The organism is Nocardioides sp. (genome assembly GCF_036267815.1).
In the GTDB taxonomy this organism is placed as follows: domain Bacteria; phylum Actinomycetota; class Actinomycetes; order Propionibacteriales; family Nocardioidaceae; genus Nocardioides.
This window is the reverse complement of the sequence record NZ_DATAVI010000065.1, coordinates 1-56,122: the sequence shown is the minus strand read 5'-3', so window position 1 is coordinate 56,122 and position 56,122 is coordinate 1. Positions and strand designations below refer to the sequence as shown.

56 protein-coding genes, 1 tRNA gene and 2 pseudogenes (1 of these 59 cut by a window edge) are annotated in these 56,122 nt (G+C 70.9%); 39 read left to right on the top strand and 20 right to left on the bottom strand.

Features of this window, described 5'->3' with window-relative positions:
* The 7 genes from VHW64_RS14910 to VHW64_RS14880 all read left to right on the top strand — a co-directional run.
* Positions 1-76 carry the end of a choice-of-anchor P family protein gene (locus tag VHW64_RS14910; protein ID WP_329651359.1) on the top strand. The gene continues 1,181 nt to the left of window position 1, outside the view, so the window shows 76 of its 1,257 coding nt (coding positions 1,182-1,257); its start codon lies beyond the left edge, outside the window; its stop codon occupies positions 74-76.
* Positions 77-328: 252 nt separating this feature from the next.
* On the top strand, positions 329-778 hold the full coding sequence (locus VHW64_RS14905) for a hypothetical protein (RefSeq protein ID WP_329651358.1): 450 nt from the start codon (positions 329-331) through the stop codon (positions 776-778).
* A gap of 64 nt (positions 779-842) precedes the next feature.
* Positions 843-1,667 (top strand): IclR family transcriptional regulator, encoded by an 825-nt coding sequence (locus tag VHW64_RS14900; protein WP_329651357.1) that lies wholly within the window; start codon positions 843-845, stop codon positions 1,665-1,667.
* 40 nt (positions 1,668-1,707) lie between these two features.
* Positions 1,708-4,719 (top strand): heterodisulfide reductase-related iron-sulfur binding cluster, encoded by a 3,012-nt coding sequence (locus VHW64_RS14895; RefSeq protein WP_329651356.1) that lies wholly within the window; start codon positions 1,708-1,710, stop codon positions 4,717-4,719.
* 188 nt (positions 4,720-4,907) lie between these two features.
* Entirely contained in the window at positions 4,908-5,450 is a 543-nt protein-coding gene (locus tag VHW64_RS14890) for a toxin-antitoxin system HicB family antitoxin (RefSeq protein WP_329651355.1), read from the top strand.
* Positions 5,451-5,557: 107 nt separating this feature from the next.
* A complete protein-coding gene (locus VHW64_RS14885) occupies positions 5,558-6,382 on the top strand; it encodes a DUF4097 family beta strand repeat-containing protein (RefSeq protein WP_329651354.1) in 825 nt (274 codons plus the stop codon).
* A gap of 102 nt (positions 6,383-6,484) precedes the next feature.
* Positions 6,485-6,613: a hypothetical protein gene (locus tag VHW64_RS14880; RefSeq protein WP_329651353.1), complete on the top strand. Its 129-nt coding sequence runs from the start codon at positions 6,485-6,487 to the stop codon at positions 6,611-6,613.
* Between the two features lie 315 nt (positions 6,614-6,928).
* Here the strand turns inward: VHW64_RS14880 and npdG are convergent, their stop codons facing one another.
* The gene (gene npdG, locus VHW64_RS14875) at positions 6,929-7,612 is read right to left on the bottom strand and encodes an NADPH-dependent F420 reductase (RefSeq protein ID WP_329651352.1); all 684 of its coding nucleotides are present in this window, start codon (positions 7,610-7,612) and stop codon (positions 6,929-6,931) included.
* On the bottom strand, positions 7,612-8,187 hold the full coding sequence (gene dcd, locus VHW64_RS14870; RefSeq protein WP_329651351.1) for a dCTP deaminase: 576 nt from the start codon (positions 8,185-8,187) through the stop codon (positions 7,612-7,614). Before dcd ends, npdG begins: the two co-directional genes overlap by 1 nt.
* Before the next feature lie 53 nt (positions 8,188-8,240).
* Here dcd and VHW64_RS14865 point away from each other — a divergent pair, with 53 nt between their 5' ends.
* Together VHW64_RS14865 and VHW64_RS14860 are read left to right on the top strand one after the other, a co-directional pair.
* Positions 8,241-9,011, top strand: a complete 771-nt coding sequence (locus VHW64_RS14865; RefSeq protein WP_329651350.1) for an SGNH/GDSL hydrolase family protein — start codon at positions 8,241-8,243, stop codon at positions 9,009-9,011.
* Positions 9,012-9,060: 49 nt separating this feature from the next.
* A tRNA-Gly gene (locus tag VHW64_RS14860) sits at positions 9,061-9,136 on the top strand.
* Positions 9,137-9,625: 489 nt separating this feature from the next.
* Here the strand turns inward: VHW64_RS14860 and VHW64_RS14855 are convergent.
* A complete protein-coding gene (locus VHW64_RS14855) occupies positions 9,626-10,072 on the bottom strand; it encodes an ArsI/CadI family heavy metal resistance metalloenzyme (RefSeq protein ID WP_329651349.1) in 447 nt (148 codons plus the stop codon).
* Between the two features lie 74 nt (positions 10,073-10,146).
* On the opposite strand from VHW64_RS14855, the gene VHW64_RS14850 reads away from it, so the two are divergent.
* The 10 genes from VHW64_RS14850 (at position 10,147) to VHW64_RS14805 (ending at position 17,381) form a co-directional block, all read left to right on the top strand.
* A complete protein-coding gene (locus tag VHW64_RS14850; RefSeq protein ID WP_329651348.1) occupies positions 10,147-10,506 on the top strand; it encodes a metalloregulator ArsR/SmtB family transcription factor in 360 nt (119 codons plus the stop codon).
* Entirely contained in the window at positions 10,503-11,180 is a 678-nt protein-coding gene (locus VHW64_RS14845; RefSeq protein ID WP_329651347.1) for an aquaporin, read from the top strand. Before VHW64_RS14850 ends, VHW64_RS14845 begins: the two co-directional genes overlap by 4 nt.
* On the top strand, positions 11,180-11,608 hold the full coding sequence (locus VHW64_RS14840; RefSeq protein ID WP_414690506.1) for an arsenate reductase ArsC: 429 nt from the start codon (positions 11,180-11,182) through the stop codon (positions 11,606-11,608). Before VHW64_RS14845 ends, VHW64_RS14840 begins: the two co-directional genes overlap by 1 nt.
* A 165-nt stretch (positions 11,609-11,773) precedes the next feature.
* Positions 11,774-12,373, top strand: a complete 600-nt coding sequence (locus VHW64_RS14835) for a hypothetical protein (protein ID WP_329651345.1) — start codon at positions 11,774-11,776, stop codon at positions 12,371-12,373.
* A 749-nt stretch (positions 12,374-13,122) separates the two neighbouring features.
* Positions 13,123-13,314 carry a hypothetical protein gene (locus VHW64_RS14830; RefSeq protein WP_329651344.1) on the top strand — a complete coding sequence of 64 codons (192 nt, stop codon included), beginning with the start codon at positions 13,123-13,125 and terminating at the stop codon, positions 13,312-13,314.
* A gap of 96 nt (positions 13,315-13,410) precedes the next feature.
* Complete coding sequence (locus tag VHW64_RS14825; protein WP_329651343.1) at positions 13,411-13,680, top strand: type II toxin-antitoxin system PemK/MazF family toxin; 270 nt, start codon at positions 13,411-13,413, stop codon at positions 13,678-13,680.
* A 72-nt stretch (positions 13,681-13,752) separates the two neighbouring features.
* Positions 13,753-14,217, top strand: coding sequence for a GNAT family N-acetyltransferase (locus tag VHW64_RS14820; RefSeq protein ID WP_329651342.1), 465 nt, complete (start codon positions 13,753-13,755; stop codon positions 14,215-14,217).
* 117 nt (positions 14,218-14,334) lie between these two features.
* Positions 14,335-15,561, top strand: a complete 1,227-nt coding sequence (locus tag VHW64_RS14815; protein ID WP_329651341.1) for a C39 family peptidase — start codon at positions 14,335-14,337, stop codon at positions 15,559-15,561.
* Positions 15,561-16,724 (top strand): hypothetical protein, encoded by a 1,164-nt coding sequence (locus VHW64_RS14810; protein WP_329651340.1) that lies wholly within the window; start codon positions 15,561-15,563, stop codon positions 16,722-16,724. The genes VHW64_RS14815 and VHW64_RS14810 overlap by 1 nt, the downstream gene beginning before the upstream one ends.
* A 24-nt stretch (positions 16,725-16,748) precedes the next feature.
* Positions 16,749-17,381 carry a DUF2461 domain-containing protein gene (locus tag VHW64_RS14805; RefSeq protein ID WP_329651339.1) on the top strand — a complete coding sequence of 211 codons (633 nt, stop codon included), beginning with the start codon at positions 16,749-16,751 and terminating at the stop codon, positions 17,379-17,381.
* A gap of 19 nt (positions 17,382-17,400) precedes the next feature.
* On the opposite strand, the gene VHW64_RS14800 is transcribed toward VHW64_RS14805, so the two are convergent.
* Positions 17,401-17,868 (bottom strand): Rrf2 family transcriptional regulator, encoded by a 468-nt coding sequence (locus tag VHW64_RS14800; RefSeq protein ID WP_329651338.1) that lies wholly within the window; start codon positions 17,866-17,868, stop codon positions 17,401-17,403.
* A gap of 215 nt (positions 17,869-18,083) precedes the next feature.
* Here VHW64_RS14800 and VHW64_RS14795 point away from each other — a divergent pair, with 215 nt between their 5' ends.
* Entirely contained in the window at positions 18,084-19,961 is a 1,878-nt protein-coding gene (locus VHW64_RS14795; RefSeq protein ID WP_329651337.1) for an acyl-CoA dehydrogenase, read from the top strand.
* A 161-nt stretch (positions 19,962-20,122) separates the two neighbouring features.
* Here VHW64_RS14795 and VHW64_RS14790 read toward each other — a convergent pair whose 3' ends face one another.
* A complete protein-coding gene (locus VHW64_RS14790; protein WP_329651336.1) occupies positions 20,123-23,404 on the bottom strand; it encodes a S53 family peptidase in 3,282 nt (1,093 codons plus the stop codon).
* 184 nt (positions 23,405-23,588) lie between these two features.
* Positions 23,589-26,882, bottom strand: a complete 3,294-nt coding sequence (locus VHW64_RS14785) for a S53 family peptidase (protein ID WP_329651335.1) — start codon at positions 26,880-26,882, stop codon at positions 23,589-23,591.
* 129 nt (positions 26,883-27,011) lie between these two features.
* On the opposite strand from VHW64_RS14785, the gene VHW64_RS14780 reads away from it, so the two are divergent.
* Positions 27,012-27,614 carry a LysE/ArgO family amino acid transporter gene (locus VHW64_RS14780; RefSeq protein WP_329651334.1) on the top strand — a complete coding sequence of 201 codons (603 nt, stop codon included), beginning with the start codon at positions 27,012-27,014 and terminating at the stop codon, positions 27,612-27,614.
* A 17-nt stretch (positions 27,615-27,631) separates the two neighbouring features.
* On the opposite strand, the gene VHW64_RS14775 is transcribed toward VHW64_RS14780, so the two are convergent.
* The gene (locus tag VHW64_RS14775) at positions 27,632-28,939 is read right to left on the bottom strand and encodes a DEAD/DEAH box helicase (RefSeq protein WP_329651333.1); all 1,308 of its coding nucleotides are present in this window, start codon (positions 28,937-28,939) and stop codon (positions 27,632-27,634) included.
* A gap of 210 nt (positions 28,940-29,149) precedes the next feature.
* Between VHW64_RS14775 and VHW64_RS14770 the strand changes: the two genes are divergently transcribed.
* Positions 29,150-29,593 (top strand): MOSC domain-containing protein, encoded by a 444-nt coding sequence (locus VHW64_RS14770; RefSeq protein ID WP_329651332.1) that lies wholly within the window; start codon positions 29,150-29,152, stop codon positions 29,591-29,593.
* Between the two features lie 11 nt (positions 29,594-29,604).
* Here VHW64_RS14770 and VHW64_RS14765 read toward each other — a convergent pair whose 3' ends face one another.
* Positions 29,605-30,906 carry a hypothetical protein gene (locus VHW64_RS14765; RefSeq protein WP_329651331.1) on the bottom strand — a complete coding sequence of 434 codons (1,302 nt, stop codon included), beginning with the start codon at positions 30,904-30,906 and terminating at the stop codon, positions 29,605-29,607.
* Between the two features lie 128 nt (positions 30,907-31,034).
* On the opposite strand from VHW64_RS14765, the gene VHW64_RS14760 reads away from it, so the two are divergent.
* Together VHW64_RS14760 and VHW64_RS14755 are read left to right on the top strand one after the other, a co-directional pair.
* A complete protein-coding gene (locus VHW64_RS14760; RefSeq protein WP_329651330.1) occupies positions 31,035-31,310 on the top strand; it encodes a hypothetical protein in 276 nt (91 codons plus the stop codon).
* A 163-nt stretch (positions 31,311-31,473) separates the two neighbouring features.
* The gene (locus VHW64_RS14755; RefSeq protein WP_329651329.1) at positions 31,474-32,385 is read left to right on the top strand and encodes an oxidoreductase; all 912 of its coding nucleotides are present in this window, start codon (positions 31,474-31,476) and stop codon (positions 32,383-32,385) included.
* A 115-nt stretch (positions 32,386-32,500) separates the two neighbouring features.
* Here VHW64_RS14755 and VHW64_RS14750 read toward each other — a convergent pair whose 3' ends face one another.
* From VHW64_RS14750 to VHW64_RS14735, 4 genes are all read right to left on the bottom strand, one after another.
* Entirely contained in the window at positions 32,501-33,730 is a 1,230-nt protein-coding gene (locus tag VHW64_RS14750; protein ID WP_329651328.1) for a hypothetical protein, read from the bottom strand.
* 70 nt (positions 33,731-33,800) lie between these two features.
* Positions 33,801-34,547 carry an esterase family protein gene (locus VHW64_RS14745; protein WP_329651327.1) on the bottom strand — a complete coding sequence of 249 codons (747 nt, stop codon included), beginning with the start codon at positions 34,545-34,547 and terminating at the stop codon, positions 33,801-33,803.
* A 2-nt stretch (positions 34,548-34,549) separates the two neighbouring features.
* Complete coding sequence (locus VHW64_RS14740) at positions 34,550-35,002, bottom strand: hypothetical protein (RefSeq protein WP_329651326.1); 453 nt, start codon at positions 35,000-35,002, stop codon at positions 34,550-34,552.
* A gap of 204 nt (positions 35,003-35,206) precedes the next feature.
* The gene (locus tag VHW64_RS14735; RefSeq protein ID WP_329651325.1) at positions 35,207-36,235 is read right to left on the bottom strand and encodes an alpha/beta hydrolase; all 1,029 of its coding nucleotides are present in this window, start codon (positions 36,233-36,235) and stop codon (positions 35,207-35,209) included.
* A gap of 57 nt (positions 36,236-36,292) precedes the next feature.
* On the opposite strand from VHW64_RS14735, the gene VHW64_RS14730 reads away from it, so the two are divergent.
* From VHW64_RS14730 to pgm, 4 genes are read left to right on the top strand one after another with little or no spacing between them, the layout of a single operon-like run.
* Positions 36,293-36,946: a hypothetical protein gene (locus tag VHW64_RS14730; protein WP_329651324.1), complete on the top strand. Its 654-nt coding sequence runs from the start codon at positions 36,293-36,295 to the stop codon at positions 36,944-36,946.
* Positions 36,943-37,194, top strand: a complete 252-nt coding sequence (locus VHW64_RS14725; RefSeq protein ID WP_329651323.1) for a helix-turn-helix transcriptional regulator — start codon at positions 36,943-36,945, stop codon at positions 37,192-37,194. The genes VHW64_RS14730 and VHW64_RS14725 overlap by 4 nt, the downstream gene beginning before the upstream one ends.
* 27 nt (positions 37,195-37,221) lie before the next feature.
* Positions 37,222-37,764 (top strand): hypothetical protein, encoded by a 543-nt coding sequence (locus tag VHW64_RS14720; RefSeq protein ID WP_329651322.1) that lies wholly within the window; start codon positions 37,222-37,224, stop codon positions 37,762-37,764.
* A gap of 40 nt (positions 37,765-37,804) precedes the next feature.
* Positions 37,805-39,448, top strand: a complete 1,644-nt coding sequence (gene pgm / locus VHW64_RS14715) for a phosphoglucomutase (alpha-D-glucose-1,6-bisphosphate-dependent) (RefSeq protein WP_329651321.1) — start codon at positions 37,805-37,807, stop codon at positions 39,446-39,448.
* 16 nt (positions 39,449-39,464) lie between these two features.
* Here pgm and VHW64_RS14710 read toward each other — a convergent pair whose 3' ends face one another.
* The 5 genes from VHW64_RS14710 to VHW64_RS14690 all read right to left on the bottom strand — a co-directional run bounded on the left by VHW64_RS14710 (position 39,465) and on the right by VHW64_RS14690 (position 42,836).
* The gene (locus VHW64_RS14710; protein ID WP_329651320.1) at positions 39,465-40,091 is read right to left on the bottom strand and encodes a CG0192-related protein; all 627 of its coding nucleotides are present in this window, start codon (positions 40,089-40,091) and stop codon (positions 39,465-39,467) included.
* Between the two features lie 9 nt (positions 40,092-40,100).
* Positions 40,101-40,520 carry a nuclear transport factor 2 family protein gene (locus VHW64_RS14705; RefSeq protein WP_329651319.1) on the bottom strand — a complete coding sequence of 140 codons (420 nt, stop codon included), beginning with the start codon at positions 40,518-40,520 and terminating at the stop codon, positions 40,101-40,103.
* A 303-nt stretch (positions 40,521-40,823) separates the two neighbouring features.
* The gene (locus tag VHW64_RS14700) at positions 40,824-41,879 is read right to left on the bottom strand and encodes a PASTA domain-containing protein (protein WP_329651318.1); all 1,056 of its coding nucleotides are present in this window, start codon (positions 41,877-41,879) and stop codon (positions 40,824-40,826) included.
* A gap of 13 nt (positions 41,880-41,892) precedes the next feature.
* Positions 41,893-42,393: a sigma-70 family RNA polymerase sigma factor gene (locus tag VHW64_RS14695; RefSeq protein WP_329651317.1), complete on the bottom strand. Its 501-nt coding sequence runs from the start codon at positions 42,391-42,393 to the stop codon at positions 41,893-41,895.
* A gap of 107 nt (positions 42,394-42,500) precedes the next feature.
* Entirely contained in the window at positions 42,501-42,836 is a 336-nt protein-coding gene (locus tag VHW64_RS14690; RefSeq protein ID WP_329651316.1) for a cupin domain-containing protein, read from the bottom strand.
* 67 nt (positions 42,837-42,903) lie between these two features.
* Here VHW64_RS14690 and VHW64_RS14685 point away from each other — a divergent pair, with 67 nt between their 5' ends.
* A complete protein-coding gene (locus VHW64_RS14685) occupies positions 42,904-45,417 on the top strand; it encodes an FAD-dependent oxidoreductase (RefSeq protein WP_329651315.1) in 2,514 nt (837 codons plus the stop codon).
* 220 nt (positions 45,418-45,637) lie between these two features.
* Complete coding sequence (locus VHW64_RS14680) at positions 45,638-46,408, top strand: nuclease-related domain-containing protein (RefSeq protein ID WP_329651314.1); 771 nt, start codon at positions 45,638-45,640, stop codon at positions 46,406-46,408.
* On the opposite strand, the pseudogene VHW64_RS14675 reads toward VHW64_RS14680, so the two are convergent.
* Positions 46,362-46,667 (bottom strand): annotated as a pseudogene (locus tag VHW64_RS14675) (type II toxin-antitoxin system death-on-curing family toxin); the annotation flags it as partial. The gene VHW64_RS14680 and the pseudogene VHW64_RS14675 sit on opposite strands and share 47 nt — an antisense overlap.
* 406 nt (positions 46,668-47,073) lie before the next feature.
* Between VHW64_RS14675 and VHW64_RS14670 the strand changes: the two are divergent.
* Positions 47,074-47,280 (top strand): hypothetical protein, encoded by a 207-nt coding sequence (locus VHW64_RS14670; protein ID WP_329651313.1) that lies wholly within the window; start codon positions 47,074-47,076, stop codon positions 47,278-47,280.
* Between the two features lie 717 nt (positions 47,281-47,997).
* Here the strand turns inward: VHW64_RS14670 and VHW64_RS14665 are convergent.
* Positions 47,998-49,155, bottom strand: coding sequence for a sensor histidine kinase (locus VHW64_RS14665; RefSeq protein ID WP_329651312.1), 1,158 nt, complete (start codon positions 49,153-49,155; stop codon positions 47,998-48,000).
* 35 nt (positions 49,156-49,190) lie between these two features.
* The gene (locus VHW64_RS14660; protein ID WP_329651311.1) at positions 49,191-49,841 is read right to left on the bottom strand and encodes a response regulator transcription factor; all 651 of its coding nucleotides are present in this window, start codon (positions 49,839-49,841) and stop codon (positions 49,191-49,193) included.
* Between the two features lie 290 nt (positions 49,842-50,131).
* Here VHW64_RS14660 and VHW64_RS14655 point away from each other — a divergent pair, with 290 nt between their 5' ends.
* From VHW64_RS14655 to VHW64_RS14620, 8 genes and pseudogenes are all read left to right on the top strand, one after another.
* Positions 50,132-50,572: a hypothetical protein gene (locus VHW64_RS14655; RefSeq protein ID WP_329651310.1), complete on the top strand. Its 441-nt coding sequence runs from the start codon at positions 50,132-50,134 to the stop codon at positions 50,570-50,572.
* 422 nt (positions 50,573-50,994) lie between these two features.
* Positions 50,995-51,174: a hypothetical protein gene (locus VHW64_RS14650; protein WP_329651309.1), complete on the top strand. Its 180-nt coding sequence runs from the start codon at positions 50,995-50,997 to the stop codon at positions 51,172-51,174.
* A gap of 56 nt (positions 51,175-51,230) precedes the next feature.
* Entirely contained in the window at positions 51,231-51,788 is a 558-nt protein-coding gene (locus VHW64_RS14645; RefSeq protein ID WP_329651308.1) for a hypothetical protein, read from the top strand.
* Between the two features lie 192 nt (positions 51,789-51,980).
* The gene (locus VHW64_RS14640; protein WP_329651307.1) at positions 51,981-52,415 is read left to right on the top strand and encodes a hypothetical protein; all 435 of its coding nucleotides are present in this window, start codon (positions 51,981-51,983) and stop codon (positions 52,413-52,415) included.
* A gap of 100 nt (positions 52,416-52,515) precedes the next feature.
* On the top strand, positions 52,516-53,709 hold the full coding sequence (locus VHW64_RS14635) for a hypothetical protein (protein WP_329651306.1): 1,194 nt from the start codon (positions 52,516-52,518) through the stop codon (positions 53,707-53,709).
* A complete protein-coding gene (locus VHW64_RS14630) occupies positions 53,702-54,481 on the top strand; it encodes an ABC transporter ATP-binding protein (protein WP_329651305.1) in 780 nt (259 codons plus the stop codon). The genes VHW64_RS14635 and VHW64_RS14630 overlap by 8 nt, the downstream gene beginning before the upstream one ends.
* Positions 54,478-55,698, top strand: coding sequence for an ABC transporter permease (locus VHW64_RS14625; protein ID WP_329651304.1), 1,221 nt, complete (start codon positions 54,478-54,480; stop codon positions 55,696-55,698). Before VHW64_RS14630 ends, VHW64_RS14625 begins: the two co-directional genes overlap by 4 nt.
* 72 nt (positions 55,699-55,770) lie before the next feature.
* Positions 55,771-56,122, top strand: a pseudogene (locus VHW64_RS14620) (hypothetical protein); the annotation flags it as partial.

Genomic DNA, 56,122 nt, shown 5'->3' with positions numbered 1-56,122 from the left:
CGTGACCTTGCTCGACGGCACGGGTGCCGTCGTGGACTTCGGCGAGGCAAGCCTGAAGATCGGACGACTCTCCTGACTCCCTGCTGACCCATCCCTCGAGCGGGCGACGGGCTCCACCCCCATCCACCCCCCATGGAAGCCCGTCGCCCGCTCGTTCCCTCCACAGTCGCAGCATGTTGGAGAGCCGGCTGCACGACTCGGGGGGTCCGGCCCGCCCGTCACCGCGTCCCTCGGGGGGACGTACGACGGGCGGGCCGGGCTACTTCCTGATGCCTGCCGTGTGAGGGTCGCCGCTTTGGGTACGAAGACGCGGGAGAAGGAGGTCGTCATGCCTACCTGGCTGATCTGGACGATCGTGATCGTCGTCGTGGTGCTGGTGGTCGCCCTGGCCCTGACCATGACCCGCAAGCGGCGTACGTCGACACACCGGGTGCGCGCCCAGGAGCTGCGCCAGCAGGGCGAGCTGAAGGGCGCCGGTCTGACCGAGTCGCACCGCCACGCCGAGGAGCTGCGAGCCAAGGCAGACCTGTCGAAGGCCGAGGCGGACCGGGCCGAGGAGAGCGCGGAGGCCGCCGAACAGGGCCATCAGGTCGAGCAGGCCGCCTACGAGGACACCCTGCGGGAGGCCGACCGCCTCGACCCCGACGTGGACACCCGGGCGAAGGACTACCAGCCCGACGTGTGGCACGACGACAGCACCGACGCCGGGACGGGCACGGACGCGGCGTCGGGGTCCGCACGCCACGCGGCCGACACCCCCGCTCGCCGTACCGACTGAGAAGTCTCGGAGCTCGCTCGCCCGGCCGGCCGGTCCGGCGACGCGGCGTGGGACGATCCCGGCTGTGGGACAGGTGCCGGCGGCGACGCGAACGCTGCGCGTGCTCCGCTTCCTGGCCAGCCAGCCCGAGCCGGTGGCGCTCGAGCGGATCGCCCGCACCTGTGCGCTGCCTCGCTCCACGGCGTACCACCTGCTGACGGCGATGGTCGAGGAGGGCTTCGTGGTCCACCTCGCCGACGAGCATCGGTTCGGGCTGGGGATCGCGGCGTTCGAGGTCGGCAGCGGGTTCAGCCGTCAGGAGCCGTTGCAGCGGATCAGCCGGCGGACGCTGACCGACCTCGTCGACCGGACCGGGCGGACCGCGCATCTCGCGGTGCTGCACGGGCGCGACGTGCTCTACGTCGTCGAGGAGCGGGCCCCCGGCCGGCCACCGCTGGTCACCGACGTCGGCGTCCGGCTCCCGGCCCACCTGACCGCCAGTGGGCGGGCGATCCTGTCGGCCCTGCCGGCGGCTCAGGTGCGCGCTCTCTATCCCGACACGTCGGCCTTCGTCGACCGGCACGGCACGGGGCCGCGCACCCTCAGCGCCCTCCGCGCGGTGCTGTCGGAGACCCGCAGGCGCGGGTACGCGACCGAGCACGGCGAGGTGACCCCCGGCCTGGCCAGCGTCGCCGCGCCCGTGCTCGACCACAACGCCCATCCCGTCGCCGGCATCGCGGTCACCTATCAGGTCCGCGAGCCCGGCTCCGAGAGCGAGGTCGGGCACGCCGAGGCGACCGATCTCGCCACCGAGATACGGCGCGCCGCCGCGACCCTGACGACCCGCGTGGGTGGCGCACCCGGCCACCCGGAGAGCGCCCCCGCCCACGGACCGCGCCGCTCACCGTAGGATCCGCTGAGTCCCCTGCCCGTACCCGCTGGGAGTGACCTTGACCGCCGTTCTGATCCTCGGGCTGCTGCTGAACGCGATCGCGCTGCCGATCGCCGCGCGCCGGGTGCTGTTCCTCTACCGGTTGATCACCAGCGGCCAGCCGGCGCCCGACCGCATCGCCGGGGTGACCGGGCGGCTCGGCGCTGCGCTGAAGCGGCAGGTCGTGGAGGTGTTCGGGCAGAGGAAGCTGCTGAAGTGGTCGGTCCCGGGGGCCGCGCACTTCTTCGTGTTCTGGGCGTTCCTGATCCTGGGGACGGTCTACCTCGAGGCCTACGTCATCCTGCTGACGCGCGACCCCGAGTGGCACTGGTTCGCCTTCGGCAGCTGGTCCGTGCTCGGCTTCGTTCAGGACTTCATCGCGGTCATGGCCCTGGCCGGGATCGCGGTGTTCTGGGCGATCCGGCTGCGCAACCAGCCCAAGCAGCTCGGCCGCAGGTCACGGTTCTTCGGGTCGCACCTGGGCCCGGCGTACTTCACGCTCTTCATGATCTTCAACGTCGTCTGGACGCTGTTCCTCTTCCGGGGCGCGGTCGAGGCGCGCGACGCGGGCACGGGCCATGGCTACGGCAGGGCGGCGTTCGTCTCCTACCTGCTCGGCAAGGTGCTGCCCGACAGCACCGCGCTGATCGGGATCGGCCTGCTGCTCCACATCGGCGTGATGCTGGCGTTCTTGGTCTTCGTGCTGAACTCCAAGCACCTCCACATCTTCGTGGCCCCGCTGAACGTGCTCTTCGGACGCCGTCCGGTCGCGCTCGGGGCCGTCAAGCCGCTGGTCACGGCCGGCAAGGCGGTCACCCTGGCCGACATCGAGGAGCTCGACGAGAGCGCCCGCCTCGGCGTCGGGGCGATCTCTGACTTCACGTGGAAGGGCCTGCTCGACTTCGCGACCTGCACCGAGTGCGGTCGCTGCCAGTCGCAGTGCCCGGCGTGGAACACCGAGAAGCCGCTGTCGCCCAAGCTGCTGATCATGAACCTCCGCGACCACGCCATGGCCGCGGCCCCGGCTCTGCTCGCCGGCGACTCCGGGGGCGCGCCCGAGAGCGCCGTCAAGGAGCTCGAGCGGCCCCTGGTCGGTCCCGAGATCATGGACGGGTCGGCGTACGGCGTGATCGACCCCGACGTTCTCTGGTCGTGCACGTCGTGCGGGGCGTGCGTGAACCAGTGCCCCGTCGACATCGAGCACGTCGACCACATCGTCGACATGCGCCGCTACCAGGTGCTGGTCGAGAACAACTTCCCGAGCGAGCTCAACCAGCTCTTCCGCGGGCTCGAGAGCAAGGGCAACCCGTGGAGCATGTCGGCCCAGGCCCGCATGGACTGGGCCAAGGGACTCGACTTCGACGTGCCGGTGGTCGGGGAGGACCTGGAGTCGCTGGAGTCGGTGGACTGGCTGTTCTGGATCGGCTGTGCGGGCGCCTACGAGGACCGCGCCAAGAAGACGGTGCGCGCGGTGGCCGAGCTGCTACACCTCGCCGACGTCTCCTTCGGGGTGCTCGGCAACGGCGAGACGTGCACCGGCGACCCCGCGCGCCGCGCCGGCAACGAGTTCGTCTACCAGGGCCTGGCCGCCCAGAACGTCGAGACGTTCCAGGAGTACCGCGTCAAGCAGGTCGTCACCACCTGCCCGCACTGCCTCAACACCCTCAAGAACGAGTACCGCGACCTGGGCATCGAGCTCGACGTCGTCCACCACACGCAGCTGCTCAACCGCCTGGTGCGCGAGGGCAGGCTGACCCCGGTGCAGGACGGCGCCGGCGCGGCCAAACGGTCGATCACCTACCACGACCCGTGCTACCTCGGCCGGCACAACCAGGTCTACGCCCCGCCGCGCGAGCTGCTCCAGGTGCTGCCCGGCGCGTCGTACGTCGAGATGGAGCGGTCCGCCGAACGCTCGTTCTGCTGCGGCGCGGGGGGTGCCCGGATGTGGATGGAGGAGACGATCGGGGAGCGGATCAACGTCAACCGCACCCGCGAGGCCGTCGCGACCGGTGCCGACCAGATCGCCGTCGGCTGCCCCTTCTGCCGGGTCATGCTGTCCGACGGACTCACCTCCGAGCAGACCGACGGCCACGCCCGCGAGGACGTCGAGGTGCTCGACGTGGCCCAGATGCTGCTGGCCTCGGTGCGGGGCGAGTCGGCCACCAGGACCCCGGCCGCCCCGTCGGCACCGGCTGCCCGCAGCGTCGAGACCAGGGCCGAGCCGGAGCCCGACGACGTCACCGAGACCGCCGACACGGTGACCGCGACCGAGGACGTCGGGCCGGCCGCCGCCGCGTCGTCCGGTGCGCCGTCCGGTGCGCCGTCCGGTGCGTCGCTGTTCGACCTCGCCGAGCCCGCGACCGGGGCGGAGCCCGAGGAGAGGGCCTCCGAGCCCGGGGCCGCCGCGTCGGAGTCGCTGTTCGACCTCGGTGAGACCGCCAGCGCGGCCGACGTCCCGTCCGCTTCCGAGGGTCGCGCTGACGACGGGCAGGTCTCCGACGGCGGGTCGCTGTTCGACGTCGCCGGGACCAGCCCCGCCTCCGAGGCGTCCACGACGGCGCCAGAGGCGACACCGCAGGTCGAGGCGAGTACGCCCGTCACCCGTGGGTCGTTGTTCGACCTGCCGGCCAGCCAGACCGAGACCCGACCCGAGGCGAACCCCGCACCGCGGTCGGCTGAGTCCGCTGAGCCCACGGCCGGGGCCGAGCCCGCAGCCCAGATCCCCGAGGGTTCCCTCTTCGACCTGCCCGAGTCGAGGACAGACCCGGCACCACCCGCCCCGGTGCGCCGGAGCGAGGAGCCGGCGGCCCCGGAGCAGCCTCCGGAAGAGGTGCAGGGCGCGCCGCGGCCCGGGCAGGCGACCCGGCTCCCCGACCACGTCTCCCTGTTCGACGTCGGCGACGCCTCCTCGTCCGACGCCGGCGCTCCTACGACGCCTTCCGCCGCCGAACCCCCTGAGACCGAAGAGCCGAAGCCGGCGCCCTCGCGCACCGTCGACCTCGACGAGTCCACCTCCCTGTTCGACCTCTGAGCAGCCGGTCCGAGGTGGCGGCCGCAGGAGCCGAGGTCTAGCAACGTCAGACGAACTGGTGCCGATAGCCAACACCTCGTCTGACGTCCCGCGGCTCGTCGGCGTAGGGGACCCGTGACGCTGCGATGACACCATTTGATGTCACGCGTTCCTTGACATGACGTCACTGTGAAGTCATAGTGATGCACATGGACATCACCCCCTACGTCGAGAGCCTCCGGTCCTCGATGGTCGCCGCGGCCGACTCCGCCGGGGACGAGGCCCGCCAGGCCGCCGAGCGGCTCGGCTTCGCCCTCGACTCCAGCGCCCGGCTGGCGATCATGGAGGCCGTCTCGCAGGCCGCCGCCGAGATCACCGCCGAGATGCCCGACGGCGGCGTCGACGTCCGCCTCAGCGGCCGCGACCTCGACTTCCTCGTGCACGTCGCGACGCCGACCCCGCCGACTCCCCCGCCGCCCCCGGCGCCGGAGGAGCTCGAAGAGGGCGGGATGTCCCGGATCACCCTGCGCATCCCCGAGAGTGTCAAGACCAAGGCCGAGGAGCGCGCCGCCGACGCCGGCCAGTCGCTGAACACCTGGCTCGTCAGCGTCGTCCGGGCGGCCACCCGCGACGGCGCCATCAACATCGACGTCGACCTGTCCAGCATCCCGTTCTTCGGTGGCGCCGGCGACCCGTTCGACAGCCGCGGACGTCGCACCGGCGGCGGCAAGCGGATGAGCGGCTGGCTCTGACCGGCCGGCACCACCCAGAGACCCCACACCCATCACCACGAGGGACGGCAGCCTGCCGCTCCCGCGGATCCCCACACCCTGCACCACCCGCCATCAGGAGGCACCAGATGAACCGCCAGTTCGAGACCCCCCAGCCGATCGAGCTGTACGTCGAGATCGGCAGGGGCTCGGTCGAGGTCAAGGCTGTCGAGACCGACACGACCGAGCTCGACATCCGCGGCCAGCACGCCGACGAGGTCACGGTGACCTTCGAGGACAACCGGCTCTCGGTGGTCGCGCCCAAGGAGAGCGGTGGCTGGTTCGGTGGCAAGGACCGCGAGCTCGACGTCCGGGTCACCCTCCCCACCGGCAGCGACCTCGCGGTGCGCACCGGCAGCGCCGACATCCGCGTCGACGGCCAGATCCACGACGTCGACCTCAAGACCGGGTCCGGCGACGTCACCTGCGACACCTTCACCGGCTCCGCCCGTCTCGCCACCGGCTCGGGCGACGTCGCGGTCTCCGAGGCACACGACGAGCTTCAGGTCAAGAGCGGTTCGGGCGACATCTCGATCGGCACCTGCGTCGGCAACCTCAACGTCTCCACCGGCTCGGGCGACGTCGAGGTCGGCAGCACCAACGCCAAGGCCGTGGTCAAGACCGGGTCGGGCGACCTCAAGGTCGTCACGGCGAACGACGACGTGTCGATGTCCACCGGCAGCGGCGACCTCAGCATCGGCACCGCCCGGCGAGGCCGGCTCACGCTGAAGGGCGCGAGCAGCGACGTCCGCGTCGGCATCCCGGCCGGCACCCCGGTCTGGACCGACATCAACACCGTCACCGGCTCCATCCGCTCCAACCTCGAGAGCGTCGGAGCCCCGCAGGAGGGCCAGGACCACATCGAGCTCCAGGCCCGCACGGTCAGCGGCGACATCACCCTCGCCCAGGTCTGACCGGCAGCACCACCAGGAGCCAGGCCAGGAGAGCAAGCCCAGTCCAGCACCACAGCAGTGCGAACCCGCACGCTCGAAGCAACCACACCAAGGAGCACCACCATGAACGAGACCGTGATCGAGGCCCAGGCCCGCTACCTCATCGAGGACCGGGTCCACCCCACCCACCAGGCACAGCCCACCGGCGTACGCCGCCGCCACCGTCGGATCCGTCGCCTCAGCTGGCTGTGACGCCCGCGAACAGGAGCCGGCCCCTCACGGGGCCGGCTCCTTCGTCCTTGTCACGCATCGATCCTCCCGGCCCGACGGAGCGGCGACATGATCGTGCGCGACGCCATCTCACTCATGCCGGCTCGTAGGCTCCTGGCTGGATGCCAGAGAGTCGGCAACCCCGCGTTCTCGGAGACTTCGCGCGCTAGCTCATCCTGGCAAGAGCAAGAGCAAGAGCTCGTGCTCGTTGAGCGCCGGCCTTCGCCAGCTCTCGGTCGACGGACCGCCACCACTGGCCCCCAGTGCGCGACCTCTCGGACAAGCGCCCCTCGTCGTTCAGACGCCGGTGACCCGCACCCCGGCGTGGGCCTGGTACCGCCGGTTGACCGCGATCAGGTTCGCCGTCAGGGCCTCGACCTGAGCGGCGTTGCGCAGCCGGCCGGCGTAGATGCCCCGCATGCCCGGGATCGCGTCGGCCAGTGCCATCACCAGATCGGTGGCCTCGCGATGCTCACCCTCGCCGAGCACCATCACGTCGGTGTCGACGGAGACCGTCTCGGGGTCGTTGAGCAGCTGGGCACTGACGTGGTGGAACGCCGCGACCACGACCGAGCGCGGCAGCAGGGCGGCGGCCTCCTGGGCGGCCGAGCCGTCGGCCACGGCCAGCGGGTAGGCGCCTTGCTTGTCGAAGCCGAGCGGGTTGACGCAGTCGACGACGACCTTGCCCGCGAGCGGCTCGGCCAGCGACCGCAGCAGATCGGCATGCCCGTCGTAGGGCACCGCGACCAGGGCGACGTCTGCGGCCGCGGCTGCGTCGGCGTTGGCGAGTCCGCGGACGTCCCCGCCCGTTGCGCCCGCCAGCTCCTCGGCTGCCTCGGCCGCCCGCGCGGCGTCCCGGCTGCCGATCACGAGTGGGATGCCGGCGGCCGCCCAACGGCGTCCCAGCCCTCGGCCCTGCGGTCCGGTGCCACCGAGGACCGCGACCGTGATGCCCTGGAGGGCGGCGCCCAGGTCGGCCATCAGATCGAGGTCCGGTGGAAGTTCTGGAACGACCGCGACGGGGTCGGCCCGCGCTGGCCCTGGTAGCGCGACCCGTACTTCGCCGAGCCGTAGGGATGCTCGGACGGCGAGGAGAGCTTGAAGAAGCAGAACTGCCCGATCTTCATCCCGGGGTAGAGCTTGATCGGCAGGGTCGCGACGTTGGCCAGCTCCAGCGTCACGTGGCCGGAGAAGCCGGGGTCGACGAAGCCGGCCGTGGCGTGGGTGAGCAGTCCGAGGCGGCCCAGCGACGACTTGCCCTCGACGCGCGCCGCGATGTCGTCGGCAAGCGTGCAGACCTCGTAGGTCGACCCCAGCACGAACTCACCCGGGTGCAGGATGAACGGCTCGTCCCCGTCGGGCTCGACCACGCGGGTCAGGTCGGACTGGTCGGCGGCCGGGTCGATGTGGGGATAGCGATGGTTCTCGAACACCCGGAAGAACCGGTCCAGCCGCACGTCGATCGACGACGGCTGCATCATCTCCGGCTCCCAGGGCTCCATCTGGATCCGGCCCAGGTCGATCTCGGCCAGGATGTCTCGGTCGCTCAGCAGCACACCGGAACGCTACCGGGCTCCACGACCACCGATCCATCTGGCACCATGCCGCCGTGACTCCTCCCGTCTTCCATCGGTACGTCGCGATCGGGGACTCCTTCACCGAGGGCGTCGGCGACCGCGACGCGAGCCGGCCCAACGGCGTCCGCGGCTGGGCCGATCGCGTCGCCGAGGTGCTGGCCGCCCGCGCCGACGACTTCGGCTACGCCAACCTCGCCGTCCGTGGTCGCACCCTGCGACCGATCTTGGCCGAGCAGATCGAGCCCGCGGTCGCGCTGGCACCCGACCTCATCACCGTCTACGCCGGCGGCAACGACCTGATCCGGCCGCGGTGCGACGTCGACGGCCTCGCCGAGCCGTACGACGAGGCGATCGGCAAGCTCGCGGCGACCGGAGCGACGGTAGGCGTCTTCACGGCGTTCGACCCCGGCGGAGGCGGACCCTTCGCGAGGCTGCGTGGCCGCTTCGCCGTCTACAACGAGCGCGTCCGCGAGATCGCCGACCGGCACGGCGCCGTCGTCCTCGACTCCTGGCGGATGCGACCCGAGCACCCCGAGCTGATGTGGTCCGAGGACCGGCTCCACCTCGGCCCGCTGGGCCATCGCGCCGTCTCGATCGAGGTCCTGAACACCCTCGGCGTGACCCACGGCCTCGACCTCTCCGACCCCACCGGCTCCCTCGGCGAGACGCCCCTGCGCGCGGGCAAGCGCGCCGACCTCGACTGGGTGGTCCACCACGCCGCGCCGTGGGTCAAGCGGCGCCTCACCGGGAAGTCGTCGGGAGACGGCGCGACGGCCAAACGACCGACGCTGGAGCCGATCTGACCCCCTGCGCGTGGTCGGGTACGATCCTGCACGCCGGCCAGCCGGCACTGCGGATGTAGCTCAGTTGGTAGAGCGCGACCTTCCCAAGGTCGATGTCGCGAGTTCGAGTCTCGTCATCCGCTCCACAAGCCGGATGCTGCCGTGGCGGCCAGGTGCCGGCCGGGGAGCGCGGCGAACGGCGTCTGCCAGCCTGGCGGCGTGGTCGAGACGCCTCAGGTCGGCCTGCTGTGCAAGGACCTGGGCCGGACATCGAGCTTCTACCGACAGCTCCGGTTCACGGAGGTCTTCCGGACTCCCGCGGAGGGCTCCCCGACTCACGTCGACCTGATGCTTGACGGATACCGATCGGTCTGGTCAGGGGAGCCCCCAGGCGGCGCGATCACGGCCTTGACCCGGTGGCAAGCGGCCAGCGCGCGGCCGTCGTCTGGTGGACAGATGACACACCCGCGGCGTACTCACGTATCCAAGAGCCCGGGACCGTGCCGGTGAAGGAGCCCGAGCTGTGGCTTGACCGGCTCCTGATCGCGTGGGCCGAAGACCCTGACGGGCACCCCATCCAGGTAGTGCAGTCGACTTGACTGAGTCGCACGCAGCCGCCGCTGTCCGGTGCGCTCTCACGGCTCCTGCGCCGAGGTGGGCTGGACCAGGGCGGTCGTGCAGCACTCTTGTCCGTCCGCCTCACCGTTGGGCGTGAGGCTGTCCGCCAGGACGGTGTAGATCTCCCAGGCCTCCCCGTTCGGAGCTCCTGACACCCAGAACTTGTCCTGCTTGGCGTAGCAGCAGGTTGTGTCGCGCTCGTCGACGGAGGCGAAGCCGGCCTCGGCGAGCCTGGCCTGCTCGGCATCGACGGCGTCGGTGTCTGCCACCTCGACGCCCAGATGGTTGAGAGAGCCGCCCTTGCCCGGGTTCTGGATCAGGACCAGCTTCAACGGGGGTTCGGCGACGGCGAAGTTCGCGTAGCCGGCGCGGAGCTTGGCGGGCTCGGTGGCAAACAGCCGGGAGTAGAACGCCACGGACTCGTCGAGGTCGTCGACGTTGAGGGCGAGCTGGAGCCGGGACATGGAGCCTCCTAGAGATAGACATGCGTCTATGCGTTCACCTTGACCCACACATCGACGGATGTCAATATCGATGCATGTCGAAGTCTCTGGTCGAGCTCACCCCCGTCGAGACGGTGGCGTGCTGCGCACCCCTGGGCAGGCAGCCCCTCCCGGCCGCGGCCGCCGAGAGGATCGCACCCTTGCTGAAGGCACTCGCCGACCCGGTTCGACTCAGACTGCTCTCGCTGGTGGCCTCACACGTCGGTGGCGAGGCGTGTGTCTGCGATCTCAACGACGCCTTCGATCTGTCGCAGCCGACGATCAGCCATCACCTCAAGGTGCTGCACGAGTGCGGGCTCCTGGGGAGGAGCAAGCGCGGGGTGTGGGTCTACTACCGCGTCGAGCCAGGGCCACTCGCAGATCTTGGGGCGCTCATCGGTGGCGTAGCGACGTGAGTCTTGCTCGTCGAACGATCGCAGAGGCGATGGGCACGGCGTTCCTCGTGATGGCTGTCATCGGCTCCGGCATCGCGGCGCAGCGGCTCTCCCCTCGAGATGTTGGCCTCCAGCTTCTCGAGAACAGCGTGGTGACCGGGGCTGCGCTCATGTCGCTGATCCTCGCCCTGCGGCCGGTGTCGGCCAGCTTCAACCCGGTGGTCACGCTGGTCGAGCGGTTGCTCAGCCTCGTCACGACTCGCGAGATGCTGTGGTCGATGGCGGGGCAGGTGGTCGGCGGCATCGTCGGCGCCGTACTGGCCAACCTCATGTTCGACCTCCACGCGGTCTCCGTGTCCGTCCACCACCGAGCCGACCACGGCAGCCTTCTCGCAGAGGCGGTTGCGACGGCAGGTCTCGTGATGATCGTCTTCGGCAGCATCCGAGCGGGGCGAACGGAGACCGTCGCCTTCGCCGTGGGTGGGTACATCGCGGCTGCCTACTGGTTCACCAGCTCGACGAGCTTCGCCAACCCGGCCGTGACCGTGGCGCGCGTCCTGACGGACACCTTCGCGGGAATCGCCCCAGCGTCGGCACCTGCCTTCGTTCTCATGCAGCTCATCGGAGGCGGCGCCGGTCTGGGCCTGGTGCTTCTCGTGTACCCCGGATACCAAGTGACAGAAGGAGCACCATGATGGGCGAGCGACCGACCGTGCTCTTCGCCTGCGTTCACAATGCCGGACGCTCCCAGATGGCCGCCGGCTACCTACGGCATGTCGCAGGAGACCGTGTCGACGTTCTCTCGGCAGGGTCGCAGCCGGCCCGCGAGATCAACCACCTCGCTGTCGAGGTGATGGCCGAGGACGGAATAGACATCCGTGCCGCACAGCCGAAGCTGCTCACGGACTCCGCCGTTCTGGTAGCCGACGTCGTCGTCACGATGGGCTGCGGTGACGAGTGCCCCTTCTATCCCGGCAGGAGCTACGAGGACTGGGAGCTGGACGACCCGGCTGACCTGCCGATCGAGCTGGTGCGCGGCGTGCGCGACGCGATCAAGAGCCGTGTCGACATTCTGGTGGCAAGACTCGACACCGCCCAGGAGCGGGGGCGGCCGACCGTCTAGGTCGGCACGTCTCGACCACCTGGTCGACGACCTGGTCGACGACCTGGCCCCGGTTGGCAGACAGCGCACGAGGTCCAGAAGCGATGCGGTCGTTCCCCGCATAGCCGGCTTCGGGCTCGGACCTGTCGACTTCGCGGCTCGACCCGGGCGGCTTTACTGGAGGCCATGCAGGTGGCCGGCCCGTCCAGTGACGACGAGATGGTGGCGTGCTTTCTTCGTGGTGAGCTCGTCAGCCCTCGCTTCGGCGCCCGGCTGCACGACGCCCTCCGAGCGGCCGGTCTGCCGGAGCAGCTCGTGGTCGAGCCCGACCTCGAGGACGCCGACGCGAACGCTGCGCGCCGCGACCTCCTCGGCGACACCCGGGGATACGGCCGGGGCGTCGAGCTGTTCGACGAGTCGTTTCCCAGCGTCGTCACCTGGGTCCGGGCGGTGCTGACTTCGGAGGAGCTGGCCGGGGTTCGCTACATGGACTACCCCTACTGGAACGAGCTCTCCGGAGGAAGCCGGCTTCCGATGGATGCGGCGACCAGGATTCGAGCCGGCGTCCGGGCGTACGACGTGCCCAACGAACGCTTCGAGCACGCCGCCATGCTGGTGGCCGATGGCCGCACCCTCCCACCACTGATCCTGGTCGGTGTCGGCTACCGCCTCCTGGTCTGTCTGGAGGGTCATCTCCGGCTCACCGCCTATGCGCTGGCCGGCTTCCCGAGGCCGGTCACGTGCCTGGTCGGCACGGCCCCCAGCATGCATCGCTGGGCCCACTGACGCGCAGACGGCGCTCGCGCCCATGCCTTCACCCGCTTGCGGTCCGTGAGCCGAAGAGCCGGCGCCACCACGACTGCTCGGGAGCTCCTGGCGGTCGACGAGTCCGTTCCCACTCGCTCCTCGTCAACAACCCGCCCGCCGCCCGCTGCCTGGCAACGCACTCGGTGTGCGCGTGACGGCGACGCTCACGGTCACCCTCCGGAGACAGCAGCGTGTTGGGGTTCATCGCCAGCAACAGGCCATGGCAGATCGGACAGGTGTACGTCTTCGCCTGCCTGCCCTGTGCCGGGCGCATGTCCCACCAACGCACCGAGTCCGTCACCCGAGCAAGGCTACGACCGAGCGCGGCACCGGAGCTCCGGGCGCCACTCGCTCATCCTGACCCGGATGAGAACGTCTCCCTCCTGGGGTTGAACCTCAGTTGGTCACCTGCGTTGTCCACGATCCACTGGCCATGCCCGGCCGGTCCCAAGAGGGTGACTCCGCCCGTGACGGGCGGGGCGATGTACTTCCATCGCCGAGCCTGGAAGTGGGTGCTCGAGGGAGCGCATCCCGGGGCGAGGCAGCGGAACTCGTCAATGCCGCCGGGCGCGCGGGGGCCTCCCAGCTCGAACACGAGCCACCTCTGGTCGACCCCGAGGCAACTCCGGATCTCACCGTGCTGGCTGGCCAGGGCGCGCCCCGTGGAACTGGTGGGCGTCGACCACGTCCCGCAGTAGCGCACTCGGGCCCGAGTCGGAGATGTCGGCGTGGCCGTCGCCTTCGTGGGGGCCGTCGTCCTGATGGTGGGGGTCGGTCCCGGCTTCATGCTGGACCTCGCTCCAGGTGCGGTCGCCACCGTCGAGTCCGCCGAGGGATGGCAGGCGCTCAAGGCGAGCGCCGAGGCGACCAGCATCAGGGTCACACGTCTCACGCGGGATGAGACGTTGTGCGTCTCGTGAAGGTTGCGCGACGCGCCCTGCGAAGCTGACCGGTGCCCACAGCCTCTGCGCGCGAGTGGACAGAGGTCGTGGAGTACTACCGGCCGGACCCCGACGATGGCGAGCAACGACCGGGCGAACCTGGCGGCGGCGCGACTCGGACGCGGAGTGGTCACCGTCGTCCCGATCACCAGCAACACCGACCGGATCTTCCCACTCCAGGCCCTGCTCCCCGCGGCCGCGACCGGACTGCACGCGCCCGCAAAGGCCCAGGCCGAGCAGGTCCGTTCGATCGCAGTCGAGCGGCTCGGCGCGGTCCTAGGACGAGTGCCAGCCGACGTCATCGCGCACATCGACGACGCACTGCGCCTTCACCTCCAGCTGTAGTGGCCCTCGGCCGATGAGCGCTCGTGGGGTCGGGCCGTTCTCCAAGGCCGGAGCCGGTGGCACGCTCCGGTGATGGACGTCAGGATCAGGCCGGTCGAGCTCACCGACCGCGAGAGCATCCGGCGCCTCGCGCCGCGACTGCTCGTCGGCGTCGATCCGTCCAGACCTGGCCCCCAGGTCGAAGCAGCCGTCCGTGGCTGGCTGGACGACTCGGTGACCAGGGCGGGCTCGGACGGACACGCCGGGTGGGTCGCCGTCGTCGACGGGGTCGTCGTCGGCTTCGTGTCGGTCTCGGAAGAGGACCACTGGTGCGGTGAGAAGGATGCGTGGATCGGCGAGCTGGTGGTGGAGCAGGAGTTCGAGCGGCACGGGGTGGCCCGCCGCCTGGTCGCCTCGGCCGAGCGCTGGGCCGTCGAACGAGGCCTCGGTCGCGTGCGGCTCAGCACCGGGGCCGGCAACGCGGGAGCACGCGCCTTCTACGACCGGCTCGGGTACGTGCTGAACGAGGTCACGCTGACCAGGCAGCTGCCAGGCTGACCGCCTGCTCAGCACCGTCCGGACGCGCGGCCGGTCCACGGGCGTGACCTTGACGATCCTGATGCGGTTGGGGACAGTGGTGTGCAAGTGACGTCTGCCGTCTCGAGGTCCTCTTCCATGTCACCCGCTCGTACGACCGGATCCGTTCTGCTCATGCTCGTGGCGCTGCCTCTGGCGCTGCTCCCACTGGGCGCGCCGAGCGCGGCCGCCGCGGGCGAGGCGAGCCCGCACTCCGCGCCCCGGGTGCTGCCGCTGACCGCTGGCTACGGCCGGGTCACCCCGGCGTTCCGCCGCACGATCGACCAGATCGTCGTGGCCGGACGCGCGGCCGGCCGTGCGCTGTCCGCGAGGTCGTCGCCCCGGGCGCTGGTCGACGACCTGGTGCGCTGCGCGACCTTCGAGGGCCAGCGCTACTGCCTCGGCACCGGCTGGACCGACCGGACCCAGAGCCAGGTCCGCTCCCAGGCGATGCGTCAGCTGCGACAGCCGCAGCTCGCCAGCGCCGAGCGCACCGGCGACCTCTCGGCGTACGACGCACTGCGGCAGGACGCACGGATGTCTCCGGCCCGACGAGCCGCCGCCCAGCGCGCCGAGCTCAGGCAGGCTGCGCGGTCGGTCGCGAAGGTCTGGCTGCTCCGGCACCAGATCCAGGGACTGCCGCTGCCGCAGGACTTCTACGTCCGCCATCCGGAGGTACGCCGAGCCGGGTTGGCAGAGTCACGCACCACCATCGGCTCGAGCGGCGGCGGGAGCAGCAAGGTCAAGCACTGGGGCGACTACCCGCGCCACGCGTCGGTCCTGGACCCGAAGGAGGTCGCGCAGCAGCACCGCACCTACTGGTGCGGACCGACGTCGATGCAGATGATCGCGTGGGGCTGGCACCACAAGAGGCGGGCCCAGCAGCACTGGGCACGTCGGCTCGGCACGACCACCGACGGCACCTCGATCACGTCGATGGTCGACGTCGTCAACCGGGACACGGGCTACGACCGAGCGTCGTACGCCGGGCCGTACATCACCCTCGACATCGGCGACTGGACGTTTGCCCAGTGGAAGCTCCTGATCGCCCGACACGTCGTCGACTACCGCGCTCCGGTGGTGCTGCACCCGGTGCTGCTCCAGCGGTTCTACCCGTACCTCGACCATGACGGCTCCGGGCACTTCCAGGTCGGCCGCGGCTACCGCAAGCGTCCCGACAAGACGCCGCTGCTGGGGTACTTCGAGCCGTGGAACCAGCAGCGCTTCCACCCCGACGAACCGTTCATCGACCGCGTGCAGTGGCGCGCGGCGTACCAGTCGTACCGAGCGAACGAGGCGCACTTCCAGCACGACATCGGCGTCTGATGCCGGCCCCCCTGTGGCGGTGGGGTGCGGCGGTCGCGGCGGCAGCGTTGCTCGCCTCGTGCGGATCGGGCTCCTCGGATACGGCGACAGCCGGCGACTCGGCCCCGCCCACGACGGCGTCAGAGACGTCGTCAGGATCGACGTCAGGGTCGACCGGCCCCGCCAGCACGACCAGCCCGTCGGGCGCGCCGACCACCGGAAGCCCCTCGCATCCGGTCGTCCTCACCCCGGCGCGGACCATCCTGTCGTGGCGCCCCGTCCCGGGCTCGACCAAGGACCTCGTGACCGTCGGCGACCGGTCGACGCTGACCGTCCTACCCGGCGGCGCGTCGGCGCGGCTGACCGGCCCGCACCCGCTGACGATCAACGCCGGAGACCACTCCTCGATCACCGACGCGCTCCTCGACGACGACTACGCGCTGGTCGTCAGCGAGGACCGGTTCGCCCACGACCCCGACCGCGCCACGGTCGTCGACCTCGCGACCGGGCACACCACCATCCTGGATGCCGACTCCGAACCACCGACCGTCGTCGGCGGCACCTGGGCGCTGGGACCGCACACCCTCGTGCACGCGACGTCCGGCAGCCGACACCGCTACTGCCTGGCCACGGTCGACCTCCCGGACGGGAGCGGCAGCACCGGTTGGTGCGCCGCACCGAGGAACGGGTTCCGCGGCGCCGTGGTGACCGACGCCGGCACCACGATGATGACCTTCGACGACCATCACCCGTCGTGCCGTGTCCTGAACGACGTCGACGGTGCACGCCTGCGGCCGCTGGCCGGCGTCACCCCGTGCAAGGGCTGGGACTCCGCTCTGCTCGACGGCACCCGCATCTGGTCGGTGGTCCCCAACGAGCACCGGATCGACGCGGCGCACTTCTACGCCCAGACCCCCGGCGGGTGGTACGACCTCGGCCCGGGCACGTCGGGCTCCCTGGTCGCCTGCGCGGCCTCGGCGTTCTTCACCCGCGACCCACAGTCGCGCACGGATCCTGCGACCTTGCTGCGCTGGGACCCCGGCGCCGCCAGTCTCAGCGTCGCTTTCGCCACGAGGGCCACCGGGAACGCCTTCCTGTCGCCACCCCGCTGCGGCGGCACCGACCTGACGGTCACGGCGTACTCACAAGCCGGTGACGAGCAGGTCACGGCACCGCTGGGGTGACCTCCGGCACGTAGGGTGGTGGCCATGCCTGCCGACTTCACCGGGTTCCCCAGCCAGGCGCTCGACTTCTACGACGACCTCGAGGCCGACAACACCAAGTCGTTCTGGGAGAAGCACAAAGGCACCTACGAGTACTCCGTGAGACGTCCCATGGTGGCCCTCTGCGCAGGGCTCGCCGAGGAGTTCGGCGACGCCAAGGTGTTCCGCCCCTACCGCGACGTGCGGTTCGCCAAGGACAAGACGCCCTACAAGACCGCCCAGGGGGCGTTCATCGAGGTCGGCCCGGCTACCGGGTGGTACGTCGAGATCTCCGCTCGCGGGGTCCGCACCGGCGCCGGCTTCTACGACGCGAGCGGCCAGCGGATCGCGTCCATCCGGGCGGCCATCGACGACGACCGGCTCGGCAACGACCTGGCCCTGATGATCAAGCGCCTGGAGGCCAACGGCTGGGTCATCGGCGGCCACATGCTGAAGACGGCGCCGCGCGGCTACGACCTCAGCCACCCACGGATCGGGCTGTTGCGCCACAAGTCGCTGACGATCGGTCACGACTACGGCTTCGAGCCGATCATCCACACCACCGAGCTGCTCGAGGCCGTGCGCGACGACTGGCGCACCCTGCGCCCGTTCGTGGAATGGGTCACCGACGCCGAGTGACCCATCGTTGACCGGCGGGTCAGTGGGGCTGCCAGGCGTCCTCGTCCTCGGTGAGGGCGGCGACGTCGGGCGGGAGCGTGCCGCTCGCGAGATCGGCGACGCTCACCTGCTCGAACACGTCGCGCAGGGAGTGCCGTGCCGCGATCCACACCCGCTGGAGCGCGTCCGCGCGCTCGTTGTACGAGACCGCCTCGGGGCGCAGGCCGTAGACCGACACCAGGGGGCCGTCGACCGCTCGGATCACGTCGGCAACGGAGACGGCGCCGGCGGCCTTGGCCAGCTTCCAGCCTCCGGACTGACCACGCTGGGCGTGGACGATGCCCGCCTTGCGCAGGTCGGCGAGGATCGCCTGGAGGAAGTTGTGCGGAATGTCCTGGAGGCGACCGAGCTCCTCGGCGCTCACCGGCCGAGCCCCCTCGTCATCCGCGCGTGCGGCCATCTCGATCAGGGCGCGTAGCGCGTAGTCGGCCTTGGCTGACACTCGCATGCGCGCAGTCTCGCAGACCCCGTCCCGGAACTCGGAATTCGAGCGTGGTCTCGCTCACATCGAAGGCGCAGGAACGCTGTCGGGGCAGCGCCGTGGCCCGGAGTCGGTTGCCATTCCTCCCGCGACGAGGCACGATTAAGTTACTGACGAGTAGTACCGGTGGCCGGAGGCCGCCGAGCCGCAGCCGACATCCAGCCGACGTGAACAGGTAGGTCATGGGTCACTACAAGAGCAACCTTCGCGACATCGAGTTCAACCTCTTCGAGGTGCTCGGGCGCGACGACGTCCTGGGGACCGGCCCCTTCTCCGAGGTCGACGGCCAGACGGCACGCGAGATCCTGGCCGAGGTCGACCGGATGGCTCGCGAGGAGCTCGCGGTGTCGTTCGAGGAGGCCGACCGCAACCCTCCGGTCTTCGACCCCGAGACCCACACCGCGCCCGTGCCGGCGGCGTTCAAGAAGAGCTACCGGGCGTGGATGGATGCGGAGTACTGGCGCCTGGGCACCCACGCCGAGCTCGGTGGCACGCCCGGACCGTCGTCGCTGGAGTGGGCTCTCGGCGAGATGGTGCTCGGCGCCAACCCCGCCGTGTGGATGTACGGCGCGGGCCCGATGTTCGCGGGCGTCCTGAACCGCAACGGCAACGAGCGCGACAAGAGGATCGCGAGGCTGATCGTCGACAAGGGCTGGGTCACCACGATGGTGCTCACCGAGCCGGACGCCGGCTCCGACGTCGGCGCCGGTCGGACCGTCGCCACGCCGAACGACGACGGCACCTGGAACGTCGCCGGAGTCAAGCGCTTCATCACCTCGGCCGAGAGCGACCTGAGCGACAACGTCATCCACATGGTGCTCGCCCGCCCGCAGGGCGTCGAGGGCGCCGGCGGCCCGGGCACCAAGGGCCTGAGCCTGTTCATCGTGCCGAAGCTCCACTTCGACGTCGAGACCGGTGAGCTGACCGGCGAGCGCAACGGCGTCTACGTCACCGGCGTCGAGCACAAGATGGGGATCAAGGTCTCCAACACCTGCGAGCTGACCTTCGGCGACTCCGGAGTCGGCGGTGGCGAGCCGGCCCGGGGCTGGCTGCTGGGCGAGGTGCACCACGGCATCGCGCAGATGTTCCAGGTGATCGAGAACGCGCGGATGATGGTCGGCACCAAGGCCATCGCCACCCTCTCCACCGGGTACCTCAACGCTCTGGAGTTCGCCAAGGAGCGCGTGCAGGGCGCCGACCTGACGCAGGCCGGGGACAAGGCCGCTCCCCGCGTGAGGATCACCCACCATCCCGACGTACGCCGCTCGCTGATGACGCAGAAGGCGTGCGTGGAGGCGATGCGGGCGCTCGTGCTCTACACCGCGTCGTGGCAGGACCAGGTCGCGCTCGCCGAGCATCGCGGCGAGAAGGACGAGCTCGCGATGGCCGTGAACGACCTGCTGCTGCCGATCGTCAAGGGCTACGGCTCCGAGCGGTCGTGGGTGCTGCTGGGCACCGAGGCGCTCCAGACCTTCGGCGGCTCCGGCTTCCTCACCGACTACCCGATCGAGCAGTACGTCCGCGACGCGAAGATCGACACCCTCTACGAGGGCACGACCGCGATCCAGGGCCAGGACCTGTTCTTCCGCAAGATCGTGAAGGACCAGGGCCGCGCGCTGGGCCACCTCGCCGCCGAGATCCAGGCCTTCCTCGACACCGAAGGCGGAAACGGCCGGCTCAAGGTCGAGCGCGGGCTGCTCGCGCAGGGGCTCGAGGACGCCCAGGCCATCGTCGGGCACATGATCGACGACCTCATGAGCGCCGACCCGTCGGCCGAGGGCGGCGACGTCCGCAACATCTACAAGGTCGGCCTGAACACCAGCCGGCTCCTCATGGTGCTCGGCGACCTGGTCTGCTCCTGGCTGATGCTCCGCGGCGCGCAGGTCGCCCTCGACAACCTGGCCGGCGAGGTCTCGGACCGCGACCACGCGTTCTACGAGGGCAAGGTCGCGGCCGCGCAGTTCTTCGCCCAGACCACGCTGCCGCGCCTGGCCGCGGAGCGTCGCATCGCCGAGGCCACCGACCTGTCCCTCATGGATCTGCCCGAGTCTGCCTTCTGACCCGACCGCCCCCTCCTTGCCTGCTGTGCTGCTGGGTGTTCGTCGGAACCCCCGCTGAAGCGGGGGATTTGGCACTTCTTGGGGGATGCAGCGGCCAAGAAGTGACAAGAGAGGCCAGGAAGTCCGGCAGCACTCTGGGTGTTGCTCCTGGCCGGTCAGCGCTAGGCGGGTGGAGCGAAGACCGCTGGAGAGCTGGGGGTGCCGAGACCGGTCGGACCGTCATAGCCGGGTACGCCGGTGCACAGGTAACTACGTCGGCAGAAGCCGTTCGACCCCGACGTGACGTCGTTGAAGTCCTGCTGGGGGCGATCGGCGTACAACAGGGACGGCCGGAGGCCACCGCCTCCGGCGAGCGCGATCATCCCCGCCACGAGGGGAGCCGAGGCGCTCGTGCCGTCAACGGTGAGCCATCCTCGGTCCGGCTTCGGCACAGACGTGTCGTAGATGGCCAGGTCCTCGGCGACGGCGGAGATGTCGGCGATCATGCGGCCCGAGCACCTGGTGTCGGCCTGGCCCTTCGGCTTCGCGAAGTACGCCGAGCAGCCGGATGCGGAGTACGCCCAGGCGGTCTCGGCCCACGCATCCCGCCGACTGGGGTCCGACCGCTCGAGCACCGTGCCGCCCACGGCCACGACCTTGGGCGAGCTCGCGGGGAAGTTCGGTGGTCCGTAGCCGTCGTCGCCGGTCGACGCGACCGCGGTCACGCCGGGATGGTCGTAGAGGCCCGCCATCTTGCGGACCCCGTGGGTCTCCAGGATGCCGAAGGAGTGGCTTGTCACCGTGGCTCCCGCGTTCACGGCTGTCCTCTCCGCCCTGTCGAGAGCGAGGCCGGCGTTGTTCGCCTCGACCAGGATGATGTGGCAGGACCGACATGCAGCAGAGACCATCTGGAGGTCGAGGGCGGTCTCCACCCCCCAGGCCGCGTCCGGCTTGGGGTAGTCGCTCTGGTCGCCCCTCTGGTTCAGCTTCTGGAAGCAGCCGTTGCTCGTCGTGCACGCCGGAAGGCCGTAGTGAGCACGGTAGGCGTTCATGTCGGCCTCGGCATGCGGGTAGCCGTAGGCGTCGATCACGGCGATCGTTCCCGGAGTGCCGGCCGGGCTACCGATGCGATAGGCGTCGGCGAGATCCCCGGCACCCCAGCCGTCCGGCCGCGCGGCGCCCCGGGAGACCCCGGGTGGGCGAGCCGCGAGCTGTACGAAGCAGGCGTGACGGTGTCGGGTCGGCTTGCCGCACAGGTTGCCGACCCGGAGCGTGCGTGGAGTCGACCCGGACGCCGAGCCGCTACCGGTGGCGCGGCCAACCCGCGCGGGCAGCAGGTAGGCGTGGGTGACGCTCTCGGAGACCGACCTGCCGGCCGCGTCGCGGGCCTGGACCTCGAGGTCGACGTACTTCTGAGACGCTGTCGACGTCGGGTTGCGGACGTGGACCTGGAAGGTGTTCTTGTCGAGACGGCTGAGCCTGGCGCGATGCCAGCTCTTGCCGTCGGTGGACCACCGCACCTTCGCGTGGCTCACCCTGGCCGCGGCCGGGCCGATGTTGTCGAAGGTGATCGGGAAGGCCACCGGGCCGGCCGGGCCCACCCCGCTGAGGTTCGCCGGCGGCACGTACGACGCGCGCAGGACAGGCACCGGACCGTGTCCGGTCTTCGGCACGCGGAAGCGGAAGACGTCGTGGACACGGCTCGAGAGCGTGTAGTCCTTGCCTGGCGATGTCGTGCTCGTCACCAGCCGCAACCGCTCACCGGGCTCCACGTGCGCCACCTCCGGACGGATCGCGGCAATGCCGGCGACGAGTCGCCGATGACCCGAGAACACGGCGAACCGGCCCGAGGTGATGTCGCCCCCCAGGCTGGTGCCGGCGCTGGAGATGAGCGGCGAGAATCCCGTCAGGGCACCGTGGACCACACAGACGGGGCAGATCCTCGGACCGAACATCTTGGGGTCGTGCACAGTCCGATCGGTGAACGGCGCCAACGGTCCGCGGAAGAGCGGCAGGACGGCGTGCTGGCCGCGGCGGAACTTCCTGATGGCCTCCATGTCGACCTGGTTCCGCCCGGCCGTGAACGCGCTGGAGACGAACCAGCCGAGGTTCTTGCCGCCGAGCAGGCGGGCATGCAGGATGCCGGGGCGGGCGGTCGTCACCTGCGTGGGCGCGACGGCGTTGTCACGGCGGTCGAGGGCGTACATCGAGGTCGTCTGCCGCTGCCGCTTGGTCCCGGTCGCGTGGCTCGCGATCGTGACGTCGGCGTATCGCCTCGGCTGGTAGGGGAAAACGAGGTGCGGCGGGATGCCGTGACGCAGGAACTTCGACATGACGACCCTGCTCACCGGACGGTGGCTCTTCGGCCCGAACCCGCGGGGGGTCCAGGTCGTCGAAACCTCCGTGGTCAGCCGCCCCGCGGCATGGGTCAACGGGGTCAGCCGGGGTGCGGCGCCGCTCAGTCCGACGCTGTAGGACGCGCTGTGGTGCTTGGAGTCGAAGCCGAGCACCTCGAGGTCGGCGAACGACCGGACGAAGCCCGGCGGCGCACCGACCTTCGGCCGCACCGTGGCATGGGCCACCGCGAGATGGATGTGCGCGTCGCCGTCGGACACCCTGGCCTGCCCGACGAGCGCGTAGTGGAAGCGGGCGTCGTTGACGAAGGCGAGGTAGTGACCCTGGGGGACCCGGACCTTCCACTGGCCGTCGATCACGGCCCCGAAGTAGGCGAACAGCCTGGCGTCGTGGGTGTTGAGGAGGAACACACTCCCAAAGGGCAGGGGCGTGCCGTGCGCGCCCTTGACCCGGATGGTCAGCCGATGCAGCTGGTATCCGGCGGTGGCTGGTGACTGGCTCCGGGCAGGCGCGACCCGCGCCACGCCCCGCAGTGAGCTGATCAGGCTCGCGGGGAGCGGACGGCGAGCGTCGTACGACGCCACCGCGGTGGTCCGGCCGTTCGGCAGGGTGCGCGCACCGTGGGTGGCGAGCGTGAGGCCCGGGAGGCTGCGCGGACTCACGTTCCTGGCGAACGTGAGCCGCAGGGAGACCTGCGGGGTGCGGGCCAGCGCCGTGACGTCGAACACTGCGGGATCCAGCCGCTCACGAACACCGGTGGCCAGTGCCGGGATCACCCAGATGTGACCTGGGGTCCGGATCGTCTGGACCGGTTCTCCGTAGTGGGGTGAGCCCGGGGTCAGCGAGGTCACCACCCGGCCCGACGGGCCGTGGCCGATCCGCACGCGGTCACCGGTGATCAGCGTGACGACCCTCGACGAGGTGGCCGACCTGCTGGCCGACCTGCTGGTCGACCTGCTGGCCGACCTGCTGGCCGATTGGGCCGACCCGGTGGCGCTCGGTCGCGTGGCCTCCGACTTCAACGCCGGGACCAGCGGGGCCGTACCGGCGTGGGCTGTCGGCACGGCAAGCGCCGCGAGGCACATCGCGAAGGCGGCGACGATGGCCAACCCGGACCAGGATCGAAACACGGCGGAACCAGGACGCATGACACCCTCTCAAGAACGACCCGTCGCAACGCGTAGTGGATCACGCGACAGACGCCCGCGTCCCTCGTCACACCCCCAGAGTTCTTGGTGCTGCGTCCCCGACGAGTCAACGCTGACCCGCGGGGGACGGAGCCGGTGGGGTCCGTCAGGCGGGTGGGGCGAATACCGCGGGGGAGCTGGGGCTGCCCAGGCCGGTCGGGCCGTCGTATCCCGGAACGCCGGTGCAGATGTAGCTGTGCTCGCAGAATCCGTTGGACCCGCCGACCACGTCGTTGAACGACGCGGCGTTGCCGGCGTACTCCGCGTAGAGGTCCTCCGGACCGACACCGGCGCCGTCGACCGAGGCGATCATGCCCGCGACGAGCGGGGCCGAGGCACTGGTGCCGTTGACCTTGAGCCAGCCGCGGTACGGCTTCGGCAGCGAGGTGTCGTAGACCGCGATCCCACGGGCGACTGCCGAGACGTCGGCGATCGAGCGGTTGTGGCAGGCCGTGCCCGGCTGCCCGGCCGGCTTGTCGAAGTACGCCGAGCAGCCCGAGCTCGCCCCGGACCACGCCTGCTCGGTCCATCCGCGAGGGTCGGTGCTCGAACGAGCCAGCCTGGTGCCGCCGACGGCCACGACGTCCGGCGAGCTGGCCGGGAAGCTGGCCGGGCCGTAGCCGGCGTCTCCGGTCGAGGCCACGGCCGTGACACCGTCATGCTCGTAGTGGGCCGCATCGGCCTCGGCACCGGTCAGCTCGATCCGCCCGAAGGAGTGGCTGGTCACCGTCGCCCCGGCGTTCACCGCCGTCTGCTCGGAGGCGAAGAACGACCGGTCCGAGGGGTCGTCGGCCTCCACCAGGACGATGTGACAGGTCGGGCACGCGGTGGAGGCCATCTGAAGATCCAGCGCCGTCTCGACGCCCCAGTCGTAGTCCTGCTGGGGGTAGTTGCCGGCGGAGCCGCTCTGGTTGAGCTTCTCGAAGCATCCGCTGGCCTTGGTGCAGGCGGGCAGCCCGTACTGAGCGCGGTAGGCGTTCATGTCCTGCTCGGCGTGCGGGTAGCCGAAGGCGTCGATCACCGCGATGGTGTCCGGTGTGCCGTCGTCGGCACCGATGCCGTAGGCGTCGCGCAGCGCCGTCGCTCCCCAGCCGGCCGGGTCGGTGGTCGCGCGACCGGTCGCCCTGGTCTGCCGCCCGAGCCTCACGAAGCAGGAGTAGCGGTGCTTCTCGGAGGTGCGACAGAGCCTGCCCGGGTGGAACCGATCGCGCTTGCGCTGGGGAGTCGAGGCCAGCGTGCGCCTCGTCGAGCCGTGCGGTAGCGCGTAGGCATGCCGCACCGTCTCGGCGATCGACCTGCCGGCGGCGTCGCGGGCCGACACCCGGAGGCTGAGGTACGGGTGAGCCTTGCTCGCGGAGGGGTCCTGGTAGGAGACGCGGAACGTGTTCCTGCTGGTGCGCCTCAGGGTCGCGGCATGCCAGTGCTTGCCGTCCACCGACCACGTCACCGACGCCTTGGCGACCCGCGCGTCGATCGGCCCGAGATTGTCGAAGGTGACCGGGTAGGCCACCCTGCCCACCTTGCCGACGCCGTTGATGCTCTCCGGCGGGACGTACGACGCGCGCAGGATCGGCACGATCGCCCGACGCCGGGAGGGGACCGGGAGCTTCCACGCGTCGTCGACCCTGCTGGACAGGGCGTACTCCTTGTCCGGTGGCCTCGTGCTCGCCACGAGCCGGAGATGCTGACCCGGCCTCACGCCCTTCACGGCGGGTTGGAGGAAGGTGGTGCCCTTGCTGAGCACGCGACCGCCGTGGCTGACCTTGAACCTGCCGTGGTCGCTGATCCCGAACTGGTCGGTGCCGGCGCTGGAGACCATGGCCAGGGAGCCGAGCAGGGTGCCGTCGATGACGCAGAGCTCACACGCCGAGGTGACCCGCCTGGACTCTCCGCCCCGGTCGGCCACCGGCGTGACCGGCCCGCGGAAGAACGGCACCGTCGGGTGCTGGCCGCGGTGGTAGACGGCGAGCTGGTCGAGCTCGCCGAAGGTCCGGGGGTCTGGGCTCAGCGCGGTCGAGGTGTCCCAGACGAGGTCCTTGCTCGCCAGCAGCGACGCGTGGACGATGCCGGGCCGAACGGTGGCGAACGACAGGCCGAAGACGCCCCGGTCGACCGGGCTGAACGCGAGCCAGCTGTCCACCGACGCCTGCTTGGCGCCCGTGGAGTAGTGCTTGACCGTGACGTTGGCGTAGGCCCTCTTGTGGTAGGCGAAGGTCAGGTTGTGCGGGATCCCCGTGCGCACCTGCTTGGCCGCGACGATTCGCTTGACGGCGTGGGTCTTGGGCTGCCCGTGGGGGAACGTGACCGGGTGGTAGCTCTTCGGAGTCCAGATGTCGGAGACCTCGGTGAACAGCGTGCCTGCGGCCAGGTCGGTGACCGGGCTGACTCTCGGGAACATGCCGGAGAACCCGAACCCGAAGCTGCCGGCGCCGGGCTGGTCGGAGCCGCCGATCGTGAACTCCGGGTCGACCGCCCTGAAGCCCGGCGGCGCCTGCATCCGCGGCTTCACCGAGGCGTCGGCCATGGACAAGGAGGTCTCCGTGTCGGCGTCTGCGACGCTGACCTCGCGCACGACGACGCGGTCGAAGGTGCTGACCACGACGAAGTAGTTGCCCGTCGGCACCGAGACCTTCCACTGCCCGTCGACGATCCCACCCAGGGTGTCGAAGAGCCGGTAGTCGTCGGCGTTCAGCAGGTACACGTCGTCCTCGGGGAGCGGCTTGCCACCCGGCGTCGTCGCGTCGATGGTCAAGGTGTGCAGCTCGTAGTCCGACGTGGGCGGCACGACGGGGTCGGCGAGCGAGATCCGGCGCACGCCGTGCAGGGACGCGGCGAACGACGCGGGGAGCGCCCGCCGTGCGTCGTACGACGCCAGGGCGGTGGTCCGGCCACCGGCGGCGCGGCGGGTCGTGCCGGCCCGGAGCCCGAGCCCGGGCAGACCGCGTGGCGCCATCCCCTTGGCGAACGTCACCCGCAGCGCGACGCGGCCCGAGCGGGCGAGCGCCGCCACGTCGAAGACCGAGGTGTCGAACCGGCGGCGCACCGAGGGCCTCAGCTTCGGCACGACCCAGGTGTGGGTGGGAGTGGTCACGAACTCGACGGGCTTGCCGTAGTGGGGCGACCCGGGCACCAGGGAGGCGATCGTCCGGCCGGACGCGTCGTGGCGGATCGACACCCGGTCGCCGGTCACCAGTGTCACCACCTGTGGCCGGGTCGCCCGCGCTGCCGCCGAACCCGTGGTGTCCAGCCCGGAGCCCAACCCGGCCGAGGCCGGCCGCGCAGGCGCGTCGTGTCGCACGGAGGCCTGCGCCGGGACCGACGCCACCGCTGCCGCGGCTGCTGCTGCCGTGGTCAGCGCCACGGCCACCCGGCGTGCCGACGTGGTGAAGCTGGGTCTCATGAGCTGCCTTTCCCCAAGAAGTGAGCCCGTCGCAGGCACACCCTAGTGGGGCGCGCGGACAACCCCCTGGATCGTTCACGCCGCCAGGGCCAACGGTTTGCCACGCACAGGCGTCACTAGTCTCACGGGATGCTCGCGGCCCTCGTCGCCGGTCTGCTGACCGGACTGTCCTTGATCGTGGCCATCGGCGCGCAGAACGCGTTCGTGCTTCGGCAGGGCCTGCTCCGGCAGTACGTCGGGCCGGTGGTCGCCGTCTGCGCCGCCTCCGACCTGGTGCTGATCACGGGTGGGGTGGCGGGCATCGGCGCGATCGTGCAGCACGCTCCGACGGCTCTCACCGTCGTCCGCTGGCTCGGCGTCGCCTTCCTCGCGGCGTACGGCGTGCGGTCACTGTGGCGGGCCCGGCGGGCCGAGGCCCTCTCCGCGTCGTCGCAGACCGAGCCGCGGCTGCGTGGAGCGCTCGGGCAGGCGGTGGCCCTGACCTGGCTCAACCCGCACGTCTATCTCGACACCGTGCTCCTGCTCGGCTCGATCGCGGCCCACCACGGACCGACCGGCAAGTGGTGGTTCGCCGCGGGGGCGGCCGCCGGCAGCATCGTGTGGTTCACCGGGCTGGGGTACGGCGCGCGGCTGGCCGCCCCGCTGCTCGCCCGCCCGCGCGCCTGGCAGGTGCTCGACGTACTGATCGGGCTCACGATGCTGACGATCGCCTCCCAGCTCGCTCGAGGCTGACGGGCCGAGCCGGCGTGCTACCGGGCTGTCGGGAGCTTGCTGCGGTCGCGACGGCCGGCGGACGGACCACTGGGACGACGGCTCTGACCGCGGTACGGCGGCCGCGGACCGCGGCGTACCGCAGGGCGGGACTGCGGCCGCCCGCGGTCCTCGGAGTGGACGGGTCCGGGGTGTCCGGACTCCGCGAGTGCCTCGGCGGTCATCGGGCGCGGGGCGGTGCGCAGGTCGTGGTGGAGCACCTCGACCCCGGCGCTCTGCTGGAGCCGGACGACCTGGTGGACGGCGCGGGCGGTGGTCAGGGTGACGACGCAGCCGTCCTGTCCGGCGCGCGCCGTACGGCCGCTGCGGTGCAGGTAGGACTTGGCGTCGCCGGCGGCGTCGAAGTGCACGACCAGGCCGACGTCGTCGACGTGGATGCCGCGGGCGGCCACGTCGGTGGCCACGACCACGCGGGCCCCGCCGTTGGTGAAGCGCTCGAGGTTCCGCTCGCGCACGCGCTGGGAGAGGCTCCCCTGGAGGTCGACGGCCGGCACTCCGGCTCCGGTGAGGGCCTCCGCGATCTGGGTCGCGCCCTCGCGGGTGCGGGTGAAGACGATCGTGCGCCCGTTGGCCTCGACGAGGCGGGTCAGCGCCTCGACCTTGTCGCGGAAGCCGCCGACGGTCAGCGTGTGGTGGGCCATGGTGGTCACCGACCCGGAGCTCGGGTCGAGCTCGTGCACCCGCGGCTCGCGCAGGTGGGTGCGCACCAGCAGGTCGACGTCGCCGTCCAGCGTGGCGCTCAGCAGGAGGCGCTGGCTGCCCGTCGGGGTGAGCCCGACCAGCTTGTCGACGGCGGGGTAGAAGCCGAGGTCGCAGAGGTGGTCGGCCTCGTCGAGGACGGTGATCTCGATGTCGTCGAAGAACAGGTAGCCGTTCTCGAACAGGTCCTCCAGCCGACCGGGGGTGGCGACCACCAGATCGGCGCGCTGACGCAGCTGCCGGGTCTGCTTCTCGTACGGCGTGCCGCCGTAGACCGTGGTCAGCTTCAGGCCGAGGGTCGCGGCCAGCGGCTGCACGGCCCGCGCGACCTGGTTCGCCAGCTCGCGGGTCGGCACGATGATGAGCGCCCGCGGGTGGCACGGGCGGGACCGCCGACCGGCCAGGCGGGTCAGGATCGGCAGGCCGAAGGCCAGCGTCTTGCCGGAGCCGGTCCGGGCTCGGCCGAGGACGTCGTGGCCGGCCAGTGCGTCGGGGACGACGGCGTCCTGCACGGCGGTCGGCGTGACGATGCCCTGGTCGGACAGGGCGTTGACGAGCTCGCTGGGCAGCTCGGAGAAGGCGGACATGCGAAGGCTTCCTTGCGATCGGGTTGGCGCCCGATCACTGGCCTTGCGGGTGATTCCCGCGCCACACCGGGCATGAGAGAAGCGGCTCGCCTTCGGCGGGCCGCTGACTCGATGATCGTACCGATCCCGCGCGCCTGTGCCCAATCGCCGACAGGCCTGGTGCTCGGACAGCGCCTCCGCTCCCCGGCCCGTCGCCGTACCCTCACCACCGTGTCGAGGCTGGTGAGGATCTACGTCGCGAGGGCCGCCCGGCTGCCGATGCAGGAGCGCACGTCGGTGGAGGTCGAGACGGGCAAGGGCATCGTCGGCGACCGCTACCACGGCACCGGCTTCCGCCAGGTCACGGTGCAGAGCGCGGCGGCGCTGGCCCACGCCGCCTCGGAGTACGGCGCGCCGGTCCCGGTCGGACTCACCCGGCGGAACCTGACGATCGACGAGGGCGAGGTCCCGACTGCTCCGGGTCGCCTGATCCGCGTCGGGCCGGTGCTGCTCGAGGTCGTGTGCATCCGCCAGCCGTGCCAGCGACTCGACGACGCGATCGGCCCCGGGGTCAAGGAGGTGCTGCGCGGGCGCGCCGGCTCCCTGTGTCGCGTGCTGGAGGGAGGCACGGTCCAGGTCGGCGACCCCGTCGACCTGGACGCGGCCGGGGCCTGAGAGTCCGGGGGTCAGGTCCCGGCGACCGCGTTCAGCCCGGCGTACGCCTCGCGTGCCAGCTCCGCGCTCGACATCCCCAGGGTCGAGCGGAGCACGTGCTCGGTGGCCACGTCCGGGTCGAAGGACGGGTTCCCCGTCCCCTCGGCGGTGTAGGCCTTCATCAGCGCCAGTACCGCGTGGCTGCCGCGGTGCTGCTCGATCCAGGTCACCAGCGCCATCCCCTGGACGTAGTTGAGCTCGACGTGCTGGAGGTAGAAGTTCGCCGAGATCGGGAGCAGGTCTGGCAGGCTGCGCGCCGAGGTGTACCCGCGCCACCGCGCCTGTGCGGCCAGGCCGCCTGCGGTGTGCCAGCCGACATACTCCGCGGTGCCCTCGGCGAGCCAGGCCGGGAGGTAGGGCAGGTAGCTCTGCGTCGCCAGGTGCGTCAGCTCGTGGGTGAGGACGACGGGGTCCCGTGCCACCCGCTCGACGTACTCGGGATTGAGCACGAGCCGCCAGCCCGAGAGCAGCCCGTCGGCGGTGGGCAGGCGATAGGTCACCGCCAACGCGTCGGGGCCGGAGAACTTCGCGAACCCGCGGGAGTGGGTGGTGGCCAGCACGACGGTCGGCCGGGTGTTCTGCGACCCGAGCAGAAGGCCCGCGGCGGTGTTCGCCTCATGGCACAGCGCCACGAGATGCCGAGCGAGTGCGCCCTGCCCGCGGTCGACGATCGCGAGGTAGTCGGCGTCGCCGTAGGCCCGGATCGGCGCGCCCTCCCACGGGACGGGCAGCGTCTTGGCGTTGAACTGGCTCGCGGCGTCGGTGACGCTGGCGAGCTTCCAGGTGCCGTCCTGCTTGACGAAGGTGAAGCCGTCGTCGACCTGGATCGGGGCGGTGTCGAAGCCCTTCAGCTCGTAGGTCGTCGTCACCTGTGCCAGGAACGACGGCGTGTGCAGGGGCGCGTCGGGCTCGACCAGGCCGTCGTAGGTGTAGCTGAGCATCTGGAAGTGCAGCTGGCGGGTGTTCTGCCAGACCGTGCGCTGCTCCTTGGCGAAGGCTGACCGGTCGCCGTCCACGACACCGAGGAACGCCGCGCGGTCGCCGTCGAGGATCGCGTGGGCACGGGTTCGCAGCGCCGTCTGCACCGTGGTCAGGTCGGCGCGGCTGGGCTTCTCCAAGGTGCCGTTGGAGGAGTAGCCGGGCTCGTCCAAGGCCACCCGGCCCGTGTAGGCCGCCGGCGGTGGCGGCTTCACCAGGGAGTTCGCGAGGAAGCCACCGACCAGCAGGACCACGATGCCCGCGGTCCACAGGCCGCTGACCACCCAGCGTCGCATGTCGGCCTCCTTGCCCGGTCCCGAGAGGACTCGACGCGTCCGCAGAGTCGGCCGATCGTACGTCGGTGGACCGGCCCGCCGAGGCGGTTTGCCGACTTGGGCGACCTCGCTCCTGGGACATTGGGCAGGTGGCTGCGCCCAGGCGGCTCCTGGGGCCGGCGGGGGTGTCGGTCCTGCTGCTCGGCTGCCGCGTGCCCTCGGTGGGCGGCAGGAGCTGCTCGCTGGTGGGGTCGGTCAGCGGTGTCCAGGTCTGCTACCGGTCCGCCCGCCCGCACCCAGAGCCGAGGCTCGACGTGCGCGCCTGCCTGGCGGGCTCCTGCCGGACGGGTCTGAGCCTGCGGCATCGCCTGCGCCTGTTCACGGTGGGGATCGGCCGGCTCACGACGCGTCGCCGGTGGTCGTGAGGGTCACGATCCCCACGCGCGCAGGCCGCGTCCTCCTCGACGGCCAGACCGGGGTCACGCCCCAAGCACCGGCCCGACGGCCCAGGGTGCCCGCCCACGACGTACGCCGGGAACGTCGTCGCCTCCGGCCGTCACAGGCTCACCGCGACGTAGGCTCGTCGGCGTGACCTGGACAGTCTCGGAGATCCCGGCCCAGACGGGGCGCACGGTTCTGGTCACCGGCGTGAGCCTCGGCGGCATCGGACATCACACGGCTCTGGAGCTCGCGCGTGCCGGCGCCCGCGTGGTCCTGGCGGGTCGCAACCCGGACCGGCTCGCCGAGGCCGAGGACGCCGTACGCGAGCAGGTGGCCTCCGCTGATCTGGCTCGGCTCGTCGTCGACCTCGCCTCACTGGGCTCGGTACGCCGCGCCGCCGAGGAGCTCGCCGAGCCGCTGGACATCCTGGTCAACAACGCCGGGGTGATGGCTCCGCCGTACTCCGCCACCGAGGACGGCTTCGAGAGCCAGCTGGCGACCAACCATCTCGGCCCCTTCCTGCTCACCGGTCTGCTGCTGCCACGGGTCCGGGCGGGAGGGCGGGTGGTCACCGTGTCCAGCCAGATGCACCGGCTCGCCAGGAGTGCCCCCCTCGGCGACCCACGGGAGCAGCCGCGGCGCTACCGGCGCTGGCCTGCCTACTCCCGCACGAAGCTGGCCAACCTGCTGTTCACGTTCGAGCTCGACCGCAGACTCGTGGCCGCCGGCATCGAGGTGACCGCGCTCGCCGCACACCCGGGCTACGCCGGCACGCACCTGGTCGCCAACGGACGCTTCGGCAGGCCCCGCGGCGGCGTCGCCTCGATCCTGGATGCGGTCAACCGCCGGGTCGCGCAGTCCCCCGCGGCCGGTGCGTGGCCGACCCTGATGGCCGCCACCGCCGACCTCCCCGGCTCGACGTACTGCGGCCCCTCGGGGCCGGGCCAGGCCTACGGTCCACCCGCCGTCGTGGGGTGCACGCCGTTGGCGCGCGACCCCGAGACCGCGCGACGCCTGTGGGAGCTCAGCGAGGCAGCGACCGGCATCCGCTACCCCTAGGGAAGCGCTGATCAATCCCGCCTGCTGCGCGCCGCGATGCGCGCACGCCGGCTGCGTTGCAGCCGCTCGAGGTGCGCCCAGCATGCCGGTGCGACCTCGGTCCCCCGTGGATCGGTCAGCCCTGGTCGGCGACCCACATGCCGAGCAGGCCGCGGAAGTGGGCGACGAACCTCTCCTGCTCGTGGACGGGATAGGTCGCGCGCACGGTCTCGACCAGGAGCCGGTCGAAGTCAGCGCCGCTGACCCACTCGCGCACGAGTCCGTCGAGATGGCCGAGGTGCTCGGCGCACCACGCGTGGTAGCGCTCGGTCTCGAAGTGCTCGTCGGCCAGAGCCAGGTAGGCGTCGAGCTTCTCGTCGTAGGTCCGGTCGGAGTCGGCGACCTCGAAGTACCGCGTCATCTCGAGGTCGACGTTCGGCCTGCGACCGGTGACCAGGCAGTACGCCGACCACTTCACCAGGGCCGAGATCGCCCACGGGAAGTAGTAGTGCAGGCTGGTGAGGGCGACGTCCGGACACGCGTTGGCGTAGTCGATCGGGTAGACCTCGTCGCCCTGGACCAGCATCTCCGCGGAGTTGAACTCCCAGTGGAAGAAGGCGTTCACGATCCGCGAGACCGCCACCGCCTGCTTGCCGGCCGACTCGCCGAGGAAGCCGTGGCTGACGTGGTACCGCTGGTGCATCGGCTCCTCGGGCCGGAAGTCCATCACCATCGTCTCGGGGCCGATCGACAGGGCCCTGGCGAAGTGCTCGTACTCGACGGTCGCCTGAAGGTGCATCAGCATCTCGCCGGAGTCGTCGTACGCCGTGTGCAGGTCCTGCGGGTCGTCGACGCGGCTCACGCCACGCCAGCCCCCGCCGTCGAACGGCTTCATGTAGAGCGGGTAGCCCAGCTCGGCCGCGAGGACGTCGAGGTCGAAGGGCTTGTTGTACGTCGCCGCGGTGTAGGCCCACCGGACGTTGTCGAGGGGGTTCTTGTACGGCACCAGGATCGTCGGCGGGACCTTCAGCCCGAGCCGGATCATCGCGCAGTACGCCGAGTGCTTCTCCATCGACTGGAAGGTGAAGGGACTGTTGAGCAGGTAGGTGCCGTTGACCAGCGCCGCCTTCTTCAACCATTCGCGAGGATGGAAGTACCAGTGGGCGAGGCGGTCGATGACCAGGTCGGTGCGCACCGGGTCGGTCAGGTCGAACGGCTCGATCGTGAGTCGCTCGCTGGCCATCCGGTGCTGCGTGCCGCCGGCGTCAAGCGGCCCTACGAACCGCAGGATCTGCTCGAAGGCCTGCGGCCAGTCCTCCTCCGCGCCGAGCAGGAGTCCGATCAGGTGGTCCTTCTGCGCGGGCATGCTGCGACCCTAGTTCCCGGTCGCCGGCACGGAAACCGTGTCGTTTGGCTGCCGCACGGCATGGTCGCCCTCAGCAGAACCGTGGGAGGTGATGGGCGAGCTGGCGGCGCCACCATGGCCAGTCGTGGGAGACGTCGTGGCCCCACAGGTCGAGCTCGTGGGAGATCCCCTTCTCGCCGAGGAGATGAGCCATGTGGCGGGCGCTGGGGAGCGAGCCGGTGGGGTGGGTCTCCCACGCGCCCTGGCCCACGGTCAGCACGACGTGCAGTCGCGACCGCAGCCAGTCGAGGTGGTCGCCGTGCAGGTTGGGGACGTAGTCGGTGGGGTTCGTGAAGTACGCCGCGTCGCCGCGCTCGCCCCATCCGTGCCACGTCGCCGGGTCGTAGTTGCCCGACTGGCAGATCGCGACCGGGAACAGGTCGGCGCGCTGCATGGCCATCTGGAGGGCGTGGTAGGCGCCCATCGAGCAGCCGGTCGCGATCGCGTCTCCCGCGCCGGCGCTGTCCGCTCCGACGTGCGCCGCGACCTGCTCGGTGACCCACGCCTGGTAGGCCTGCTGCCGTCGCGCGCGCTCCTCGATCGGCAGGCCACGGTCGGACCAGCTGGCGTGGTCGAAGCTGTCGATGCAGTAGAGCTTGACCCGCCCCGCGTCGATCAGGTCGGCGACCGCCCCGACCATGCCGTTGCTCTCGTAGTCCCAGGCTCGCCCGGCCTCGCTCGGGAACACGACGACCGGCCGGCCGTAGTGGCCGTAGCGGATCACGGTGCCGGCGCGGTCGAGGCCGGGGGCCTCGAGCTCGACCTGGTGACGCTCCATGCTCAGAGCCTCCCGTAGCGCACGCCGGCATGCGCGTGCGCCGCCTCGAAGAAGGCCATGAGGAGCGGGTGCACGGGATCGCCGGACGAGGCTCCGATGTGCGGCTGGAAGAGGGAGAGCACGAAGAACGGGTGGCCCGGCAGCTCGAGGACCTCGACCGGGGCGTCGTCCGCGATGGCTCCGACCACCATGCCATCGGCCACGAGACGCTCCAAAGCTGCCGGCGCCGGACCGTAGCCACAGAAGTGCATCCCGACGAAGGGCTCGTCGACGAGGGTCGCGAACCGCGAGCCGGGCACCGGTGTCACGACCCGCTCCTGGCCCTGGAGGCTGCACGCGAGCGGGACCACGACGTTGGAGCCGCCGACGCCGTCCGCCTCCGCGTGGGACGCGTCGCCCTGCCCCAGCACGTGCCGGGCGTACTCGACGACGGCGTACTGAAGCCCGCCGCACACAGCGAGGAACGGGACGTCGCCAGCGCCCAGCCGCGCTCGGACGGCGTTGAGCTCCCGGTGGCTGGTGTGTGGGTGGACTCCTCGCCGACGAGCGCGCTCCGCGTGGTCACCGGACGAACCTAACCTTGCCCTCTCACCGGTGCCCGGTGACCTCGCGTCGCGACAGGCCGCTGAGACGGCGCCGAGCGGCGCGGGTCGAGCCGATCACGCCCAGACCCGGAGCAGCAGCGCGGTCAGATGCGGATCGAGGGTGTCGCGCCAGCAGGTCCACGTGTGGCCGTCGCGGACCTCGCCCCAGCCGGTCTCGATCCCGATCGCGGCGAGATGGTCGCGGATGGCGAGGTTGTTGGCGTGGTTCTCCTCGGCGGTGCCGCAGACCAGCGTCGTCGGCGGCGCATCCGGCGGGGCCTGCTCGGCCGCCCTGACCGAGGCCACGAAGCCGGTGACCTCGCGCCAGTGCTCGAAGCCGGACTCCTGCGGGTCGAGCGAGGCGGTGAAGAACGACCCCGACTGGAGGAAGGCACCCGAGAAGAGGTGCGGACTCGTCCACACCGCGTGCAGGGCGGCCAGAGCGCCGAGGCTCTGCCCCATCAGCACGGGCGGGTGCGACAGCGGCACCGCGTCGGCGAGCGCCGGGACCAGCCGGGTCGCGAAGGCCCGCGCATAGCGCGGGTTGGCGGCGTACCGCTGGTTGCGCCGCGGTCCCGGACTGACCAGGGCGACCCGGACCGGCGGGAGCGTGCGCGTCGCGATCATGGCTCCGACGTACGCCGTGAGCCCGCCGTAGCGGTCCATCTCCGGGCCGTCGTGGCTGACCAGCAGGGGGAGCGGCCGGTCCGCCGGAGCATCGGCGGGCGTCCAGAGCTCGGTGTCGATGCGGCCGGCGCCCGTGCGGGACAAGGTCAGCGTGGCTCGCCGGCCCGGACTCGGCTCGATGTCGAGCCAGGCGGGCTCGCGGTAGCCCGGCAGGGCGATCCACGAGTGGTCGCCGAACGGACCTCCCGCCACGCGTGGGTTCGACGGGTCTGGGCGGAGCGTGCCGTCGATGTCGAGGAGGTACTCCAGGCGGTCCACGGGGAGGTCGGTCAGCCGCACCTGCCAGCCGCCCTCGACCCTGCTCATCGAGACGTCGCCCAGGCGCAGGTGGGCCCAGACGCCGACGTGGGTCGCGGCGTGGCCGGGGTCGTCGTAGCGCACGACGACGTCGTTCCCGTCGACCTCGGTCACCAGCACCGGACGAACCTAGTCGAACCCTGGACATATCGAGAGTCATTGTTATCGTTTGTCGATATGAAGAAGCCCTCGGTCGAGAACACCTTGGCTCCCTTGGAGCTCGTCCTCAGTGTCGCTGGTGCCCTGACGGCCCTGGCGCTCGTCGCCGCCGTCCCACTCCTGATCTTCGGCAGTGGGTCCTTCCTCGGCATCGGGGCGGACGACGCCTGCGTCGACGCGCCGCAGAGCGCGGTCGGCTGGGTCTCCGGCGCAGGCGGCCGCAACGAGGCCCATGTCGTCGCGGCGCACCACGACATCTCCACGACCGCCGCGCAGATCCGGCTCTGTGACTTCGCCCCGTCAACGAGCCAGCACGTGTGGTCGGTGGTCGCGACGGCTCCGGACTTCCTCTACGCCCTCGGCTTCCTGGTCCTCGCCTGGCGCCTGACCCGGACCGCTCGACGCCGAGGGCTCTTCTCGCCGCACCTGGCCCTGGGGGTCGGCCGGCTGGGTCTGTACGTGCTGCTGGGCGCGTTCGCCACCAGCCTGATCCGGATGTGGGGCAGCTCGAGGCTCCTGGCCACGATGGTCGACCACACCGGCTTCAACGCCGTTCTCAGCTTCTTCCACCTCTCCTGGGCGATCCTGTTCGCCGGCTTCGGGCTGCTGACCGTCGGCCGCGTGATGGCGGTGTCGGTGCGCATGCAGCGCGAGATCGACGCGACCGTATGAGGCGGCGTACCCACGAGTCCCCGCCCGACGACGAGGAGCTCCACGCCGTCGAGGTCCATCTCGACAAGCTCCTCGCCGACCGCGGGATGACCCTGACCGAGCTGGCCGAACGCGCCGGCGTCACGGTCGTGAACCTGTCGGTGCTCAAGAACGGCCGGGCCCGCGCCGTTCGCTTCTCGACCCTCACCGCCGTCTGCCGGGTGCTCCAGTGCCAGCCGGGTGACCTGCTGTCGGTGCGCGACGGCTGACTCGCTGCCGGCTCCAAGGTCGGTTCCGTGGCGTCCCACCCTCCCGCGGAGTACGGCCCGGAGTTCCTCTCCTGGCTGCGCGCGACGACGGAGCGGGCGTGGCGCGAGGTCGACGAGCCCTCCCTCGAGGACTGCCGCGAGAGCGGCTTCATCGGAGCCCATTGGCGGCGCGGGACGCGCTGGGCGGGCCCGCTCGGCGAGGACCCGGTCGTCGAGGCGGAGCGCCGGTTCGGGGCTCGCTTCCCGGCCCAGTGCCGACTCCTGCTGACGACCTTGCACACGACGACGCCGTGGATGCGGGGCGCCGACCATCGCAGCGGCGAGCTCGCGCTCCACGACTCGCCCGGCTTCTACGACTGGCTCGATGACGAGGACCCGATCCGCGCCGCCCTCGACCGTGTGGCGGACACCGCGGAGCTCGCCGAGGAGCTCGACGCCGCCTCCGGTCTCAACCGCCGGCGCAGCGGTGGGCCGTCCCCCCAGCTGCTTCCCGTCTACGGCCATCGGTACGTCGTCGGCGACGAGTCCGAGTGGGTGCTGTCGATCGTGGGCAGCGACGTGATCGGGTGACGGACTGTCCGTCCGCATCGACCGCAGGCAGGATGGACCCATGGCCGACCCGCGTGCAGGTACCCCCGCCCAGCCCTCGGACCTGGTGGACGTCGCGCACCTCGTGACGGCTTACTACACCCTCGAGCCCGACCCCGACGACCTCGACCAGCAGGTCGTGTTCGGCACCAGCGGCCACCGCGGCAGCAGCCTCGACGGCGCCTTCAACGAGGTGCACATCGCCGCCACCACCCAGGCGATCTGCGACTACCGCAAGGAGCACGGGTACGACGGCCCGCTCTTCCTCGGTCGCGACACCCACGGGCTCTCCGAGCCGGCCTGGGCCACGGCCGTCGAGGTGCTGGTCGCCAACGACGTCACGGTGCTGGTCGACTCGCGCGACGGGTACACCCCGACGCCCGCGGTCTCGCACGCGATCATCCGGGCCAACGCCGGACGGACGACGGGCAGCGGCCTCGCGGACGGCATCGTCGTCACCCCGAGCCACAACCCGCCCTACGACGGCGGCTTCAAGTACAACCCGCCGCACGGCGGCCCGGCCGACACCGACGCGACCTCGGTGGTCGCGGGGCGGGCCAACGAGCTGATCGCGGCCAACCTCGAGGGCGTCCAGCGAGTCGCGTTCGCCCGGGCCCGCGGCGAGTGCGCGGCGTACGACTTCCTGGGCACCTACGTCGACGACCTGCCGAACGTCGTCGACCTCGACGCGATCCGCCAAGCGGGCGTGCGGATCGGCGCCGATCCGCTCGGCGGAGCCAGCGTCGCGTACTGGGGCGAGATCGCCGACCGGCACGGGCTCGACCTCACCGTCGTCAATCCGCTGGTCGACCCGACCTGGCGCTTCATGACCCTCGACTGGGACGGCAAGATCCGGATGGACTGCTCCTCGCCCCACGCGATGGCCTCGCTCATCCACCGCAAGGACGAGTACCAGCTGGCCACCGGCAACGACGCCGACGCCGACCGGCACGGCGTCGTCACGCCGGACGCCGGTCTGATGAACCCCAACCACTATCTCGCGGTCGCGATCGGCTATCTCTTCGGCGGGCACCGGCCGGACTGGCCGTCCGGGGCACGGATCGGGAAGACCCTCGTCTCCTCCTCGATGATCGACCGGGTCGCGGCCGACGTCGGGCAGGAGATGGTGGAGGTGCCGGTCGGCTTCAAGTGGTTCGTGCCCGGGCTGATCGACGGCTCGTTCGGCTTCGGCGGCGAGGAGTCGGCCGGCGCGTCGTTCCTGCGTCGCGACGGGTCGACGTGGACCACCGACAAGGACGGCATCATCCTGGACCTGCTGGCCGCCGAGATCCTCGCCGTCACCGGCTCGACCCCGAGCCGGCTGTACGCCGAGCTGGTGACGCGCCACGGCGACCCGGCGTACGCCCGGGTCGACGCCCCGGCCGGCCGGGAGCAGAAGGCGAAGCTGGCGGCCCTCTCGGCGTCCGACGTGACGGCGACCTCGCTGGCCGGGGAGGAGATCACCGCCAAGCTGACCACGGCCCCGGGCAACGGCGCCCCGATCGGCGGTCTCAAGGTGGTCACCGAGAGTGCGTGGTTCGCTGCTCGGCCCAGCGGCACCGAGGACGTCTACAAGATCTACGCCGAGTCGTTCCGCGGCCCCGACCACCTCGCCGAGGTGCAGGACGCCGCCCGCGAGGTCGTCTCCGCTGCCCTGGGCGGCTGAGCGGCGGGGCCGCTTCTCAGCCCAGGGTGAGGGCGGCCAGGACGCCGAGGTCCTGGCCCTTGGCGCTGCCGGAGAGCGTCGCGTCGCCGGGCAACGGCGTGCCCACGACTCGCGCGAGGTGGATCGCGACCGGGCCGGCTGTCACGACCGTGACCGGTCCGTCGTCGCTGAGCGAGTCGACACTCCTCACCTCGGGTACGACGGCGTCCGCCGAGCCCGAGCCCCGGACCGGCAGGCGGGCGGGCAGCGCGACCAGCTCGCCGTCCCGCTCGATCACCACCTCCGCCTGGGTGCCGCCGGTCAGGATCGTGCTGGCGATCGCGGCCGCCCAGACCGGGTCGGCGCACCCGTCGTAGACCCAGCGTGGCCCGAGGACGGTGTGCTCCATCGTGCTGATCAGGTGCTCCCCGGCGCCGGCCAGCGGCGCGGCGCGATAGGTGAGGGGCACCTGGAGCAGCACGCCGTCGGGCGTCTGCCAGACGATGGTCTCGACGCCGACCTCACCCTCGGGGTCGTCGAAGCGGTAGCCCGAGAGCACCTTCACCTGGGTCGCGCCGCCGGCCCACGGCCGAGACGGCAGCCAGGCCTCGACCAGCTCCTGCTTGGACGGGACGATGTCGGCGGTGGCGTGCACAAGACCCATGCGCGCAGCCTAGGGACTCCCGCCCTCGGTCGGCGAGGGGTCGGGATCAGCGTGCCGGTGGACGACCTTCCAGGTCCCGTCCTCGCGGCGGTAGACCTGGGTCGTACGCAGGACGTAGTCGCTGACCTCGCCACGGACCGTGGTCCGGGTGTGCTCACGGTGCACCGTGTACGCGAGATCCCCACTCACGCCGTGCGCAATCAGGTCGATCTGCTCGTCGACGAAGTCGGAGAGTGACCGCTCCAGAGACCGGAAGACCTCGTGCGCCTGCTGGACGTTCGTCGCATTCAGCCAGGCGCCGTAGAGCGTGACCGGCGCGTTGGTCGACCAGGTCTCGAACCGCGGGCCGGCATCCCCGTCGTGCAGCGCCTCCTCGGCCAGGAGCCAGGTCGTGGCGAACCAGTCCAGGAACTCCCGCTCGTCGTCCATGCCCCGCGAGACTACGCCGTTCCCGACCCCACCACGCCTCGTCATACGCCGGTTCGCAGTGTTGAGCAGGGTGCGGTTCAGGGGTGGGGGCGAGGATCTCCTCGCTCCACGCTGCGTACTCACCGGTGACCAGGCCCAGCCCGACATAGAAGCCGTGCGGCGACCCGGCGCCCTGCTCGACGCTGGTCGGGCCACGGGTTCGCCTCCGGCAGCTCCGCTGCCTCCTTCGACGTGCGCGTGGAGCTGGTCGAGCGCATGGCCGGTGACCTCCCCCGGCTCGATCTCCATCTCGCGAGACCAGGGCTACCTCAGCTGGCAGTAGACGTCGACGTTCGCGGGCCTGGTCCACCGCATCCGCACCCGATGGTCGGCCCGGCACGAGTCGGGCACGCCGGCCGCGGAGAGGTAGCCCGGCGAGCTCGCGGTCACGGCGTAGGTGCCGGCGGGTCCCTGGAAGGACCAGCGGCCGCCACGGTGGACGGCGACGTACTCGTCGAGCCCGTCCCCCACGACGTGCACCGTCCCGGCATGGGGCGCCGGGTCGACGGCACTCGGCCCACCCACCCAGAGCAGGCGACCCGCCATGCTCGCCGACGCCGGCGGCGTGACCCGTTCGTACACGATGACCGTGCTGCCCTCCTTGACCGGCGTGCCCACCGCCGGGACCGTCCGCACCTGCGGCCCCGGATCCCAGGCCGGTTCCTGGACGCGGCTGACGCGGAGCCCGGCCGCCCGGAGGGCCGAGGCCTCCGCGTCGGCGGTCGATGCCCCCACCCCCTCGGCGGACGCGGCCAGGGGCACCGCCAGCCAGCCCGTCGAGAGCGTCGTACGGCTGGCCTCGACGCGCCGTTGCAGCGCGACCGCATGGGTCGAGTGGGAGCCCGGGGAGGCGTCGACCTGCACCTGGAAGGTGCCGTCCCGCTCCTCCAGGGCCACGACCTCGGTCGGCGGCAGACTTCCCTCGTTCGGGTAGCACCCGACCGTGACCCCGGCCTCCACGATCGTGACGTGGTCGTGCCCGTCGTTGCTCGAGCAGTACAGCCCCGGCCACATCGACCATCCGCGGGGAACGGCGACCACCGTCCGGCCGATGCCGGCCCACCGGGTTCCTGCCGGCGGAGGCGGTGGCGGTGGCCCGGGCTCCACCGACGGAGCGTTGTCGCGGTGTCCGCCGGAGATCAGGGCGGTGCCTACGCCGGCCACGACGACCACCACCACCACCGACGCGGCCACGACCCCGACCCGGCGGCGCCGCAGCCCGCGGCGGCCGTCGCGCAGCAGCGCGCCGAGCGGCGGGTCCGACGCAGGGATCCGGCTCGCGGTCCGCTCCAGGAGCTCGGTCATCCGGTCCTCGGTCATGGCGTGTCCTCGTTCATGGCGGTCCTTCCCGGAGGGCGGCGAGTCCCGGATGGGCGGCCAGTGCCGTCAGCGCTCGCGACAGGCGGCTCTTGACCGTGCCGGGAGCGACCCGGGCGACCTCGGCGATCTGGCGTTCCGAGAGCTGGAGGTAGAAGCGCAGAACGACGGCCTGGCGTTGCGCCGCGGGCAGGCTCGCCAGGGCGCGCGCCAGCGCATCCGCGTCGTCAAGCCGCGTCGCGGGGTCGGCCGTCGGGAGATCGGGCAGCTCGGTGGGGCGCTCACCCGACCAGCGCCGCCGGCGTGCGGTCCGCAGCAGGTTCAGCTGGATCCGGGCGACGTAGGCATGACGATCCGCCGCCCGCTCCACGTGCGGCCACTTGACGTAGCAGCGGAGCAGCGTCAGCTGAGCGAGGTCCTCGGCGGCGGCGGGGTCGCAGCCGAGGAGGACGCCCGCCCGCACCAGCACGCGCCACCGCGCGGCGGCGTACTCGCTGAAGGCGGCATCACGGTCCATGGCACTGGGATTGACGACCTGAGTGTGCTCTGCGGTTCCCTTCAGACGGGTTGCCGTCCACGGGTGGGTGTGCGCACCTTCCTGGTCGAGGGTGTGTCCGGCACCGGTCAGGCGCGATCCTCCGGGGCGCGGGAGTACTCCGCCGGACCGAAGACGACGAGGACCGCGAGGTCCTCGACGATGTCGACGAAGCGGTGCTCCTCACCTGCCGGGACGAAGGCGACATCGCCGGGGCCCAGCTGGGCAGAAGCGCTCGGCGTCCAGAGCGTCGCCCGGCCGCGGGTGACGACGTAGATCTCGTCCTCGGTGTGCGGTGACTGCGTATCCGTGCCGCCGGCGGGCAGCGAGTAGGTGCCGCAGCTGAGGTCGGGCACCTCGAGGTGCTCCTGCCAGTGGCTGCTCGTGGTCGCGACGTGGGTGCCTGCCCCCGCGAGGATCTCCATGACAGGACATCGTAGGGAGCCGGGCGGATGGGTTGAATGACCATTCAGACAATGACAGGGTGCTGCCATGTCGCTCGACTTCACCGCCATCAACCCCGCCGCGGCCAAGGCCGGCGAGACCTCCTCCCCCGGCGACCTGCCCAGCCGCGCGCAGTACGTCGTCGTGGGCGGTGGCGTCATCGGGACGTCGATCGCCTACCACCTCGCCCTGCACGGTGCTTCCGATGTGGTGCTTCTGGAGCGCAAGCAGCTCACGTCCGGGACGACCTGGCACGCGGCCGGCGAGGTGGTGTCCGGCGGCACGACCGAGGACGCCCTCTGGATGGCGCGCTACTCCGCGGAGCTCTACGCCAAGCTCGAGGCGGAGACCGGTCTCTCGACGGGCTTCCGGACGTGTGGCTACCTCCAGCTGGCCACCACCGAACGCCGGGACGAGGCCTACCGCCGCGAGACGGCGTACATGCGCTCGGTCGGCATGACCAAGGAGGTGCTGTCTCCCGGCGAGGTCGCGGAGATGGTGCCGATGATGCGCACCGACGACGTCATCCACGGCTTCTGGACGCCGGACGAGGGGCGCGCCAACCCGGTCGACGTGACCATGTCGCTGGCCAAGGGGGCGCGGCAGCGAGGCGTCCGGATCTTCGAGGAGACCGAGGTCACCGGCTTCGTGCTCGACGGCACGCGGGTCACCGGCGTCCGCACCGAGCGCGGCGACATCGACTGCGAGAAGGTCGTGCTCGCCGCGGGCCTGTGGGGGCGCGAGCTGGCGGCCAAGGCGGGCGTCACCGTGCCGCTCCAGGCAGCCGAGCACTACTACCTCCTGACCGAGCCGATCGCCGGCATCACCGCCGAGTCGGTGCCGGTGATCGAGGAGCCGGAGGCCTACGGCTACTACCGCGAGGAGGGCGGCGGCCTCCTGGTCGGGATGTTCGAGCCGGTCGGCAAGGCCTGGTCGCTGGACGGTACGCCGCGCGAGAGCGCGTTCGCCGTGCTCCCGCCCGACTGGGACCGGCTCGCGCCGTTCCTGGAGGTCGCGATGCGACGCTTCCCCGCTCTGGAGGACGCCGGCATCCGCACGCTCTTCTGCGGACCGGAGAGCTTCACCGACGATCTCTCTCCGATGTTGGGCGAGTCGCCGGAGGTCGACGGCCTCTACCTCGCCTGCGGTCTGAACTCCGTCGGCATCCTGTCCGGCGGGGGCCTGGGGAACGTGATGGCGCAGTGGCTCATCGAGGAGCACCCCCCGATCGACCTGACGTCCGTCGGCGTCGACCGGGCGCACGAGTTCCAGGCGACGCGGCTCTTCCGCCAGGAGCGGACCGTGGAGCGACTCGGCTTCCTGCTCAACAACCTGTCGTGGCCCAATGCGCAGAACATGCACGGGCGGGGCGTCCGCCGCTCGCCGTACCACCCCCAACACGTCGCGGACGGTGCGCACTTCGCGACCACGAGCGGCTGGGAGTACCCGGCGTACTTCGCCGGCCCGGGTGTCACCCCGACCGTCGAGTGGGGCTACGCCAGGGGTGAGGCCTTCGAGAGGACCGGCGAGGAGCACCGGCACGCTCGCGAGAGCTTCGCGATCTTCGACATGTCCCTGATGTCGCACCACCTCGTGCGAGGCCCGCACGCGACGACCGTGCTCAACCGCGTGTGCGCCAACGACATCGACACCGCGGTCGGCCGGATCGTCTACACCCAGTGGCTCGACGACCGCGGCGGCATCATCGCCGACGTCACCGTGACCCGCCTGGCCGACGACCAGTACGTCGTGGTCGGCGGCGACAACATCCACCGCCGGATCTCCGCGTGGCTCCGGCGGCAGACCCGGGACGGTGAGTTCGTCACGGTCACCGACGTGACCAGCGGCCAGTCGCTGCTCTCGGTGCAGGGCCCGAGGTCGCGCGAGCTGCTCCAGCGGCTCAGCCCCGACGACTGGTCCAACGACGCCTTCCCCTACCTCACCGCCCAGAAGGTCGAGCTCGGGTACACCCCGCTCTGGGCGCTGCGCGTGACGTACGTCGGCGAGCTGGGCTGGGACCTCCTGGTGCCCACCGAGTTCGGCTCCACCCTCTACGACCAGCTCCGCGAGGCCGGCGCCGACCTCGGCTTCCGCCCCACCGGCGTCGACGCCCTGAGCACGATGCGCCTGGAGAAGGCCTACCGCGACATGGGCCACGACATCGACTCCACCGACACCCCGCTCGAGGCCGGTCTCGGCTTCGCCGTCTCCTGGGACAAGCCCGGCGGCTTCGTCGGCCGCGACGCGCTGCTGAAGCAGAAGGAGGCCGGTCCCCCGGCCAAGCGACTGGTCAACGTGCTCCTCGGCTCACCGGACCACGACCTGATCGGCGACGAGCCGGTATACTGGGACGACAAGCCGCTCGGCCTGGTGCGCGCCGGAGGCTTCGGCCACTCCCTCGGCGCCTCCTGCGGCATCGCCGAGCTGCGCCGCGACGATCCGATCACCCCCGCCGACATCGCCGCCGGCACCTTCGAGATCGACGTCGCCGGCACCCGCGTCCCGGCGACGGTCTCGCTCAAGCCGCTCTTCGACCCCCAGCGCACCCGCATCCTCTGCTGAGGCCGTCGGCTATCCCCCATCGGCAACTCGCTTACGAGGCCGCCTCTGCGGCAGCTGACGGGCGCGGCTCGGATTTGCGGAACGACCTCCAAGCTGCTGCACATTGGGCGATCCTCGGCATATGCGAACTCGGGAGAACGTCGCTGGGGCCTCCGCCCAGCACAAGTACGAGGAACTCACTCGGTCGTGGCGCAAGCGGTACCGGACGCTCTTCGCCAGCGTGGCGCTGATCTGCGCTGCCCTTGTGTGTGGCACCTTCTTCGCCGCTCAGCATTGGAAGTCCCAGGGTTGGCTCCTCGGATTGCTGGCTGGGGCAGCCCTTACCTTCTGGGCGATATTCAGGATCAGTCCTCCTCCTCGGATTGAGAACTGGCAGAGCGGCGCTTGGGGCGAAAGAGACACGGCTCGTGCGCTCAAGCCTCTCGAACGCGAAGGATGGATCGTCCTTCACGACCTGTCCGCCCGTGTCGGCAACATCGACCACGTCGTCGTCGGACCCACGGGCGTGTACTTGCTCGACTCGAAACGGCTCGGCGGCTCGGTCACGGTCGACGACACCGGGATGACCGTCCGTAGCATCGACGATCCCGACCTTGCCTATCACCACACCGGCACCGGACATGTGCTGAGCCTGGCTCGCCAGACACACGATCAGATCCTGGACACCAGTCGCATCAACACCTGGGTCACTCCAGTGATGGTCCTGTGGTCACCGTTTCCGCAGCGCGTCGTCGAACAGCGATGCGCCTACGTGCACGGCGATGACCTAGTGGGATGGCTCCGCGCCCGCCCCCAGACAATCGCCTCGGCAAGAGTCCAGCAGGTCGCCGAAGCTGCCCGCCGTGCTTGGACCAGCGGAGACCGCCGACCTCGCCCGAGCCTTGCTCCAGAACCGCTGGTCGCAGGGCTGAAGGACGGAACTCGGGTTGCCGGTCGCGGTGTGGTCAGTGGTGCCAGGGCTTGGTTCCAGCCTCGATCCGCTCGTCGGTGATCGACGCGTCATCGAGCTCTCGTGAGGCGATGTCCATGACGAGCGTGTAGGCCTCGTCGTTGGTGAGCGTGAGGCGGCGCCCGTTGAGTCCGAGGAACGTGATCGTGGCCGCTAGAGCGAGGCGCTTGTTGCCGCCGACCAGGGCGTGGTTGCGCGCCAGCGAGTGGAGGAGCGCGGCGGCCTTTCGACCGAGACTCGAATAGGCATCCGCTCCGAAGGCCATCGCCTGCGGACGAGCCAGTGCTGATTCCAACAGGCCGTGGTCCCGGACCGAGACGTCAGGTCTCCTCGTCCGTCAGCCGCAGCGTCCTCGCCAGAGCCTGATGGTCTCACTTGTGACACCCTCGACACTCCCGCCAGGTAGAGGGTGCCCAGGGCGAGCACGCTCCGGCTGCTGAGAAGCGGCCTCGGCGGTGGAGGTGTGGCCGCATGGGGCCGTCCGCCACTGCGCACGCTGGACGCCCACGGCGCGAAGGCTCTCGGGTCGCGAAGTCGAGCAGTGGCTCTCCCGCCGCGCGCTCGAGGAGGGCACCGAGAAGCACGTCGCCGGCAGTGCAGTAGCTGAACGACCGGCCGTACGGCGACTCCTCGGGTTTGGCGACCCAGGAGCGGAAGCCGCGGACCGGCAGGTCGAGCGCGAACCGCACCAATCCTCGCGTGGATACATGCGCTCCTCGTTCCCGGCCGAGAACGGGTTCGAGTCGTCGCACTCCAGACAGGATCTCATCGTGAGGAGGTCCTCGATCGTCATCTGCTCCGTTGGCGCGGCGCGCCTCCAACTCGAACTCGGGAAAGTGGGGCAGCACGAGATCGTCGACAGAGCGCAGGAGGCCGCGGTCGATGTCGATCCCGGTCAGCATGCTTGCGACTGACTTGGTGGCGGGTGTTGCACAGGGCCCTCGGCTCCTCATCGAGATAGCGCTCGTACACCACCTGGTCCGAGCGCCCGACCATGACGCTGGCGATGTCGCCGTACGTGCCTGCACCCAGTCCCGCGTCCAGCGCCTCGAGGCCCTTCACGGCAGCATCGTAGGGCTGGCTCCGAGGCTCCGAGGTCGCCAGTGCGCATCCTCGCCGGACCGGTCTCACCGCTCGTCACGCCGCGACGGAAGCTTCCGCCGCGGCGGCAGGCGGCTAGTCACGACGTGGCCGTGGCTGAGGGGTCTGCCAGTACCCAGGACGTCTCGGTCAACAAACGCCGCACAGCGCTAGGACAAGGGCCACGCCGGCTGATCCAACTTGTCCTCAGTAACCCGGTCGCCAGGCGGCGGTATGACCGTGGGTGCTGACGCGGTATGACTGCACCCAAGATCGCCTGACCGGCGGCGTGCGTTCAAGGGCAGTGACGGTGAGTCCTGGCGGCCCCTCTCGGGGTCACGGATTGCTCGCCGGTGAGGCCGTCGATCGACTCCCCGATTGAGTCTGGCGTGGCCGTGTCTGGGCAGGGCTCCTCGATCATGCGGACCAGGGGCCACCGAAGATTGAAGGGTTTCCCTGTTTGGGGGCTCACGTGTACGGACTCCTGGTCGCGCCCGTGGCGCATGCGCGTGTCATCGACCACCGAGTCCGCACGGCGGGCGGCATGGTTGTCAGCCAGTTGACGTGGGTGCGACGCCTTGGTCGCGGCGGGGGAGGCGGATGGTGATGTCGAGCCCGCCGGTGGGGATCGCGGTCGCGTCGATGGTGCCGCCGTGGACCGAGGTGATCGATGAGACGAGGGTGAGGCCGAGCCCGAAGCCGTCGTGGCGGGTGCGGTCGTCGAGCCTGGTGAACGGGTGGAACAGGCGCTCGACCATGTCGGCGGGGATGACGGGTCCGGTGTTGACGATGCGCAGGGCGGCGGCTCCGTCGTGGGTGCTGGTGGAGAGTGTGACGGTGCCGCCTGCGGAGTTGTAGCGATCCGCGTTGTCGAGAAGGTTGGTCACGAGCCGTTCGAGCAGCACACTGTCACCGGTCACTGGGGCTTCGCCGAGCGTGGTGATGGTGGTGATGTCTTGGGCGGCGCGTCCCTCGAGTGCGTCTTCAACGACGGCGGCCAGATCGAGTGGGTCGGTGAGGACTCGTGCTTGGTCGTTGCGTGCGAGTACGAGGAGCGCTTCGATGAGCAGTTGGGCATGGTCGACGGCTTGGCGGACTTCGGAGCTCATCGCGATCAGCTCCTCGCGTGTCGGTTCCTGCTTGGCGAGCACGACATCGAGCGCGGTGCGCATCACGGTGAGCGGTGTGCGCAGCTCATGGCTGGCGTTGGCTATGAACTGCTGTTGGCTGGTGAACGCGCCCTCGAGCCGCTCGAGCATGGTGTCGAAGGTGTCGGCGAGCTCCCGCAGCTCGTCGCGGGGGCCCTGGAGTGCGATCCGCTGGGAGAGGTTGTGTTCACTGGCCGCGCGGGCGGCTGCGGTGAGCCGGTGCACCGGGCGCAGGATGCGGCCGGCGACGATCCAGCCCGCGATGGCCGCGAGCAGCGTGACGCCGGCGAGGCCGAGCAGCGAGTAGGTCAGCAGGTGGGTGAGGGTGGTGCCGCGTTGGGCGGCCGCTCCGGCCTTGACGCCGCTGGTGAACAGCTTCGCGCACTCTCCTTTGGGGTCGGGGTCGCCTCGGGCCTGTGCCGCTTCGGTGCACGACTGCATCGACTCCTGATTCAACGATGGGGTCCCGACGCTGGTGACCTCCTGCAGGCTGTGCGCCACGAGGAGGTAGGTGGTCAGCACCAGTGCTGCCCCGCCGACCGCGAACAGCGAGGTGTACACGAGGGTCAGCCGTGCTCGGGCGCTGAGGTGGGTGATCACAGCCGGTAGCCGACGCCGACGACGGTCTCGATCAGCGGTGGGTCGCCGAGCTTCCGACGCAGCCGGCCGACGGTGACCGCGACGGTGTTGCTGAATGGGTCGGCGTGCTCGTCCCAGACATGCTCGAGCAGCTCCTCGGCGCTCACCGTCGCGCCGTCGGCGCCCGCCAGGAACTCCAGCACACCGAACTCCTTGCGGGTCAAGGTCAGCGGGAGCCCCGCGCGACTGGCCCGGTGCCGCGCACGGTCGACCATTAGATCGCCGAGTTGGACCACGGCGGGCGACTCGGATCCGCGCCGGGCCAGAGCGCGGATGCGCGCGACGAGCTCGCTGAACGCGAACGGCTTGGTGAGATAGTCATCCGCGCCGAGCTCCAGGCCGTCGACGCGGTCCTCCACGTGGGCGGCCGCGGTGAGCATCAGGATGCGGACCGCCGAGCCGCCGCGCACCAGCCGACGGCAGACCTGGTCGCCGTGGACACGAGGGAGGTCGCGGTCGAGTACGACCACGTCGTACTCGGTGCTCGTCGTGTTCTGTAGCGCAGCCCCGCCGTCGTAGACCACGTCGACGGCGAAGCCGGCGTCCCGCAGACCCTCACCGATTCGGTTGGCCAGCGCGACGTGATCCTCCACGACCAACACTCGCACCTGCACATTGTGCGCCGGCCCGGATGACATCCGCCTAACAGCCGCTGTTCGGCTCCTGTCATGGGCTCCGCACTAGACCTGTCCTCGATGCAGGTCGTGTTCAGCAGGTCGGAGGAATGATGCGGAATCGTCGGGGCGTCCTACGTCGGCCGTGGTGGGCACGGCTGCGGCCTACTCCGGTCGCGGCTGCGCTCGTCGTGGTGGGATTGCTGGTCGCCGCATGTTCCGGGGGATCGCCGAGCGCGGGTGGGTCGACGAGCTCCCCGTCGTACGTCGCCTACTCGGCCTGCATGCGCGCGCACAACATCCCGAGTTTCCCTGATCCCGACCCGGCTCATCCTGACGCGGTCGTCGGCAAGGAGTCAGCAGGGCAGCTCGGGGTCAGCACGTCTACATACGAGTCAGCCCGGCGGGCCTGCGTCCATCTGCTCCCGCTGGCCGGCGGCGACACAGCCGAGCAGCAACAAGAGCTGCAGTGCGCGGAGGACGGCACATGCTCCCAGGCCGTGGTGCAGACGTGGATGAGCGGCCTGCGGACCCTTGCCGGCTGCTTGCGCTCCCACGGCGAGCCGAACTGGCCGGACCCGGTGACCACCTCGCTGGGGGGGCATCCGCCGGCGCCCCACTTCCTCTACGAGCAAGCCGGTATCGACCATCACTCGAACAAGGTTCTGAACGAGGTTCAGGAATGCGTCCGGCTGACCGGGTACGAAGGACTTCCACTGCCATGAACCGTCGTGCGGCGTCGATGAACACGCGCCGGCCCGTCCCGGTCGCCGTGGCTCTGGTGGTTGGCTCGGTGCTGCTTCTGGCGGCCTGCGATGGCAGCCGGCCCTCCGGGTCCCTTGGTCCCTCACCTTCGGGAGGTTCCACGGGCCCCGGCTCGGCCGTCGCGTACTCGGGCTGCATGCGTGCCCACGGGGTGCCGAGCTATCCCGACCCGGACAGCAACGGTCAGCTCCCCAAGACCAGCGCGCAGCAACTGGGTGTCAGCACCGCTGCTCTCCAAACCGCTCAACAGTCGTGCCAACACCTGCTCCCCAGTGCCGGCGGCTCGTTTCAGCAGCAGTTCCAGCAGTGTGTGCTGGCCGGCGACTGTCCCCAGACTCTGGTACAGCAGGCGCTGACCCGGCAAAGAGAATTCGCTGCGTGCATGCGCTCCCACGGTGTGCCGAACTTCCCCGACCCCAGGATCGGTGCCGACGGCGCCCCCTACTTCCCCGCCAGTGGAGCCGGCCTCACCCACGCGGACACGCACTCGTCGCAGTTCACCTCGAAGGCCACCGAGTGCGAGCACGTGGTCGGTGCCTCGGTGCCGGTCCTGATGGGATGAGGAGCCCGAGGAACACCGACGCCACCCGGCCGGGCGCCCGCAGCCATGTTCTGCGAGTGGCCGCGGCCATCGCCGCAACCGTGCTGGTTCTGGCTGGTTGCGGTCCCGGCCCGGCCTCGACCGACGCCGGGGGCACGTCGGCAACGGGATCGATGTCGCCGTCGGCGATCGCCTTCTCGGCCTGCATGCGTGGCCACGGGGTGCCGAGCTACCCCGACCCGGACATCAAGGGAATGCCCGGCCGGGCCGACCCGCGCCAGCTCGGGGTCAGCCCAGCGCTGTTCCAGGTGGCGGAGCGGACCTGCCGACCGCTCCTACCCACTGACGGTTCGCTGCAACAACAGACCCAGCGGTGCGTGCTGTTTGGCGAATGTCCGCAGGCGCTGGTCCAGCAGCTGTTGGCCATCGAGCGCCAATGGGCCCAATGCCTCCGCGCCCACGGGGTGCCGAACTGGCCCGATCCGGTCATCAGCGCCAAGGGTGGCCGTCCCGTGTTCGATCTGAGCGGTGCCGGCATGGACCCACGATCCGCCAACACGCCGCAGGCCCTCGCCGAGGAAGCCGCCTGCAGGCAACTCGTCGGCAGCTCGGTGCCGAACCTGCCCACCACGTGAGAGGTCTCCGTGAACAACGTTGACACAGCACGTCGGATGCGTGGACCCGGTATCTCCGGGTCCGCTCTCCTCGCCGTGGCAGTCCTGGTCCTGACGGGCTGCGGGGGCAGCCCATCGTCCACCGGATCCGGCGACTCACCGGAGGCGGGAGGCTCCGCTGGCCATACGTCAGCTGTCGCCTACTCGGCCTGCGTGCGCACCCGCGGGGTGCCGGACTACCCCGACCCCGACAGGACCGGCCAGCTCCCCAAAGCTGACGCACGCAGCCTCGGGGTCAGCAGTTCCCAGCTTCGGGTGGCCGAGCAAGCCTGCCAGCATCTGCTCCCCAACGCTGGCGTCGCGATCAACGCCGACTCGGTCCAACAATGCATGGAGGCAGCCAACTGCCCCCAGGCGCTGGTCCACCAGGTGCTGGACGAGGAGCGGAGCTTCGCCAGGTGCATGCGCTCGCAAGGGGTGCCGAACTGGCCCGATCCGAGCGTCGATCCCCAGGGGCGTCCGGTCTTCGGGATCAGCATCAGCAAGCTCGGCTTTGACCCGTATTCGCCGCAGGTCTGGGCCAAGGGCAACGCGTGCTCGCACCTGATGCCCGGACTGCCCGGGCTGCCGGCGGCGGTCTCGCCGTGACACGCATCGGCACACGAGCTGAGGTGAGGGCGGCTGAAGGCGAGCCGGGAACGTCGAGCGGCCGCGCAACCAGGAGCCGAACGACCGTGAAGGAGACGCGATGACTGACGGGACGTCGCCGGCGAGCAGTCGGGCGACCAGGCGGGGTGTGGGGTTCGACGACGCCGGGACATCACGAGGCCGGCGCCGCGTGGTGCTCCTGGTCGCGGTGTTCGTGTTGATCGCGGCCGGCGTCGTGGCGGCGGCGGTCAGTGGCGTGTTCGCGGGCGGCGGGGGCGCCAACCGCTCGAGCGGCAACGGGTCGGCGACCGCGCTGGCGTCCGTGACGCGTCAGTCGTTGTCGACCCGAACCCAGTTCAACGCCACGCTGGGGTATGCGGGCTCCTACACGGTGCTGGGCCAGGTGCCTGGAACGGCGACGTGGCTGCCGAAGATCGGAACGGTGATCGGCAACGGGCAGGTGCTGTTCCGGGTCGACCAGGCGCCGGTGGTGCTGCTGTACGGCTCGACCCCCGCCTACCGCACGCTCGCCGAGGGCGCCACAGCCGCGGACGTGACCGGAGCAGACGTGGCGCAGCTCAACCACGACCTGGTCGCCCTGGGATACGTCGATACTGATGATGTGGGCCCGGCATGGGACGAGTTCAACTGGGCCACCCGGACCGGAGTCGAGAAGCTGCAGGACCACCTCGGCGTGAACCAGACCGGCAGACTCGGGCTGGGTGAGGTGGTGTTCCTGCCCACGGCAGCGCGAGTGACCACGCTGCAGGCCGAACTCGGGGGTCCTGCGACCGGTCCGGTACTGACCGCGAGCTCCACGGTGCGGACGGTGAGCCTCGCGCTCGAGGCGGACCTGAAAGCGGAAGTCAAGGCCGGTGACCAGGTCACGATCACCCTGCCCGATGGCAGCAGCACGCCGGGTCGAGTCGCCTCGGTGGGCACCGTCGCCACCGTCGCGGCGGAGACCGGGAGTGGTGGCGGCGGCTCCGAAAGCGGGCCGACGGTGCCGGTGAAGATCAGGCTCCTCCATCCGCACGCCGCAGGCAGCCTGGACCAGGCGCTGGTGGAGGTGGCGATCACCGACCGAACGGTGTCAAACGTGCTGGCGGTCGACGTGACCGCGCTGCTCGCGCGCTCGAGCGGCGGGTACGCCGTGGAGGTGATCACCGGCGACGGCACCCACCACCTGGTCTCGGTCACCCCAGGTGTCTTCGACGACACGGCGGGCCTGGTCCAGGTCTCCGGCTCCGGGCTGGCGGCCGGCCAGCGCGTCGTGGTGCCCGGCAATGACTAGCCGGGACACCAGCGCCCAAGAACCGGTCGGCCTCGACGGCCCCGACCCGGTCGGGACCGACGGGCCGCCGGTCGTGCTGCAGCTCGACGGGGTGACCAAGAGCTACCCCAGCGCGCCGCCGGTGACCGCGCTGCGCGAGGTCAGTCTGACCGTGGCCGCTGGAGAACTGGTGGCGGTGGTGGGGCCGTCGGGGTCGGGGAAGACCACGTTGCTACACGTGATGGGCAGCCTGGACCGGCCCAGCACGGGCACCGTGCGGATCGTCGGGTTGGGCCTGGCGGGCCTCTCGGACCGCCAGCTGTCTGCCCTGCGCGCGGGCCGGGTCGGGTTTGTGTTCCAACAGTTCTTCCTCGCCGAGCACGCCAGCGTGCTCGACAACGTCGCCGACGGGCTGCTCTACGCCGGCGTACCCATCCGTTTGCGCCGACAACGCGCCGCGCAGGCGCTCGCGGCGGTCGGCCTGCCGGACCGGTTGCAGTCCCGGCCCACCCAGCTCTCGGGCGGGCAACGGCAGCGGGTCGCGATCGCCCGCGCCCTGGTGGGCTCCCCGGCGATCGTGCTGGCCGACGAGCCCACCGGCAACCTCGACCAGGCCACCGGACAAGCACTCCTAGACCTGCTCGAGGAGCTGAACGCCGCCGGCACCACCATCGTGGTGGTCACCCACGACGAGCATGTCGCCGCGCGGATGCCGCGCCAGGTCGAGATGCTCGACGGGCGCATCGTCACCGACACCGCGGCCCCCACGATCAGGGCAGGAGCACGCCCATGACCACCCCCGACCTGCTCACCCCGCCGCGGATCCGAGCCGCCGACCTGGCCAGGCTGTCCGCCGTGGGCATGCGCACCCGCAAGCTGCGCGCCGGGCTGTCCGCGCTCGGGATCGCGATCGGAGTGGCCGCGATCGTCGCCGTGCTCGGCCTCTCCTCGTCCTCGCAGGCCGGACTACTCGCCGAGATCGACCAGCTGGGCACCAACCTGCTCACCGTCGCGAACGGACAGACCCCGACCGGCGACACCGCCGAGCTCCCGGCCGCCGCACCCGGCATGATCGCCCGCATCGGACGGGTCACCGCCGTGGACGACACCGGCGCCCTCAACAACATCACCGCCTTCCGCAGCCCGCTGATCCCCACCATCAACACCAACGCCCTGTCCGTGCAGGCCACCAGCCTGACCCTGCCCGCCACCCTCGGCATCACGATGGCCCAAGGCCGCTACCTGAACACCGCCACCGCCCGAGAGCCGGTCGCTGTACTCGGCGCCGCCGCCGCCAGCCGGATGGGCATCGACGACCTCTGGTCCGGCGAACGGATCTGGCTCGTCGGGCCCGGCGGTGGACAGTGGTTCTACCTGGCCGGCATCCTGAATCCGGCTGTGCTCGCTCCCGAGATCGACTCCGCCGTGCTCATCGGCTACCCCGCCGCACAGAGGTACCTCGGCTTCGACGGCAACCCCTCCCAGATCTACCTGCGCACCGAGACCGACCAGGTCAACGCCGTCCACGACCTGCTCGCCGCCACCGCCAACCCCGAAAACCCCAACGAAGTCACCGTCGCCCAACCCTCCGACACCCTTGTCGCCCGCGCTGAAGCCAAGGGCGCCCTGAACAGCCTCTTCCTCGGCCTCGGGGCGGTCTCGCTGCTCGTCGGCGCCATCGGCGTCGGCAACGTCATGCTCATCGGCGTCCTCGAACGCCGCTCCGAAATCGGGCTCCGCCGCGCCCTAGGCGCCACCAGGGGACACATCCGAATCCAGTTCCTCACCGAAGCCATGCTGCTGGCCCTGCTGGGCGGCGCCGCCGGTGTCGGACTGGGCGTGGCGGCGACCGCTATCTATGCCCACACCCAGCACTGGGCCACCGTCATCCCGCCACTGGCCTGGGTCGGTGGCCTGGCCTCCGCGCTCCTCATCGGCGCCCTCGCCGGACTCGTGCCCGCCATCCGCGCCGCCCACATGTCACCCACCCAAGCCCTCTGGAGCATGTGAGAGGCGGTCACCTATGGCGATGGTCTGGTCAGCCGGGTCCGAGCGCTCGCTCCCGCTGGGGTCACTGCGGTCATGGACTTGCGCAGGGCGGACACCGCGCAGGCGGCACGCGAACTTGGCGTGCCTGACGAGCGATTCACCACCATTGCCTCCCAGATCGACGGGATCACGCCGGCGAACGGCGCCAACGCTTCCCCAGGCGCCATCGAGGAGATCGCTGGCCTGGTTGCGGCGGGTCAGCTCGGGGTGGCGATCGCGGCAAGCTTTCCCGTCGAGCAGATCCGCGCTGCGGTCGAACTTCAGGCGGGCGGCACGTGCACGGGTGGGTCGTCATCGACCTCCAGGAAGAGCGGGAAGCAAGACGCTCTCCTCTTTGGTGGTTCGTCCTGCGTTCCACGAGGGCCGGTCTCTGGCCAGACTCGGT

Coding starts and splice junctions, on each gene's coding strand:
- VHW64_RS14905 (WP_329651358.1), top strand. CDS start 329: ATGCCTACCTGGCTGATCTGGACGATCGTGATCGTCGTCGTGGTGCTG.
- VHW64_RS14890 (WP_329651355.1), top strand. CDS start 4,908: ATGGACATCACCCCCTACGTCGAGAGCCTCCGGTCCTCGATGGTCGCC.
- VHW64_RS14885 (WP_329651354.1), top strand. CDS start 5,558: ATGAACCGCCAGTTCGAGACCCCCCAGCCGATCGAGCTGTACGTCGAG.
- VHW64_RS14880 (WP_329651353.1), top strand. CDS start 6,485: ATGAACGAGACCGTGATCGAGGCCCAGGCCCGCTACCTCATCGAGGAC.
- npdG (WP_329651352.1), bottom strand. CDS start 7,612: ATGGCCGACCTGGGCGCCGCCCTCCAGGGCATCACGGTCGCGGTCCTC.
- VHW64_RS14855 (WP_329651349.1), bottom strand. CDS start 10,072: ATGTCCCGGCTCCAGCTCGCCCTCAACGTCGACGACCTCGACGAGTCC.
- VHW64_RS14850 (WP_329651348.1), top strand. CDS start 10,147: ATGTCGAAGTCTCTGGTCGAGCTCACCCCCGTCGAGACGGTGGCGTGC.
- VHW64_RS14840 (WP_414690506.1), top strand. CDS start 11,180: ATGGGCGAGCGACCGACCGTGCTCTTCGCCTGCGTTCACAATGCCGGA.
- VHW64_RS14835 (WP_329651345.1), top strand. CDS start 11,774: ATGCAGGTGGCCGGCCCGTCCAGTGACGACGAGATGGTGGCGTGCTTT.
- VHW64_RS14825 (WP_329651343.1), top strand. CDS start 13,411: ATGGCGAGCAACGACCGGGCGAACCTGGCGGCGGCGCGACTCGGACGC.
- VHW64_RS14820 (WP_329651342.1), top strand. CDS start 13,753: ATGGACGTCAGGATCAGGCCGGTCGAGCTCACCGACCGCGAGAGCATC.
- VHW64_RS14815 (WP_329651341.1), top strand. CDS start 14,335: ATGTCACCCGCTCGTACGACCGGATCCGTTCTGCTCATGCTCGTGGCG.
- VHW64_RS14810 (WP_329651340.1), top strand. CDS start 15,561: ATGCCGGCCCCCCTGTGGCGGTGGGGTGCGGCGGTCGCGGCGGCAGCG.
- VHW64_RS14805 (WP_329651339.1), top strand. CDS start 16,749: ATGCCTGCCGACTTCACCGGGTTCCCCAGCCAGGCGCTCGACTTCTAC.
- VHW64_RS14800 (WP_329651338.1), bottom strand. CDS start 17,868: ATGCGAGTGTCAGCCAAGGCCGACTACGCGCTACGCGCCCTGATCGAG.
- VHW64_RS14795 (WP_329651337.1), top strand. CDS start 18,084: ATGGGTCACTACAAGAGCAACCTTCGCGACATCGAGTTCAACCTCTTC.
- VHW64_RS14785 (WP_329651335.1), bottom strand. CDS start 26,882: ATGAGACCCAGCTTCACCACGTCGGCACGCCGGGTGGCCGTGGCGCTG.
- VHW64_RS14780 (WP_329651334.1), top strand. CDS start 27,012: ATGCTCGCGGCCCTCGTCGCCGGTCTGCTGACCGGACTGTCCTTGATC.
- VHW64_RS14775 (WP_329651333.1), bottom strand. CDS start 28,939: ATGTCCGCCTTCTCCGAGCTGCCCAGCGAGCTCGTCAACGCCCTGTCC.
- VHW64_RS14765 (WP_329651331.1), bottom strand. CDS start 30,906: ATGCGACGCTGGGTGGTCAGCGGCCTGTGGACCGCGGGCATCGTGGTC.
- VHW64_RS14750 (WP_329651328.1), bottom strand. CDS start 33,730: ATGCCCGCGCAGAAGGACCACCTGATCGGACTCCTGCTCGGCGCGGAG.
- VHW64_RS14745 (WP_329651327.1), bottom strand. CDS start 34,547: ATGGAGCGTCACCAGGTCGAGCTCGAGGCCCCCGGCCTCGACCGCGCC.
- VHW64_RS14730 (WP_329651324.1), top strand. CDS start 36,293: ATGAAGAAGCCCTCGGTCGAGAACACCTTGGCTCCCTTGGAGCTCGTC.
- VHW64_RS14725 (WP_329651323.1), top strand. CDS start 36,943: ATGAGGCGGCGTACCCACGAGTCCCCGCCCGACGACGAGGAGCTCCAC.
- pgm (WP_329651321.1), top strand. CDS start 37,805: ATGGCCGACCCGCGTGCAGGTACCCCCGCCCAGCCCTCGGACCTGGTG.
- VHW64_RS14710 (WP_329651320.1), bottom strand. CDS start 40,091: ATGGGTCTTGTGCACGCCACCGCCGACATCGTCCCGTCCAAGCAGGAG.
- VHW64_RS14705 (WP_329651319.1), bottom strand. CDS start 40,520: ATGGACGACGAGCGGGAGTTCCTGGACTGGTTCGCCACGACCTGGCTC.
- VHW64_RS14700 (WP_329651318.1), bottom strand. CDS start 41,879: ATGACCGAGGACCGGATGACCGAGCTCCTGGAGCGGACCGCGAGCCGG.
- VHW64_RS14695 (WP_329651317.1), bottom strand. CDS start 42,393: ATGGACCGTGATGCCGCCTTCAGCGAGTACGCCGCCGCGCGGTGGCGC.
- VHW64_RS14690 (WP_329651316.1), bottom strand. CDS start 42,836: ATGGAGATCCTCGCGGGGGCAGGCACCCACGTCGCGACCACGAGCAGC.
- VHW64_RS14685 (WP_329651315.1), top strand. CDS start 42,904: ATGTCGCTCGACTTCACCGCCATCAACCCCGCCGCGGCCAAGGCCGGC.
- VHW64_RS14670 (WP_329651313.1), top strand. CDS start 47,074: ATGCGCTCCTCGTTCCCGGCCGAGAACGGGTTCGAGTCGTCGCACTCC.
- VHW64_RS14655 (WP_329651310.1), top strand. CDS start 50,132: ATGCGCGCGCACAACATCCCGAGTTTCCCTGATCCCGACCCGGCTCAT.
- VHW64_RS14650 (WP_329651309.1), top strand. CDS start 50,995: ATGCGCTCCCACGGTGTGCCGAACTTCCCCGACCCCAGGATCGGTGCC.
- VHW64_RS14635 (WP_329651306.1), top strand. CDS start 52,516: ATGACTGACGGGACGTCGCCGGCGAGCAGTCGGGCGACCAGGCGGGGT.
- VHW64_RS14630 (WP_329651305.1), top strand. CDS start 53,702: ATGACTAGCCGGGACACCAGCGCCCAAGAACCGGTCGGCCTCGACGGC.
- VHW64_RS14625 (WP_329651304.1), top strand. CDS start 54,478: ATGACCACCCCCGACCTGCTCACCCCGCCGCGGATCCGAGCCGCCGAC.